Origin of the sequence: Bacteroides sp. 51, assembly GCF_010500965.1 — a bacterium.
GTDB lineage: Bacteria > Bacteroidota > Bacteroidia > Bacteroidales > Bacteroidaceae > Bacteroides.
Genome location: NZ_QVMI01000015.1, coordinates 103,726 through 161,396 on the forward strand (window position 1 = coordinate 103,726; position 57,671 = coordinate 161,396).

Genomic DNA, 57,671 nt, shown 5'->3' on the forward strand with positions numbered 1-57,671 from the left:
CCACCCCCTGCCCCCGCCAGCGGGGGATACGATGCCGCAGGTATCCCCCGCTGGCGGGGGCAGGGGGTGGATATTGTCATTACAAATAGTTCTATATTTCAATATAGTGGCGACTCGCAATGACGAAGGGGAGTTATAATAAATTCATTACTTTTTAGCTTCAATCCACTTCCGTGCGTTGACAAATGCTTCCATCCACGGGGTGATTTGGTCGCTCTGTACGCGGTCGGCTGGGTAGTGCCCGCACTGCCAGGGGAAGATAGAACGTTCCGGGTGAGGCATGATTGCCAGATGGCGTCCGTCGGCGCTGGCCAATGCAGCGATTGAATGATCGGAGCCGTTCGGGTTGCCCGGATAGCCATCGTAGTTATATTTCGCTACAACGTTGTATTTATCTTCATCGTAAGGCAGTGAGAAGTTTCCTTCGCCGTGTGCCGACCATACACCGATCTTGCTTCCGCTCAACGAACCGAACATAACGCTGCGGTTGGTTGGGATGGTGAGTGTCAGGTAAATGGATTCGAACTTATGCGATACGTTATGTAGCATTTTGCCTTTCTTCTCGTGTTCCGGATTGATCAGTCCAAGCTCCATCATCAGCTGGCAACCGTTGCAAACACCCAGTGAAAGGGTATCCTCGCGGGCATAGAATTTATCCAACGTAGCTTTCGCTTTTTCGTTGAACAGGATACCGCCGGCCCATCCTTTGGCGCTGCCCAGTACGTCGGAATTAGAGAAACCACCGCAGTAAACCACCATGTTGATGTCTTCGAGGGTTTCGCGGCCGCTGGTGAGGTCGGTCATCGTTACGTCTTTTACATCGAAACCGGCAAGGTAAAGCGTGTAGGCCATTTCGCGTTCGCTGTTTGTTCCTTTTTCGCGGATAACAGCGGCTTTGATTCCGGTTGGGGTGCGACGCTCAGGATCAAGTCCGTATTGTGAAAGTTTGCCTTTAAACTCGGGCGAGAAAGCAAACTCAACAGGTTGCATTTTGTAATTTTCGAAACGTGCCTTAGCGCATCCGTTCATAGATTGTTTGCGGTCGAGCAGGTAAGACGACGAATACCATACATCGCGCATATGGTCGATACCGAATTGATAGGTTGCTCCGTCTTTGGATACCAGGATGTGGCGTTCTGCACCGGGGGTACCGATCTTCACGAAGCCTACGCCCGAATCTTCAAGAATTTTCTTCATTTCGGCAGCGTCCTTGTCTTTCACCTGGATAACGATGCCCGGGTTTTCGGCAAACAGAATCTTAACGATATCTTGCTCTTTCAGTTTGTCGAGTTCGATTTCCATACCGCCCTCTACGTTGGCAAAGCACATTTCGAGTAGGGTAGTGATCAGACCTCCGGCGGAGATGTCATGACCTGCTATAATCATTCCTTTGTTGATTAGTTCTTGTATGGCAAGGAAAGTGTCGCGGAAATACTCAGCATCTTTTATGGTCGGAACATCGTCGCCAATCTTGTTGAGTGTTTGGCTGAAAGCCGATCCGCCGAGTTTCAGTTCGTCGAAACTAAAGTCTACATGATAGAAAGATGATTTATCATCGTTCACCATTACGGGGGATACTACTTTTCTTACATCCGTTACTTCGGCTCCGGCCGATACGATAACGGTTCCCGGAGAGATTACTTTGCTTCCGTCGGGATATTTCTGAGTCATGGAGAGTGAGTCTTTTCCGGTTGGCACATTGATTTGCAGTGCACAGCAGAAGTCGCTCAATGCTTTTACGGCTTTGTACAGGCGGGCGTCTTCGCCTTCCTGCGAGCGGCAAGGCCACATCCAGTTGGCTGATAAGGAAAGCGCATCCAGCCCTTCTGCCAATGGTGCCCAAACAATGTTGGTAAGGGCTTCTGCTACGGCAAGTGTAGAACCGGCTTCCGGGTCGGATAGCGCTGCTTGTGGGGCATGACCGATAGAGGTTGCAATCCCTTTCTGTCCGCGGTAATCCAAGGCTACCACGCCGCAGTCGCTTAAAGGCAATTGAAGTTCGCCCTGGCATTGCTGACGGGCTACTTTACCTGTTACGGAACGGTCTACTTTATTTGTTAACCAGTCTTTACAAGCTACGGCTTCGAGCTGTAAAACATTAGTCAGGTATTCATGCAGTTTGGATGTTTCGTAAACCGGGTTGTCGTAATGACGTTCCACGGTATTGTCGCGCATATAGGTTTTGGGCGACGAGCCGAACATCTGATCTACCGAAAGGTCGAACGGACGTACACCATCGGCTTGTTGGAAAGCAAAGCGTTGGTCGCCTGTTGTTTCGCCTACTACGTACATCGGAGCGCGTTCGCGTTCGGCGATCTTGCGTACACGTTCAATGGCTTCTTCTTTAATCAGCAAGCCCATACGCTCCTGAGATTCATTGGCAATGATCTCTTTGGCCGACAGGGTTTTATCTCCAATAGGGAGCTTGCTCATATCGATCAATCCACCCGATTCTTCGACCAATTCCGACAGACAGTTTACGTGTCCTGCCGAACCGTGGTCGTGGATGGATACGATGGGGTTTTCATCTTCTTCGCAAAGGGCGCGAACCACGTTGTTGGCGCGTTTCTGCATTTCGGCGTTGGCACGTTGCACGGCGTTTAGTTCAATACCGCTGCTGTACCGACCTGTATCAACGGAAGATACAGAACCACCACCCAGACCGATGCGGTAGTTATCGCCACCGATCACAACGACTTTGTTGCCGGCTTCGGGATGTCCTTTCAGTGCATCGCGTTGTGTGCCGTAGCCTACACCACCGGCAAGCATGATTACTTTGTCGTAACCATAGAATGTATCGGCTTCCTGATGTTCGAAAGTCAGTACCGAACCACAGATCAGGGGTTGGCCGAATTTATTTCCAAAGTCGGATGCACCGTTTGATGCTTTGATCAGGATTTGTTCCGGCGTCTGGTACAACCATTTGCGTACCGGCAAGAGTTCTTCCCACTCGCGGCCTTCTTCGGTGCGTGGGTATGAAGTCATGTAGACGGCTGTTCCGGCGATAGGCCATGAACCTTTACCACCGGCCATACGGTCGCGGATTTCTCCACCTGTTCCGGTCGATGCTCCGTTGAAAGGCTCAACCGTGGTGGGGAAGTTATGTGTTTCCGCTTTCAGTGAGATCACGGTTTTGATGTCTTTGATCACGAAGTAGTCCGAAGTACTGTGGTCTGCCGGAGCAAATTGCTCTACTACAGGGCCTTCGGCAAAGGCTACGTTGTCTTTGTATGCGGATATGATTTTGTTTGGATTTTCGTGGGTGGTCTTCTTAATCATCTGGAATAGAGAAGATTCCATCTCTTCGCCGTCGATAATGAATGTTCCACCAAAGATTTTGTGACGGCAGTGTTCGGAGTTGATCTGTGCAAAGCCGAATACTTCGGAGTCGGTTAGTTTACGGTTCAGATCTTTTTCTACCTTCTTGAGGTAATTGATTTCTTCTTCGGAAAGTGCCAATCCTTCTTGCTCATTATATGCTTCCAGGTCTTCAATGAACTGGATAGGTTCGGGCTGGCGGTCGGTAACGAATAGGTTTTGATCCAAGCTAGGGTACATGCGTTGCAGCATGGGGTCGTACTCAGCATTTTCGTCTTTTGCGGGGAAGTATTCTTCAATGCGGGTAATGCCATCTATACCCATGTTTTGGATGATTTCTACGGCGTTGGTACTCCACGGCGTGATCATTTCGCGTCTTGGCCCGATGAAATAACCCTTCAGGTTATCCTGGCTTTCGGGCTTAGCTTCGCCGAATGCCCAACTTAATTTCTTGTTATCTTCAGAAGTTAATTCCTTACCGCTTTCTACGGCTACCACAGTGTTGGATAGGGTTTTGAAGAAGAAAATCATGTGTATATTCGTTGTTAAAATGAGTGTTATTTTTATATGCCGCAAAGATACATAAAATTCTGCGGTTCGGAAAATGGTGTATGCAAATATTGCAAAGATGTTAACCCGGAAGTTCGTCACCTGTTTATAATGCTTGCATTTGAGGCCGGAATGTCTACATTTGGAGCTATAATGCATACATTTGAAAACAAAGTAAAGTAAAAGAAAGAAAACTAAACTAAACTAAAAAAGAGCAAGCTTGAGAGACGAAAAAAAATAATGTAAACATGAAGTTCACATTATGCCCGATGCGCCTGCACTTTTATTGAAGAAATTTTATGTATAATACTTGGGTGTATAAGACGGTATGCTGCAAGTCCCAGGGTAGTATGCTGGCACTCGTTGGGTAGTATGGTAAGAGTGTCAGGGTGGTATGGTAGAGTCGCTAGGGTGGTATGGTAGCAACACTAGGGTAGTACCCTGGTGTTCGTTGGGTAGTACCCTGTGGAAACGGGATAATTCCGACTCTTGCGTGACAATCGGATTAAAGTCACGTAAACACAGATTTTGGGCTTTTTTATGTGAAGAAAAAGAGTGATCTTTGTCACAAGTAAAATTGAAACTGAAGGTAAAGTTGTAACTATGATGAAGAACGTAAAATATATTGTTTTGGTGTGCCTGCTGGTCAGTGCGTTAAGTGCCGTGGCTCAGAACACTAAGCTCCCATTGGAACTAAAGAAAGGGCATTTGTCTTCCGTGTGCACGGTGGATAAAGACATTCAGACCTGTGTTTTCCTGGAAAGCGCCTTTCCGAAGATTGTGCCCTTTTTACCGGGTTTTCTTAAATTTCACAGACTTACTATTCTTCATTCCATAAAAAAGTACGATATTTGCGGCATGTTTCAGATTGAAGTTACCATAATTGACTTATTGGTAAAAGGCTTCATCATAGGTGTTGTGGTGTCTGCGCCCATGGGACCTGTGGGAGTTCTTTGCATTCAACGTACCCTCAATAAAGGACGTTGGTATGGCTTCGTAACCGGATTGGGAGCCTCGCTGAGCGATATTATCTACGCTTTACTCACCGGCTACGGGATGAGTTTTATCTTCGATTTTATCAATGCCAACATCTTCTATCTGCAACTATTGGGAAGCATCATGCTACTGTTTTTCGGAATTTACACCTATCGCAGCAACCCCGTACAATCCATACGCCCCATTTCGCACAATAAAGGAACCTACCTTCATAACTTTATAACGGCCTTTCTCGTTACACTCTCCAATCCACTTATCATCTTCCTCTTCATCGGATTATTCGCCCGCTTTGCCTTTGTCCTGCCCGGCATCCCCGTGGGGCAACAGCTGATAGGCTATCTGGCTATATTCCTCGGAGCGCTGACCTGGTGGTTTGGCATTACGTACTTTGTAAATAAAGTGCGGACACGTTTCAACGTACGCGGCATCTGGATGATAAACCGGGTGATTGGTGTAATTGTGGCTACCGTTTCTGTGTTTGGACTCATATTTACCCTTCTGGGCGCTTCGCTTTATTAAAATAAATTATGTATATCGCACAGCAATTAAACAAAAAAAACATTGCCGAATACCTTATCTATATGTGGCAGGTAGAGGACTTGATACGTGCCAACAACCTGGATATAGACCGGATAGAGCAAAACATCATTGCCCAGTATCAGGATGGAGAAGAAGTTCGCCAAACACTCAAAAACTGGTATGAAGAACTCATCTGGATGATGCAGGACGAAGGCGTAACCGAAAAAGGACACCTGCAAATCAACAAAAACGTAATCATCAACCTGACCGAACTGCATAACAAACTCCTGAACTCTCCTGCATTTCCCTTTTATAGCGGAGCTTATTTTAAAGCCTTGCCTTTTATCGTTGAGCTACGCAACAAAAGCGGACATAAAGAAGAACCCGAACTGGAAACCTGCTTCGAGGCGCTTTATGTAGTGATGCTGCTGAGATTACAAAAGAAAACAATCAGTGCCGAAACAACCAAAGCACTCGAAGCCATAACCAACCTGCTTTCTTTATTGGCCAATTATTACGATAAGGAAAAGAAAGGAGAACTCGAATTATAAATTATGAAGATACTAATAACCGGAGCCAACGGACAACTAGGCAATGAGATGCGTGTGCTTGCCAATGCCAATGCCACACATACTTATTTCTTTACCGATGTAGAAGAACTGGATATCTGCAACGAGCAGGCAGTAAACGATTTCGTGAACCAACACGAAATAGACATCATCGTGAACTGTGCCGCCTACACCGCCGTAGATGCCGCCGAAGATAACCAGGAACTGAATGACCGTTTGAATCACCTCGCACCGGGTTACCTTGCCCGTGCCGCACAGAGCAGAGGAGCGGCCATGATACAAGTCTCTACCGACTATGTATTTGATGGTACGAACCACACGCCCTATACCGAAGACGAACCAACCTGTCCCGCATCGGTCTATGGAACGGCGAAGCTGGCAGGCGAAAAGAACGTAATGGATCATTGCCAGCAAGCAGTCGTCATACGTACCGCATGGCTTTACTCCATCTATGGCAACAACTTCGTGAAAACCATGATTCGCCTCGGCAAGGAACGCGATGCGTTGGGCGTTATCTTTGACCAGGTAGGCACCCCGACCTATGCGCGCGATCTGGCCGTGGCCATTTATGCTATTATAAATAAAGGTGTCGTTCGCGGCATCTATCATTTCAGCAATGAAGGCGTATGCTCGTGGTATGACTTTACGGTGGCCATACATCGCCTGGCGGGAATAACGAACTGCAAAGTGAATCCGATCCATACGGCAGATTACCCGACGAAAGCCGCACGTCCGCACTACTCGGTATTGGATAAAACCAAAATAAAGAACACGTTTGGCATAGAAATTCCACATTGGGAAGCCAGCTTGGTGGACTGTATCCAATTGCTGAAAAGCAATTGAATTTACCATTTACCATTTACAATTTACCATTTGCTATGCAGATGATTAGCCTGTAAATGGTACTTATAGTATTAAATCGTAAATCGTAAAATTGTAAATCAAAATGTTGGTAAATAGCGAAATAGAAAGACGGCGTACCTTCGCCATTATTGCCCACCCCGACGCGGGTAAAACCACCCTGACAGAAAAACTTCTGCTTTTTGGGGGACAGATTCAGGTGGCAGGTGCCGTAAAAAGCAACAAGATAAAGAAAACGGCTACCAGCGACTGGATGGAGATCGAGAAACAACGTGGTATCTCCGTTACCACCTCTGTGATGGAGTTCGACTATAAGGACTACAAAGTCAACATCCTCGATACGCCCGGTCACCAGGACTTTGCCGAAGATACATTCCGCACACTGACCGCCGTAGACAGCGTAATCATTGTAGTAGACGGCGCCAAAGGGGTGGAAACACAAACCCGGAAACTGATGGAAGTGTGTAGAATGCGCAAAACCCCGGTCATTATCTACGTCAACAAGATGGACCGTGAGGGGCAGGACCCGTTCGATTTGTTGGATGAGCTGGAAGAGGAACTCAAAATAGCCGTCCGTCCGCTTTCCTGGCCCATTGATCAGGGCATAAGGTTCAAGGGCGTATATAATATTTTTGAACAAAAACTAGATCTTTACCAATCGTCCAAACAGGTGGTTGCCGAAAAGATGGAAGTCGATATTAACAGCGAAGAACTGGACCGGCAGATCGGCGAAGAACTCGCCGGAAAATTACGTTCCGACCTTGAACTGATTGCCGGAGTCTACCCGGAGTTTGATACGGAAGAATATCTGAAGGGAAATCTGGCACCCGTATTCTTTGGTTCTGCCCTCAATAACTTTGGTGTACAGGAATTGCTGGACTGCTTTGTAGAAATAGCGCCAAGCCCACGTCCGGTTGCAGCAGAAGAGCGTACCGTAAACCCTGACGAAGCCAAGTTCACCGGATTTATCTTTAAGATCACTGCCAATATCGATCCTAACCACCGTTCATGTGTAGCTTTCTGTAAGGTCTGCTCAGGTAAGTTTACCCGTAACGCCCCGTATCTGCACATCCGTCATAATAAGACTTTGCGTTTTTCATCGCCGACTCAGTTTATGGCGCAACGTAAAACAACCGTCGATGAGGCTTGGGCGGGCGATATCATCGGTTTACCCGATAGCGGTGGAACCTTCAAGATTGGCGATACCCTGACCGAAGGCGAACTGTTGCATTTCAAAGGACTACCCAGCTTCTCTCCCGAAATGTTCAAGTACATCGAGAACGCCGATCCGATGAAGCAAAAGCAACTAGCCAGAGGCATTGACCAACTTATGGACGAAGGGGTGGCCCAGTTATTTGTAAACCAATTCAACGGTCGTAAAATCATCGGAACCGTAGGACAACTCCAGTTTGAAGTTATCCAATACCGCTTACTCCACGAGTATAACGCTTCTTGCCGCTGGGAACCACTTAGCCTCTACAAAGCCTGCTGGATAGAGAGCGATGATCCGGTAGAACTCGAAGCGTTCAAGAAACGTAAATTCCAATACATGGCCAAAGACAAAGACGGAAGAGACGTCTTCCTTGCCGACAGCGGCTATGTCCTGCAAATGGCACAAATAGACTTCAAAAACATTCGTTTCCATTTTACAAGCGAGTTTTAATAAATAAAGGGCTGAAAAGCCCTTTATTTATTTACCTACACTCATCACCCCAGAGTCGTTATCACTATTATTGAGGCGTTTTGAGGTATCTTTGAATTTTCTTCCGAATGAGAAGTTATAACTGATCTGGAAAGCGACTAATTGGGAACTTTCTTTGATGTAATTACTCTTCTTATATGAAGCATATTGCGATCTGTTTTCCGATTCAGTTTTATAATTATCCATAAATGGCATCATTATGCCACAGCCTAATGAGAGGTTCTTGCGGTTATACCTTGCCATAATATAATGTAAGTTTTCTCCCCCGTTTAAAGTTTCGCCATAGAACCAGTTCCAGTTGGTTACCACCCCTCCGATAAGAGTGAAACCTTTGTGTGTGGCTGAAATATTAGCGTCCATAAACCAGTTCGTATACGTATGTTTATATTGATTTCCGTTGCTGATATAATGATTAACACCACCTGCTACTGATACCTGAAGAATATCCTTGATGGGCCCTACGCGTAAGGTTAACCGGTTGGCAAGCCGTTGCCAGTTCTTCTGATTATCCCATGTCTGGACAATTTTATTATCTTCCAGCCTCTTCTCGTCCATGATAGCATCAGGCGCATATTCGTATACACCCCAGAAGTTTCCATAGAAAAGACCTTTCTGATACTCATAAGTCAGTTCGGCGCGATACTTCATGTACGGTTTAAGGTTAGGATTGCCACGTTGAATCTGTATGGAGTCGATAACCTGGTCAATGGCACTTAACTCGGATAAGGAAGGCGATGCATTGCTGATATCGGTACGCAAGCGAACAAACTGTTTGCCGGGAAGATTGTAATGTAACACCACTCTTGGGTTGAATGTATAATTCTCGTAACCTTCGCCATCTTTTTTCTGATCCGTGTAATACAACCTCTAAAGACGCACTTGAACCCGATAAATTCATCTTCTCGTTTTTAATCCGTTGTATCCTTTTGTTTAATGTGTCCGGTACCATATTCATTACCGAACCGATATGAGCAGCCATGACTCTTTCTTTCATCAGTGCACATATCCGGATATCCACATCGGTCAATCGGGGATATGTCTTTCTGAGCGAAGATACGAAACCGTAGTTATCTTCTAACAAAGACAGGTAATTATTCCAATCTTGTTCCGATAAAGCAGGCTTCTCCTTCGAAACAGTCGGCAAATTATTGAAAGCGCGCACTTTCCGTATCATCTCCGAGTTGTTATATATATGCTCCCTGGTTACTTTCATGTCTTTCCTCAGACTGACCAATTCCAGCTTCTGTTCTGAAATCGTTTTATGAGTAGCGTTCAGTTGCTTTTCCTGTTTCTCAATCTGCTTTTGGAGGATTTTATTTCTCGACTGGTAACGATATGCCAGGATGAGGCATAGAATAATCAGTATAATAGGTATTGCAAACCAATACCACAATGAGTTATTTTCCTGATTGTTGGCCAACAGATAATTGACGTGTGCTTTTTGTTGCGCGTCGAATGCCCGTTGATAGTCGCCTGTACGCTTGTAAAGTTCGCTTAGCCGGGTGTAAACCAGTCCGGTGAATTTGTAATCTTTGGCTTTTTCGGCTTCGGCTATTGCTTTCAGGTAATTTCCCTCGGAAAGTGAAACATCTCCCTGACTTTCGCTCTTCCGGGCCTGATGGTAAGTGAGTAGTAATTGATAGATTGCATAATCCTTCTCGGACAAGTCCTGTGTACTATGAATCTTTCGCAGCATATATATCGCTGTATCCGGATGCTCTTCCGTCATGGAATACACAACCTCTATCTCCTTCACGTACTGCTTGTTGGGGTGACAAGCAGCGGCGAGGAAGAGTATAAAAAGATAAAACAGTATTCTCAGATTATTCATGCCGGATCAATCACTATAATGAATTGCAAAGTTATGAATTATTCGGATACTTCTCATTTGTACTCATCCTAAACTAACGATTTAGCATTTTTTATTCCTTTTCACCTTTATACTCCAATATAAAATTGGTAAATTCGGGCGTTTTTTCGCCTTTACGCCAAAATTAATTATAATTTATAACTCAATACTTATCTGTTATGGAAAACTTGGAAACGGCATTGTTGCTTATGGTTGTGGGAATGACCACGGTATTTGCAATATTGCTTATCGTAATCTATCTGGGGAAACTCCTGATTTACTTAGTTAATAAATACGCGCCCGAAGAGGTTATACCTGTCAAGAAGGTTGCAGGCCCTGCACCTATTCCCGCCAATATACTTGCTGCTATTACAGCCGCTGTAAATGTGGTGACTTCGAACAAGGGTAAAATAGTGAAAGTAGAAAAACAGTAGGGTTTGAGTTTTGAGTTTTGAGTATTGAGTTCTATCCAGACTCCCAACTCACAACTCACCACTCAAAACTCCCAACTCAAAACTCCCAACTCATAACTCATAACTCATAACTCAAAACATGAAAAGAGAAGTAAAATTCAGCTTGGTATTCAGGGACATGTGGCAATCTGCCGGTAAATATGTTCCTCGTGTAGACCAGCTCGTAAAAGTTGCTCCGGCTATCATTGAAATGGGCTGCTTTGCCCGTGTAGAAACCAATGGCGGAGGCTTTGAACAAGTAAATTTATTGTTTGGCGAAAACCCGAATAAAGCTGTACGCGACTGGACAAAACCATTCCATGAAGCAGGCATCCAAACACACATGCTCGACCGTGCGTTGAACGGCCTGCGTATGAGTCCCGTTCCTGCCGATGTGCGTAAGCTATTCTATAAAGTAAAGAAGGCACAAGGTACAGATATTACCCGTACATTCTGCGGACTGAACGATGTTCGTAACATCATTCCTTCCATTAAATATGCCAAAGATGCCGGCATGATTTCGCAATGTGCACTTTCAATCACGCATTCGCCCATCCACACAGTAGAGTACTATACCAACATGGCGTTGGAGCTTATCGCAGCGGGGGCGGACGAAATCTGTATCAAAGACATGGCAGGTATCGGTCGCCCGGTTTCTTTAGGGAAAATCGTGGCAAATATCAAGAAAGCACATCCGGAAATTCCAATCCAATACCATAGCCATGCAGGACCAGGCTTCAATATGGCTACTATCCTTGAAGTTTGTAACGCCGGTTGCGACTATATCGACGTAGGTATGGAACCACTTTCTTGGGGAACGGGTCATGCCGACCTTATCAGCGTGCAAGCCATGTTGAAAGATGCGGGCTATCAGGTTCCTGAAATCAACATGGAAGCCTATATGAAGGTGCGCGGCATGGTTCAGGAATTTATGGACGACTTCCTCGGATTGTATATCAGCCCGAAAAACCGTTTGATGAACTCATTGCTTATTGCTCCGGGACTTCCGGGCGGTATGATGGGTAGCCTTATGGCCGACCTTGAAACCAATCTGGAGTCGATCAACAAATATAAAGCGAAACGCAACCTGCCGTTCATGACACAGGACCAACTGCTGATCAAACTCTTCGACGAAGTGGCTTATGTATGGCCTCGTGTGGGTTATCCTCCATTGGTAACGCCGTTCAGCCAGTACGTAAAGAACCTGGCGATGATGAACGTTATCGCTATGGAGAAAGGTAAAGACCGTTGGGGAATGATTGCCGATGATATCTGGGATATGATCCTGGGTAAAGCCGGACGTCTGCCGGGCACACTGGCTCCTGAAATCATTGAAAAAGCCGAACGCGAAGGACGCAAATTCTTCGATGGCGACCCACAGGAAAACTATCCGGACTCGCTCGACAAGTATCGTAAGCTGATGAAAGAAAATAAATGGGAACTTGGCCAGGACGACGAGGAACTCTTCGAATATGCCATGCACCCGGCACAATACGAGGCTTACAAGAGCGGAAAAGCGAAAGAAGACTTCCTGGCCGATATTGCGAAGAAGAAAGCCGAAAAAAATAAAGCGCCTGAAGAAGATGCTAAGCCTAAAACGCTGACTGTACAGGTTGACGGACAATCGTACCGTGTAACCGTGGCTTATGGTGAAGCTGAACTTCCGGCACCTGGTAGTACCGCCTCGGCACCTACAGGCGAAGGAAAAGATGTTATTTCTCCGTTGGAAGGAAAATTCTTCCTTACTAAAGATACATCCGAAACACCGCTTAAAGTAGGTGATGTAGTGAATGAAGGCGATTTGCTTTGCTATGTTGAAGCAATGAAAACTTACAATGCCATCCGTGCTGAGTTCGGTGGAACGGTAACCGCCATCTTGGCCAACCCGGGAGACACAGTTTCAGAAGATGACGTATTAATGAAGATACAGTAATGGGGGATATATTTGAAAGATTATATGATATGACTGCTTTCAGCAATATAATTGCCGAACCGCAGTTCCTGGTAATGTATCTCATTGCTTTTATTCTACTTTATTTAGGAATTAAAAAGCAATACGAGCCATTACTGCTTGTGCCTATTGCTTTCGGCGTGTTGCTGGCCAATTTCCCCGGCGGGGAAATGGGAATTACCCAGGCCGACGAAAACGGTATGGTATTAATAAACGGTGTAATGAAGAATATCTGGGAGATGCCCTTACATGATATTGCGCATGAAATGGGTATCATGAACTTCCTTTATTACATGTTGATAAAGACCGGATTCCTTCCTCCAATCATTTTTATGGGCGTTGGTGCGTTGACCGATTTTGGTCCGATGCTTCGCAACCTGCGTCTTTCTATCTTCGGTGCTGCTGCCCAGTTGGGTATCTTTACCGTACTGTTGGTGGCTATCCTGATGGGATTCACACCACAGGAAGCAGCTTCGCTTGGTATTATTGGCGGTGCGGATGGCCCGACGGCAATCTTTACTACCATTAAACTGGCCCCACATTTGTTAGGTCCTATTGCTATTGCAGCCTATTCGTATATGGCGCTTGTACCGGTTATTATTCCATTGGTCGTGCGAATCTTCTGTTCCAAGAAGGAACTTATGATCAATATGAAGGAACAGGAAAAAGCCCATCCTTCGAAAACCGATATACGGAACATGCGTGTACTGAAGATTATCTTCCCTATCGCTGTAACTACGGTTGTTGCACTGTTCGTTCCTAGTGCGGTGCCATTGATTGGTATGTTGATGTTCGGTAACCTGGTGAAAGAAATCGGTGCCAATACCTTCCGCTTGTTCGATGCTGCCTCCAATAGTATCATGAATGCTGCAACTATTTTCCTGGGACTATGTGTTGGAGCTACCATGACTACTGATGCGTTTCTGAACTGGACAACTATCGGTATCGTGGTTGGTGGGTTCCTTGCATTTGCATTATCTATTATGGGTGGTATTCTGTTAGTGAAACTATTCAACCTGTTCACAAAGAAGAAGATCAATCCGTTGATTGGTGCAACCGGGTTGAGTGCTGTGCCTATGGCAAGCCGTGTGGCGAATGAAATTGCTTTGAAATATGATTCAAAGAATCACGTATTGCAGTATTGCATGGCTAGTAACATTTCGGGTGTTATTGGTTCGGCGGTAGCGGCAGGGGTGTTGATTTCATTCCTGGGATAAAACATTAAACTCATATCATAATAGCTCTTTGAAATTTCTTGAATTTCGAAGAGCTATTCTTTTTATATATAGTCGCTTTTTAGTATCTTCGCAATCTATCCGTTAAACCAGAATCTAGATACAATATGCCGTTTATGATCCAATTAAATAGGCAGGGGCAAGTAATAATAGTCATATTATTCATTTTACTCTCCACACTTTATCCCCAACAGATACAAGGCTCTTCTTTTATATCTTTTAAATCTTATCAGATAGAAGATGGATTATCGCACAATACCGTATGGTGTTCCATACAAGATAGCTATGGCTTTATATGGTTTGGCACAAGCGATGGTTTGAACTGTTATAATGGCCAGGAAAATAAAGTATATAAGAATGAACTGAATAATCCGTTTTCTATAGAGAATAATTATATCCAATCGCTGTTCGAGTTGGAAGATCATAATATTTTAGTCGGAACAAACTCCGGATTATATCTATACGAGAGGGACACAGAACGCTTTACCTATTTTGATGTACAAACGGAATATGGCGTAACCATCAGTAGCAGTATAAAAAAAATAATAAGGTCGCGCAATGGATTACTTTGGATTACTACGATGGGGCAGGGCTTCTTTGTTTATGATCCGTCTACCCGGCAATTGAAACAAAACAGTTTGTACACTACGTTTGTTTGCGACATTTGCCAGGACCAATCCGGCGATATATATATTGCTTCTTTACAGCAAGGGCTGTTTTGTTTTAATGAAGAGGGGGTATTGTTAGAGAGCTATCGGCTAAAACCGGGGATGATCGATAATGATGATTATAAGATTAACTGTTTATTCGCTCTCGGCGAAGATGTTTGGGTGGGTATGGCAAGCAATCAGATACTCCGGTTTAATAAAGAGGAGAAAGCGAAAGAACATTTTACGGTTTCAACATCTGGCGTAGAGAACGTGCAATGTATTATGGAGTACGATTCGACAAGGATTCTGGTGGGGAGTGACGACGGGTTGTATCTTTTCGATTATAAGAACAAATCTGCCGAACGCTTAGACGATCCTTTAGGAATAGAACGCATGAGCGATCAGACCGTCAATGCCATGATGAAAGATGCAGAAGGTGGAATCTGGATATTAACCAATCTGGGAGGGGCGAACTATATCGCCAAATCGACCAAGCAATTTTATCACTTTGCTTCTAATAATGCGAAAGAGGCCATCGGCTCCGGAAAGGTTATCGGCCCGTTTTGTGAAGATGCTTCCGGTACGATCTGGATAGGAACACGCAGAGGGTTGTGCTCTTTTAATAAGGAATCAAAGAAAGTCCTGTATCATCCTATGGATGGAACCATTGATAAAAAGCATTATGATGTGCGGTCGTTAATGATGGATGACGACCAGATGTGGATAGGGACTTCGGGTAATGGGTTGTTCGTAATGAATATGCTTACCCGGAAGGTAAAAAGGTATGTGCATTCTCAGGATATGCCAAATTCTATTTGCGGTGATGATGTATTGTCGGTTTATAAAACAAAGAATGGAGACATATACGTAGGAACGAGTTGGGGGCTATGCCGCTACGATAGAAATCATGATAATTTCATCATAGTTATTGCCGTAGGTATGATGGTGTCTGTGGTGGATATCTACGAAGATATGTACGGCTACTTATGGATCGGGACTTCAAACAGTGGTGTATTCCGTTTGAATATAAGTAATGGCGAGTGGAAACATTTCCACCATATTGCCGGCGATAGTTCTTCTATCATCTCGAACTCTATTATTACGTTGTTTGAAGATTCGCGGGGAACGATGTGGTTCGGAACCGATGGGCGGGGGCTGTGCTCGTTCGACAGGGAGACGGAATCTTTTATAGACTTCGATCCCGGCAATAACCTTATCTCCAATAAAGTTATTTATGCTATCGAAGAAGATACGGGCGGGGATTTCTGGATATCGAATAATGCCGGACTCGTTAGGGTTAATCCAATGAGTAAGCGTAACCCCCGGAAGTTTACGGTCAATGACGGATTGCAAAGTAACCAGTTTAATTTCCGTTCTTCACTTAAATCATCGGACGGGTATTTGTTTTTTGGCGGTATCAATGGTTTCAATATATTTGCTCCCAGAACGTTTACCGATAATACGTATATACCTCCTGTTTACATCACCGATATAAACTTTCCGCATCTGGACGAGCATCTTACGAAAAGGGATATTCTGCAATTTGATGCTCCGGTTTATATGGTTCCTCAAATCGCCATACCCTATCAGCACAATAGCTTTTCGCTTAATTTTGCTTCCCTTAGTTATGAAGCTCCTACAAACAACCGGTATTCGTATATTCTGCATGGAATAGATAAAGACTGGATTCATGACACGGAAGTATCTACGGCTTTCTATACCGATTTGCCCCCGGGTGAGTATAAGTTTGAGGTTCGCGGTTCGAATAACGATGGGGTGTGGAATGATAAAAGTGCTACGCTAACCATTATCATTATTCCCCCCTGGTGGAGGAGTACCATAGCCTATCTTATTTATATCGCTTTCATTCTCGGATTGGTTGCTTATCTGGCGTGGAGATGGAACAAGTATATCAAATTGAAGTATAAAAGGCGGATGGAAGATTTTCAGGCAGTAAAGGAGAAGGAAATCTATGAATCAAAGATCAATTTCTTTATTAATCTGGTACATGAAATACGTACTCCTTTAAGCCTGATCAAGTTGCCTCTCGAGAAATTGCAGGAAGAATCAGATTCGAAATACCTATCTGTTATAGATAAGAATGTGAATTATCTGCTGGGCATAACCAATCAGTTACTGGACTTCCAGAAAATGGAGAGTGGTATGTATAACCAGAATCTCAATAAGTGTAATGTAAAGCAGTTGACGGAATATATTTGCCAACAGTTTATTGCTTCTGCCGAGTTGAAAGGTATAGCGTTGACTTTTCAGCTTCCCGAAGAAGATGTTGTAACAGTTACGGATAGGGATAAAATAAGTAAAATACTGGTTAATCTGATCAGCAATGCGATTAAGTATGCCCGTTCGCGCATAGAAGTAAAGCTGTACTTGTCGGGTGAGGTTTTCGGTATCGTAGTAAGCGATGATGGTCCGGGTATACCGCTTCCGGAGAGAGATAAAATATTTGAGCCGTTTTATCAGGTTCAGGATCGTAAATCTGCCCAGGCGGGTACTGGTATCGGATTGGCATTCTCGAAGAATCTGGTGGAGAGTTTAAACGGTGCGTTGAGTATGGAAGATAACGCATGGGGCGGTTCAACTTTTGTGCTTTCGTTGCCTGTGGGGAACGTGGAGGATATTCAGAAAGAAACAATGATATCAGAAGAACTTATTCGGGATATATCCGAAGAGGGGGAAACGGAACATTTTGACTTGCAAAAGCGAAAGTTTACCGTGCTGTTGGTTGAGGATAACATTGATCTTTTGAATCTTACATCCGAGTCTCTGAATGAATGGTTCCATATACTTAAAGCGCATAATGGAAAGGAGGCGTTGGAGATATTGTCCGGAGAAAGTCCGGATGTAATCGTGAGTGACATCATGATGCCAGACATGGATGGGCTGGAACTTTGTAGCCGGATAAAGGAAGATATTCTTTACTCCCATATTCCGATCGTTTTGCTTACTGCGAAAACGAATATAGAAGCAAAAACCGAGGCTTTTGAATGTGGTGCGGATGCTTATGTGGAAAAACCGTTCTCTATCAAACAATTACGTGGACAAATAGAGAATTTATTGAAACTGCGATTGGCTTATCATAGGGTAATGATCAATTTGTCGGGCGAAAATAAAGTTGAATTGCAGGGAGTGGTATCTCAGAAGGACCGTGAGTTGATGATAGAGATTAAACAGGCTGTAGAAGAGCAACTTTCGGATGAGAATTTCTCTGTTGATAGTTTGGCTGAGATCTTAAATATGAGCCGTTCGAGCTTTTATCGCAAGATCAAGGCACTGACAGGAATGCCGCCGAACGATTATCTGAAAGTGATACGCTTGAATAAAGCTGCCGAATTATTGAAGCAGGGCATGGGCATTTCCGAAGTATATGAAAAGGTTGGCTTTAGTTCTTCTTCTTATTTTGCAAAGTGTTTCAAAACTCAGTTTGGCATGCTTCCTAAGGAATATGTTGACCAGAAATAATGCATTGAGTTATTCTCATAATGCATTGAGTTATTGAAATAACTCATTGAGTTGTGCGCATAACTCAACGGGTTATGAAAAGGTAAAATAAAGGGCGGCAATTGATTTGAATTGCCACCCTTTAAAATCAAATAATTAATTCCATTCAATCTGATCTTCCTCAGGTTTCAGGATATTCAGTACACGTTCCATGATCATCGGACCTTCATATTTATACTTGATAAGATAATCCGGGTTTGTAATGTCATGATAAGTATAGCTCATATTTGCTGTAAGATACCTTCTTTTCAGATATGGCTTCAATGGGTCCATTACTTCTGCAATGGAGTATGAACATTTTTCCGGAGTATATTCGAATTTAATGTCCGGATTCTCGGCGGTGAATTCCATTGTACCATCCTGAGCTCCTTCTTCCGACGGAATGAATTTGATAAAGACTCTGTAATCTTTTCGATCCAATGCCTGTTCGTCGACTAAACCGGCATAGAAGAAAATTGTATTCTCATCAACAACCCAGGAATTGCGGGTTTCAACTTTAATCTTTTCCGATCGTTCACTCCCATCCGGGTTGTATTCAATGAGCTCTGATGAGACATTGTATTTACCCGAAAAGTCATTGAACAAGTTGATGTGCATCAACGTTTTCTTGTAATGCTTCCGGGGGTTAGGCTGTAAATCGGATGAAGGATCAATCGTCAGTGCCAGGAAATAATTGTCGTAATTATCCAAGCCCAGGAATGAATAATTCACTTTCAGGAAAGCTTCTGATTCACCGGACTTAATTACAGTCGACATTTTGTCGAATGCATAATACTGAGGTTCCAGTTGCTTATAATAAAGGTCTGTTCTTGAACGGAAATTGTCGCGGTTATAACCTGCCACTGTATCCGGGTCCAAAGCTACCGTTACATTGACATCTTTTCCCGGCATCGTCGATCCGCTGACTTGAATAGGAATATCATATTCCTTTTCGCCATTCGCTCTATCATATTTAAGATAAACCTGGGTTACTCCGGGGTTAACGAAAGAGATGTAGTTTTCATATTGCTCATCTGTCCATTCATCGTTACATCCCGTCCACATAAAGATGCAGCTTAAGGCAATTGCCCATTTATATATTACTTTCATAATCTATTTTTATTTAATTTGATTGCTTAATTGTAATATGTCCATCCCGGATTTTGAGTCAGTTTACTGTTCCGGCGTAATTCTTCATGATCAATAGGCCATAAATACATCTTCTCTACAAATACATTGGGTAATGAAGGTACGCGTATAGGTCTGTGGAATAAATCCGCCTGATCCATAGCGGCATTCATGTTACATCCCCATACTGCCATCGATTCTTCTTCCGGGGCATCTTTCCAACGTCTGAGGTCGTAGTAACGGTGTGTTTCGGCAAAAAGCTCAATCTGTCTTTCTCTTTTCAGTGCTTTGAGGAATTTGTTATAATCACCATATACATCTGTTCCGAAATCGGGCACTCCTCCACGGAAACGGATTTGGCTCATATACTTACTCATTTCTGCGGGATCTCTGCTGACAGTGATTGTACTTTGACCTAGATAATCGGGTATAGTGTATGATTTACCCAATTCATTCAATGCTTCTACATATATAAGTAATATCTCTGCATATCTGATGTCAATGTCCGGTTTTTCCCTTCCCCAAAAGGTATCAACATTTGTACCATAAAAGTAGTCTTCCGGGTGATAGAACTTTTTCACGCCTAATCCTGTTCTCAGGTAAAAACCAGGAGCGGTAGACAGGCGTCCATCCTGCGAGCCTCTATTGTAGAATATCTGGCTATAGCGTTTGTTCTGATTTTCCGGAGATTCCAATACTTCCCAAACACTTCCGTTATAGGCAATAGAAGCATAAAAACGAGGTTCTCTGCCCAGATATTCTTTAGATACGTTGGCATGCAGCGGACGACATGTACCTGCATCTACTTCGGCTTTATCGGTATAACCAAAAACTGGTCTTCCATCATTAGGGTCTTCTTTTCCATAGGCATAAAAGTCGCTACCATCATTCATGTAATATGTATTGGCATGTTTCAAGGTTACACCATGCGTATTCCAACCATTCAACGAGCGAGGCATCTGATGCAGTACCATTGTTTTTATTCCTTCCGTACTCTGATTTCTACCTCTGGTAAAGATTAATTCTTCATTGGCTTCGGCTCTGAGCTGTCCATTAAAGACCTCTCTATATGATTCGAATGGGTCTATGTTTTTCCATCCATTAGGAAAATCATTTTCCGAGTATACCGGATGATAAGGAGGCTTTATAGTTTTAGGATATGCATCCCTATTAGGATCGGTAGACGAATCATTTTCTCTGAAGTCGGCTGTATGCAGTTTGTACTTATTCAGATCAATAACCTCTTTGGCTGCGGCTGCGGCTTTAGCCCACATTTCTTCATCTCTTTGTTCCGACAATAATTTCTTACCGTTATTATCTACCAGATGTTGTGCCCAACTATCGGTATTACCGTTGAATAGAGGGCTGGCAGCATAGAGATAAACTCTGGCTCTTACGGCAAGTGCAGCACCTTTCGTGGCACGGGTTATTTCTCTATTGCTTACTGGGTCAAGTCTCAGGTCTTTAGCAGCCAATGCCATTTCGCTTGCAATGTATTCCGTACATTCTATATACGTGCTTCGGGGCGTGGCCAAATCTGCATATTCTTGTGTATGATCCATACCTTCATCCGGCAGCAACGGAATAGGACCATATTTTCTAAGTAATAACCAGTAGAAGTAAGCTCTGAGGAACCGCGCTTCTGCTTTAGTAATGGAGATTTCTTGCGCAGAGATTTCTCTGTTCTTGTCTATATTGTGTATATAGGTAGAAGCATCGCGAATGCCTCTGTAACAGCTTCCCCAGCTGCCTTGTTTGTCGCCTTCACCATACTTACAGTTCTTGAAAAATTCATATCCGTTATCTCTGTCACCGTAGTACATGTCGTCGGCAAGAAAGTTGAAGGGCTGATGTCCTTTACTGGCCACGATTACGTTTTCTCCGTCCGATAGGCGGGCATATACATTTGCAAGCCATTGCTCTGAATAATCTTTCCGGCTAAATACGGTATCTATACTGAGCTGGTCTTTAAAGATATATTCCACGTCCAGATAATCGGAACAGGAAGAAAGGCTCATCACTAAAGCACATCCAATTATCAATGTATGTATTAAGTTTTTCATATATTTCTTTTTTTGAGTTCACAATTAGAAGTTCATTGTTAAACCAAGAGTAAAGCTTTTGTTTAATGGATATTTTTGTCCATTGCTTGTATCCAATTCCGGGTCCCATAACTTTAAACTATCCCACAGAAACAGGTTGTTTCCCAGGAAGAAGATACGGGCATTCGACAGGAATACTTTCGACAACACTTTTTTGGGTACGTTGTATCCTATTTCCAATGTTTTCAGTCTGACGTATTTGCCGTCTCTCAACCAGAACGTAGATGCGCGGTAGTTATTTTCATTTCCTCCGTAGCTCAAACGCGGGTACTTGGCATTAATGTTTTCTGTCGCTGTAGTGCCTGAAATTTCACTGGAAATCCAGCGGTCACTTTGGTTAGCTACGTCAGTGAATATATTACCCCAACTTCCGTCTTTGAATGGATATACGCTGGAACCGTCGATCATTTTTGACGACTTTCCGGCTCCCTGGAAGTGAATATTGAAATCAAAATCCCTCCATTGTACTGAAAGACCAAGTCCATAAATCAGGTTAGGAACAGAGGTGGAACCGATGGCTACTCTATCGTCATCATTAATAATACCATCTCCATTTACATCCTTATACTTAATATCTCCCGGCATATAATCTCCAAAATCCTGGCGGGGGCTGTTGCGGATGTCATCGTAATCTTCAAAAAGTCCTAAAGCAATCAATCCTTTCACCTGATTATAGCGATATCCCTGTGTCATTTGATAGGGTAGCGCACTGGCTTTCTCGTCAAATTCAATAACTTCATTCTTGGTGTAAGTCATATTTCCACGTAGGGTAACGTTAAACTCTCCAAACTGTTGGTTGTATGCGAAATTACCGTCAAACCCCTTGCTTTCCATCTTACCTACATTGGCCCAGGGCTGTCCCACTCCTCCTACCATAGAGGGTAGATTTTGTCTTTGCATAAAGATATCTTCGCGTGTATCTTTATAAACATCAATACTTGCCGAGAAACGGTTGTTGAGTATATTCAGATCAAGACCGATATTGTGTTTTTTTGCTACCTCCCAAGTTAGGTTATTGGCTGCTACCGTAGTCATTTGAAGCCCATTGATGTTATAGCTTTGTCCATAATCAGCGAAATCATAACCATCGCCACTACCAATTATACTCATGTATGGGAATCTTACATCTTTGTTGTCCTTCCTTATCTGATCGTTACCTACTTCACCATACGAATAGCGTACCTTTGCCATAGTGAGCCAAGGCAATGCTTTTTTTACGAAATTCTCTTCGGCAATGTTCCATGCTAAAGAAACAGCGGGGAAGAAACCGAATTGATGTCCTTTCTTGAAGTTTTCAGATCCGGTGTATCCAAAATTGAATTCAACCATATAACGGTCCATGTATCCATAAGTTGCACGACCGGATAATCCCATATTACGTTTAGGCATCCCGCGGATCAGGAAGTCTAATTCACTTTCGTCCCAAACATGTTTGTCATGATCTGTGTGCCCATCATGGCCAACATTTGCGATGTGGTAAGGACGTGTTATAGTTACGGTTTTCTCGCTTTGAAGATACTTTACCATACCACCCACACGGTGTTTACCATTAAACAGACGGTTGTAATGTGTTTCCAGTTCCATATTGAAAATACGTTCCGAATCGCTCTCGGTTTCCTGAAACATCAACCTTTCTTCGGAAACACGAGTCATGACCAGATTACCATCAAGGTCTCTTCTGCGTTCGGCTCTCCATTGTTCGGGCCACCTTTTTCTGGCAGTTTTATTATTACTTGTATTGTCCAAACCAATACGACCTTCGAAGCGCAGACCTTCGGTGATGAACTTCAGGTCTTGTTTTACCGTAGCATTGACCTGCGATACATTTTTTGATTTTTCTTCAAATCCGGTTTGAGTAGCCAATACCCATGGGTTGGTTTGATTTCCTGTACCATAAGCCGGCACACGACCGTCAGAATACATCAGTGGAATAGAGATTGGGTTTTGTCCTACGACAGAATGCCAGATGTCTCCTCCTAATCCCGGGCTGTTTTGCGTTTGCAGATATCCGGAAACACCAATGCTTACCAATGTAGTCTTAGTCAGGTCCAGGTCAAAGTTAGTTCTATAATTCCAACGCTCTAAACCGGAATTGGTTTTATAGTCTTTCATTGCTTTGTCCGTATTATACATACCTCCCTCATTCACATAACTGGCAGACACGAAGTAGCGTGCTGTTGACCCACCACCGTCGAAATTAAGAGAAGCTCTGTACGTGCTGGCGCCATCGCGCAACAATACATCCATCCAATCTACGTTCGGATACAGATCGGGGTCTAATTGATATTTAATGATATCAAGTTCCTGTGGTGTATATAGCGGTTCCTGATTTCGGGTTCTCAACGCTTCATTCACCATATTGGCATACGTGAGTCCGTCTACAAAGTCGGGAGTACGGGTACGGGTATTGTAGCTGTATTCTACTTTAGCATTGATGTTGATCTTACCGGCGTCTCCTCTTTTGGTAGTAATCAATACAACCCCGTTTGCACCTCTTGATCCATAAATGGCAGTGGCCGAAGCATCTTTCAATACGGTAAACGATTCGATATCTTCGATGTTGATTTCGTTGAAATCGCGTTCAAATCCATCAACCAGTACCAACGCACTTTGGTTTGCACCGAAGGTAGAGATACCGCGAATCCAGAATTCTGAGGTGTTCTGCCCCGGTTCTCCTGATGATTGACGGGCAATTACCCCTGCTACGTTACCTGCCAGCGAGTTGGACAGATTGGAAGACGATACATTCCTCAGTTGTTTTACATCTACTGTGGTGAGCGCTCCTGTAGAGGAAATTTTGCGTTGAGATCCGGCAGCTGTAATTACTACCTCGTCTAATATGTTTTCGCCTTTCATCACTACATTGACAACTTTCTTGTCGCCAATGTTTATTTCCTGCTTTTCGTATCCTACATAGCTGAAAATCAGTGTGCTGTAGGGGCGTACTTTGAGCGAGAATTTACCGTCGAGGTCTGTAATGCTACCATTGCCTACCTGGTCTTTAACAGAAACAGTAACACCGATTAATGTTTCATTTGTCTCATCTGTAACAGTACCTGTAACAGTTACTGTTTGTTGAGCAGATATTCCTGCTGCGCACAACAGAAAAAGTAACAGTATATATATTTGTTTCTTCATACTACTAGATTATTATTTAGGCATATTTATCATACGAATACGCTTATTGTCACGGTCGGCTACATAAAATATTTTGTTTTCCGAGTCGTAAGCAATACCATTGGGTCTATGGAATTGTGCGTCGCTTACCGGACCATCGGCATAGCCGGAGTTTCTTGCTCTTCCTGCAAAGGTGCTAACGATACCATTAGGTGTAATTTTCCGGATGCAATGATTCTCGGCATCGCATACGTAGAAGTTGCCTTCTTCATCAAATGCACCTTGATAAGGACGATCGAAACGGGCAGCAGTGGCTACACCATCATTATGACCGGCTGACCTTGGATATCCGGCAAAGATTACCGGTGCTTCCAATTCTTGTGTGGCCCGGTTATAATAAGATTTAAGAATATAATGCTGATTTATTACGACAATATATGCAAAGTCTCCACTAGGATGAAACTGAATGTTGAATTCCCAATCGCGGTCTTGTATTTTGAAGAGTTGCTTAGAATTCTGTCTGGCATCCAGCGGGTTTGAACTACCACTCCATTTGAATACAATACCATCTTCGAAACTATTAAAGAAATAGATATTGTCTTGCGGATGGTAAGCGCCTCCATTGCATTGTTTGCCATTAATAGCACGTTCCCAATCTGTAAAGCCTCTGGCGGCAGTTAATCTTACTGCGGCATAATCATCCCAACTGCCTCTATCTGTGGCGATCAGCATTGATTGGAAATCGTTAGCGAATGCAATGGTACGAAGACGCATGCCGGCATTGTCATGTTTGGTCACTACCGAGGTGTGGTCTTTATCTATAAATCTCAATCCTTTTTCTTCTTCCAGAAGGTATAGATTTTGATCCTGATCGAAAGTAAGCCACATGGGTTGGTCGAACTGTGCAGCAAGGTTTTCATCGAAATCCGGATCACCGGGAAGCATTATCAGACCATCTTTCGCGGGCGAATTGTTTCTGTTGTCAAGGAATCCAGCCAATGTAGAAACGTATGGTTCTATGACATATTTAAATTCTTCTGTAGTTTTCACTTCCTGCTTGTTGGCCTCTTTTCCGATTTGCACGGTGATAGGCGTTTCCAGCGTTGAGGGTGTAGCTTGCGGAATGCTTACATACATCAGTGTGCCGCTGGAGCTTATTACGTTCAGACGTACATCGTCTAGGTATACATTAATCAATGATAAATCGGTTCCGAAGTTAGAGCCTTCAATCAGAACTTGTGTTCTTACCCCTCCTTCTTTGGGCTGGAAGTCTTTAATAACTACGGGTTGTGCTGGGTTGTACGGCACTTCAGGCATCTTAGGCGGCTCAACGGTTTCCGAACCATCGCAGCTCACAAAGAACACGGTGGCCATGCAAATAAGCAGGGTCAGTGCTTGCCAACTGTTTCTTTTAAGGTTTCTCTTTCTCATTTGTTTAAGTTTTAATAAAAAGTCAGTTAGACTTTTGGGTTTTTCTATTATTAATTAGATAAGGGTGATTTCTTTTCTTGCACTTTATCCATCAGTAGCTTCATGTAGTATCCGCCCACTACGGAACGGGCTTTAAAGTTCATCATCTTCGCGGTGTGTGTATGGTGCCAGTCGCTGATGGGTACACGTGATTCCGTTTCGTTGGCATATGTATACATCGGGTCGATGAATTTCCGGAAGGTTGCCATATCGGGTGCAAGGCAGGCGGTCCAGATTACCCAGTCGGATTTGGTATACTCTTCGCGCGAGTCGAGTGGAAGGCCATACTTATTCTGTTTGCCGAGGTAGAAGTTTATTTCGGTTTCGGCTATTTGCGACGGGAAGATGTTCCAGTTGAAGACCTTGTCCCAGATCATGTTGTACTTCTGGCTCCAGGTGCCCGGTTTGTCGAATGCGAGCTTGTAGTGATCGCCGTCGTTGGCCATCTTTTCCCATTCTACAGCCAGTTTGCGCGCGGTTTCTATATATTTGCGTGCGATGGTTTCCTTGCCAAGCATACGGGCAATTTCTCCATATCCGGCAATGGCCATAATGGCTTTCATGGATAGGTTGGCGTTGTGTGCCAGGTGTCCGGCGAAGTCGTCGGTACAGAGCTGATTCTGTGGGTCCAATCCGTTTTCGAGCAGGTAGTTGGCCCAGGTAGAAAGGGTTTCCCAGTGCTGTTCGGCGTAGCTGGCATTTCCTTCGATCAGGGATATGGCTGCGGCCAGTATCACCATGTTTCCGGCTTCTTCGACAGGCATATCTTCTCCGTAGAGTTGACCGTTGGCAATGGGGTAGGTGCCCAGGTCGTGTGCCGGATAGGGTTTGTTCCAACGTCCGCTTTCGCTATAGTAGAAGATAGAAGTCATCATTCCTTTCATCAGCTCGGTGTTGTAAATAAGATACAAGGGTGCCGAAGGGTAGGTTAAATCTACCGTATTGATGCATCCGTTACTGTGATTTTCCTTGGAAAGGAACAGGATGTTTCCGGCATCATCGGTAATTACTTTATGAGCGGTGATGGAGTGACGATAGGTGAGTGCGCACAGTTCGGCATATTCCTTGCCGCCTGCTTTCTCTGCATCGGCCATCAATTGCTTGTCGAATGCGCGGCAACGGCTCATCAGCGAGGGGTAGGCTGCTTTGTATCTTTCGAAGGCATCGAAAATGCTGACCGAGCCGTTGTGTTTCCAGTAGGCCATGCGGCGTTGGTAGAAGTATTCGATGGCATAAACATCGTCATAGCCCAGCATCAGGAAGCCGTCTTTGCCGTTTTGGTTTACGGTTCCCAGATTCTCTGTATAGGCCAGTGCGGGCATTCCTTCGAGGTTGCGACTGATGTAGTTTTGCGAAGCCGGCAGGAGTTTCCCTTTGGAGATAAACTCTTTCTTCATATCATAAAAGTTGCCGATGCTGAGCGATTTGTTCGGGTCGTTCGGAGCCGCCAGGTAAGCGTATCCCCAGTCAATGCGCACGCCATCGCCTTTGCGAACGGTGTAAGGCTGATCGATGGTGCCGGATTTAATGTAGTTCATTCCGTTTTTGCTCACCATCTCCGAAACTGTAGGCTGCAGCGGATCGTGAACGGTGAGTTGCGGGGTAGTTTCAATGTAAATTTGTACATCGTGCTGCTTCTTATCGAGTGAGCGAACGCGGTAAGAGATGTAATTGATGGGGGTAGAAACGAGGTCGATATCTTCCATTAACAGGGGGGCGGTGAATACCACGTCCAATTCTACCGGACCGCAGGTAAAGGTGTAGAATGTTTGCGTGGGCAATACATCTACCGATTTCTGGATGGCGGCTGTATTGAAGTTGCTTTCCTGTTTGTTCTTGCGGTACAGTCCGAAGTCAACATAAGCGCCTCCCGCACGGTTTTCGCAATGTGCGGCAATGATATTCTTTCCTTTGACCAGCTTTTTCCTGGCCGAGGCAGTGAGTTCGATGGTGACATCGTTTTTCCACGAATAATCGGTAGATACCAATTGTTCGCCGTTGAGGTAGAGTTGGAACACATCGTCGTGCGAGTAGCGCAGGTAGATGGCTTCCTGGGTCAGGTCTTCGTTCAGATCGAAAACGCGGCGGATCCAGATGTCTTTTGTTTTCCACTCCGTACTCAGACGTTTTCCGCCATCGGTGCCGAAGGCTGCTTTTCCTTTTCTCCATGCGGAATCGTTGAACGAAAGGTTGTCCCATCCGTCGGCCGGTTTGTCGAACGTGTAACGGGCTTCCCAACGTTCGTTGTCCGACATGGGCAGGATGGTGGACAGGTTCAACTTGTCCTTTCCCATAAAGCGGTACACTTTGCCGTCTACGCGCAGTGCCCCCAACAGCGGATGTTCCTCGGCTGTCCAGTGCTCGGTGCTGCCTTCGGTCAGTTCGTTGTAGGGCGACCAGATGGCGAGGTACGTGTCCGAAGTTATTAAGGGTACGGACGGTGCCCGCAACTTGATGTCCTGACTTGTTTTGAACAGGTCAGTGGCTTGTATACTACATGCCAGACAGGCTGATACCACAAAAATAAATAGCTTTTTCATCTTTTTCTATGTAATTCCTTTTAGGTTATTAATGTATTATCCTGAAACAATCTTTTCTCTCACTAAAAACTAATTATTATTACGAAAACTGTGCTTATCCTTTCATCTCTGGTTAATATTACCTTATATTGTTTGCTCAATACCTTTTGATTGTTTGTACGCTAGGTTTATCGTTTTTCTACTTGAGCCGTATAAAGTTGGAAGATTAGCGCTATTCTTCCGGAAGAACAGCGCTGTTTTTCGCGAAGAACAGCGCTAATCTTCAAATTTCCGATTCGTTGTTTGTAGACAAGCAACCGCTTGCTTGTCTGCATCCGGAGGCTTACGGTTATCTGTTCAATGCGTTGCTTATCCGCAGATTGGCTTCTTTTACCTTGTTTTCCAATACCTTAATCTCTTTCCGGTCATACGTAATGAGTCCGTTTACTTCTTCTTCCACATCGGTGATCTGGGTGTAGACGGCGGCCGAGAATCCGCGGTGAATCAGTTCTTCCAACCTGTTGATATATTTGATATACTCCGTGGTGACTTCTTCGGGAGTGTTGAACTGCACATATCCCCAGTTTTTATCGGGTGTCCAGAGATGATCTTTCATGGCCAGACCAATTCCGCCGTATTCGCCAAGCACGGTGGCGCGTTGGGTGTCGTAAAGAAACAGGTCGGGACCGGGATAGTTATGAAGGTCCAGAATGTCGCCCGTGCGGTAGTGGTTACCTCCACTTGCTGGATTGACCAAACGGGTGGGGTCATATTGTTTCGTCCATTCGGCTATCTCTACCGTCTTGAACTGTCCCCACGCTTCGTTGAATGGTACCCAAACACCGATGGAAGGATAAGAGTACAGGTAATCCATAATCTCTTTCCACTCTTTGCGATAGTTCGCTTCGGATTGTGCCGAGCGTTTGGCATCTGCACCATCATAATATTGATGCGTTTGCCATTGCGCGGGACCTCTTCCGCCGTTGGGCATATCCTGCCAAACGATTAATCCCAGGCGGTCGCAGTGTGTATACCAGCGTGCAGGTTCCACTTTGACGTGCTTGCGAACCATGTTGTAGCCGAAGTCTTTGGTTTTCTGAAGGTCATACAACAAAGCCTCATCAGTGGGGGCGGTGTACAATCCGTCGGGCCACCAACCCTGATCTAGCGGACCGAAATGGAAGATGTCTTTATTATTTAGCTGGAAACGGACAATGCCGCTGCCGTCTTTATGGGTGCTGTATTTCCGCATGGCGGCGTAGCTGTTTACCTTGTCTACGGTCTTTCCATTGCTGGAAAGCGTTACAGTCATGTCGTACAGGAAAGGAGAGTCCGGCGACCATAGTTTCATGTTCTGCGGTAGGATCAGTTCAATCGGGAAACCATTGATTGAAGCTCCTGATGCTATCAGCGTCTTTCCGTCGAAGAGTTTAACTTCCACTTTCTCCGCATTTTGTGTATTCTCGGTATCTACTTCAACGGTAAGGGTTTTCCGGTCAATGTCGGGAGTCGTTCTTACGTAGCTGATGTGGCGTTCGGGAACAGGTTCCAACCACACCGTCTGCCAGATTCCGGTTACAGGAGTATACCAGATGCCACCCGGACGCTCAACCTGCTTGCCGCGGGGTTGCTCGCCTCTGTCCGAGGGGTCCCATACCTTTACGGTAAGCGTATTGTTGCCTTTTTTAAGGACAGAAGTAACGTTGAACGAAAACGGAGTGAAACCGCCTGTGTGCTGACCTACTTTAACGTCGTTCACCCAAACGTCCGCTTTCCAATCGACTGCACCAAAGTGCAACAGGATATTCTTTCCATTCCAAGCCGATGGCACTGTAAACGTGCGGTTGTACCATAACTCTTTGTTTTCGCCTACCAGTTTTTCTACACCCGATAGCGAAGATTCAACAGCAAAGGGCACCAGGATATCTCCTTCATAAGCCGTAGGAGCAGCTTCTCCTCTTGTTGTGATGGCATAATTCCATAGTCCGTTCAGGTTCTTCCATTCACTGCGCTCCATAATTGGGCGCGGATACTCGGGCAATACATTTTGTGGGTTAATTTGTTCGGCCCACGAAGTCTTGATTTTATCTCCGGCAGGTTGCCATTGAGCCACGGCTGTGCCGGTTAATGACAAGATGAGGAGAGTGAGTAACAAGCTTTTCTTCATAAATTGTTTTTACTTTAAAAATGAGTATTATAATTAGATTCGTTGCTTAAGTCAGGCATGTAGCTCCCTGAAGCAAGTGTATTTTTCGGCATATACATTCGCTTCTTCTATCAATTATATAGGGTTAATTAGGGGTTAATTTATCTTCGTAATCCCCGATGGGAGCGGCAAGGGCGTACCTAAACTATCCAGGGTGGCAAAGCGGGGCAATCCGTCCTCATCCCATTCCACCTTGAGTAAGCGCGGTGTTTGCGAACCTATTGCTCCGGTTGCATCGTTCGGAATTTTCCTGGCATGATATAAAGTGTACCATTCTTTTTGATCGGGCGATGGAATGAATGATAGACTCCCCGGACCAAAAACATGCTTCTCTTTATATTGTGCAAGCACGGGCGAGGGGTGCTTTTTCCAGGATGCCGGATCGGTTAAATCACTGTTAGCATCTGCCGTCAGTAGTCCGACACAATAATAAGGTGTCCATTTTCCACTAGCCGAGTAGTAGATCAGAACTTTATCCTTATTCTTAGACAAGAAGTACTGTGGAGCTTCGTTTACAAAAATCGGGTAAGCCGTTTTATTTCCATCGGGATTGATCCATTGTCGTTCCCACTCGAATTCGGGTTTGGATATCATAACTCTTTCGGTAGAAAGCGTCCACGGATTCTTCATTTTTGCAATATAAATGCATTGTGTTTCGGTGTTAATCCTCCGTTTCTCCCATCCGCACCATATCATATAACGTTCACTGTTATGCTCGAACGTGCTGGCATGAATGGCCCAGTTATTATCTTTATCCGTACTGATGCGGCCTTTCATCTCAAACTCGCCTTCCATTGGGTTGGCCGACTCATTCTCAATGACGTAGATTTGATGATTGTCCATATTACCATCATCGGCAGCAAAGTATATATACCATTTATTATGGATGAAGTGAATTTCCGGTCCCCAGAGGTGGAGCGCGTTACTTTTGTCTTTGGGAATCCATACCGTTTTCCGGGTGGCATTGCGCAGGTCGGTTATATCTGTGGTTTCCCAAAGAATAATAACGTCTTCACAGCCTTGCGTATAATAGTATTTACCTTCATGGAAGATGGCCCACGGCTCGTCGCCCGCATCTAATATAGGATTGGTGTACGTTTGTTGCACCGCCTTATTCTCATTAACTTCCGTGCCCTTGTTCCTGCAAGAGTTGAAGACGAATAGCGAAATAACCAATATCAAAACTTTTGTTTTCATACTATATTATCTTTAAGGATGCTGCAAAGAAAAACAGTTTAAATAAAATAGAGCAAGAAAAACTGTTCAATTTACGATAATTCCTATTCTTTTTTGTTTTTGCCATTTTTGATAACCCGGAGATAATCCACAGATAACCCTGAAATAACCCAATTGAAGGTTTTTGACCAGCAATTATTTTTAATTGAACAGATATTATCGCTTTTTTTTTGAGGTTTCTTATTTCTTTGCTTTCGATTTAGAAACCATGAAAACAAAGAAAAACCATGAGAAACAAATTCCTCCTTATTGCGATATTATCTCTTATCGTGAGTTCATATTCGTATGCCTCGGAACCTCCCATTAAAAAGGCATCCGCCTACACAAAGAAAGATGCTATTGCGGCAATAGATGCGTTCCATGAAGCATTTTATAATCCTCAGATGAAACTATACGCCATCAATTCCGATAAAAAAGGTCGTGCCGCCATCTGGACACAAGCCATCTACTGGGATATGATTATGAATGCGTATAAACGAACCAAAGCTCCTAAATACCGCACACTGATTGACGAGATTTATCAGGGAGGCTATGAGCAATATACAGGCTACGACTGGACCGATAAACATGAGTGGTTCATTTATGATGATATGATGTGGTGGATCATTTCCCTGGCCCGTGCTTATGAAATTACCGGCGACGGCAAATTCCTGGACAATGCATCTACCGGCTTCTTCTATGTATGGCAAGAGGCTTACGATAAAGAACGCGGCGGATTGTGGTGGAATTTTATTCACGACGCCAAGATGTCTTGCATCAATTATCCTACCGTTGTGGCTTCCATGACTTTATATAATATTACGCGTGATCCGAACTATCTGGATAAAGCAAAGAAGGTATATGCCTGGTCGAGGAATGTATTCTTCGATCCGGAGAAAGGGCGGATAGCCGATAATATGCATTATAATCATTTGTTCAAGAATAGCATGGACATTGCCTGGGTGACTCAACTCTACAATCAGGGCACTTTTATCGGCTCGGCTACCATGCTATATAAGGCAACCGGCGATAAGGCGTATTTAGATGACGCCATTCTTGCTGCCGATTATGTGAAAGAGCATATGTGCTATGCCGATGGTATTCTGGAATTCAAGAACGGCATTGAGCAAGGTATTTATGCCGCTATTTTTGCACAATACATTGCACTACTTATTGAAGAGGGCAATCAACCGCAATACCAGGATTGGCTTCGCCATAATATAGATATGGCATGGAGCAATAGAGACAAATCCCGCAATATTACATTTAAAGATGCCGTGAAACCTTGTCCCACAGGCGTGGTGGAAGTCTATGATGCCAGTGCATGTCCGGCGTTGATGCAGGTTGTAGCTCCTAAGTAATGCAAATGATTGCTTTGTGTTAATGCAAACGATTACCTTGTAGGGGCGGTTCGCGAACCGCCCAATACACAGGATATGCAGGAAACCATTTTCGGGCGGTTCGCGAACCGCCCCTACATAATAACCAATTCAATTTTAAACTAACAAATAATGATGAAAAGAAAATTAGCTGCGCTATTTCTGGGCACTGCCCTGTTGAGTAGTTGTGCAACAACCGTTGAGCAAACTAAAAACGAATTGAGAGCACCAGCCTATCCGTTGGTGACGATTGACCCCTATACCAGCGGGTGGTCATTCTCGGATAACCTGTACGACACTCCGATAAAACACTGGACCGGAAAATCTTTTTCCCTCTTAGGAGTTGCCAAAGTCGATGGACAAACCTATCGCTTTTTGGGTGCCGAAGACCTGGAAACGAAACCTATCGCCAAAAACTCAGAAGAAGGAAAATGGTACGGTAAATATACCACCCGGAAACCTGCCGATGGCTGGCAAAACACAACATTCAATGACAGTTCCTGGAAAGAAGGTGAAGGCGCTTTCGGTACAAAAGAACTTGAACTGACCTCCAAAACCGAATGGGGTGAAGAATTCATTTGGGTACGCCGCTATGTAGATATTGAAGAAGACCTTCAAGGAAAGAATGTATACCTGGACTACTCCCATGATGATGGCGTAATTATCTATATCAATGGAATAAAAGTGGTAGACTCCGGCAATACATGCCAGAAACATGCACTTGTTCAATTGTCCGATGAAGTATTGGCTTCCCTGAAACCCGGTAAGAACCTGATAGCCGCCTATTGTCATAACGGCGGAGCCAACGGATTGCTTGACTTTGGTTTGCAGATGGAAAAAGATAAAACCCGCTTCTTTATGCAAACCGCACAACAAAAATCGGCCGAGGTGCAGGCCATGCAGACAAATTACGAATTTACCTGCGGACCGGTAGACCTGAAACTTCAGTTCACAGCCCCTCTCTTTATGGATGATCTGGATTTGATGACTCGTCCCGTGAATTACATCTCCTACGAAATTGCATCTAATGATGGTCAGAAACATCAGGTTGAGCTTTATTTTGAGGCTGCTCCACAATGGGCGCTCGATCTGCCTAATCAGGAATCAGTAAGTGAGGCATTTACTCAAAACGGACTGGTATACCTGAAAACCGGAAGCCGCAATCAACAAATCCTGGCCAAAAGAGGAGATGATGTTCGCATTGATTGGGGATATTTCTACCTGGCCGCCGGCGAAGAGGATACAAACTACGCATTGGGCGACGGAATTGAGTTGAGAAGAAGTTTCAGCGAGCAAAACGTATTGGAAGCATCTTCCACCCAAGGTTATGATAAGCTGGCTCTTGTGCGGAAGCTAGGCGAAACAAATGCATCAAAAGGCCACCTGCTTATTGGATATGATGATATTTATTCTATCCAATACTTCCAGGAAAACCTTCGTCCGTACTGGAACCGCAATGGAAACGAAACCATTATCTCACAATTCGAGAAAGCAGAAAAAGATTACGATAAACTGATGAAGAAGAGCGCCGCTTTCGACGGACAGCTGATGAAAGAAGCCACGCTTGCAGGTGGTCGTCATTATGCAGAACTATGTGCGCTTGCATACCGTCAGGCCATCGCAGCCCATAAATTGGTTCAGGCCCCGAATGGTGATTTAGTATTCCTGTCGAAAGAAAACTTCAGTAATGGTTCTATCGGAACGGTAGATATTACTTATCCGTCGTCTCCGATGTTCCTGTATTACAACCCGGAACTGGCAAAAGGCTTGTTAAATCATATATTCTATTATAGCGAAAGCGGAAAATGGACGAAACCCTTTGCCGCTCACGATGTGGGTACTTATCCGCTGGCAAATGGCCAAACGTATGGAGGCGATATGCCGGTAGAAGAATCGGGCAATATGCTTATTGTTACCGCCGCTATTGCTGCTATCGAAAAGAATGCCGATTATGCCGCCAAACATTGGGATGTATTGACCATCTGGACAGATTATCTGGCAGAAAACGGGCTGGACCCGGACAACCAGCTTTGTACCGACGACTTCGCCGGACACTTTGCGCATAACACCAATCTTTCGGTAAAAGCCATTCTGGGAGTTGCTTCCTATGGTTATCTGGCAGATATGCTCGGCAAAAAAGATATCGCTGAGAAATACACTCAGAAAGCTAAAGAAATGGCAGTGGAATGGGAAAAGATGGCCAATGATGGCGATCACTACCGGCTTACTTTCGACAAGCCGGGCACATGGAGCCAGAAGTATAACATGGTGTGGGACAAACTTCTTAAAATGAATATCTTCCCTGCCAGTATTGCAGAAACAGAAATCGCTTATTATCTGACTAAGCAGAACAAATATGGCTTACCGCTGGATAACCGCGAGTCTTATACAAAGACCGACTGGATTATGTGGACGGCTACAATGGCTAATGATAAACAAACCTTCGAAAAATTCATTGATCCGGTATATCTGTTTATGAATGAAACAGTCGACCGGATGCCTATGTCCGACTGGATAATGTCCGATACTCCCCACCATAGGGGTTTCCGGGCGCGTTCGGTTGTAGCTGGATATTATATCAAATTGCTTGAACAAAAACTAAATAAATAAGAAAACATGGAATCAACCGTTGTCCCTAAAAAACGTATCACATCCATCGACGCATTGCGTGGGTTTGCCCTATTTGGTATATTGATGTTTCATTGTATGGAGCACTTTGATATCATGGTTATACCTGAACTGAGTTCGCCCTTCTGGCAGAAAGTAGATGATGTGGTTTATGGAACCATAGCTTTCCTTTTTGCCGGGAAAGCCTATGCCATTTTCTCTTTGCTTTTTGGGTTGAGCTTTTTTATGCAAATGGATTCACAAGCCGATAAAGGAGTTGACTTCCGGCCCCGTTTTCTATGGCGGTTGATTATATTATTGATATTAGGGTATTTGAATGGACTGGTGTATATGGGAGAATTCTTTGTGGTATACGCTATTCTGGGAGTTTTCCTTATCCCATTATATAAAGTTTCCACAAAAGTCCTGGTTGTATTAGGTGTGATACTGTTCCTTCAAATCCCTGATGTCATAAACTTTGTTTTCTTATTAAGTGGCAATGCGCCTAATGAACCCACTGCGGCTGTTGTGTATATGGACTCGTTGTATGCCAAATGTGCCGACATCTTTATGTATGGGTCATTCGCAGATGTTCTCCGGTTCAATCTGTGGGAAGGGGAAGTTGCTAAACTGTTATGGACATTCAATAATGCCCGTTATCTGCAATTGATTGGTCTTTTCATTGTAGGCATGCTCATAGGGCGTTCCGGCATACACAAGAGCGAAGAGAAAATCGTAAAATACAGTCGCAAGGTATTGCCCTATAGCGTGGCGGTTTTTGTGATCTTCTACAGCATTGTACTTTTACTCCCTTACATGGGAGTAGAAGGATTTGCGCTCCAGAAAGGGATTACGTTATTCAAAACGTTCGCTAATCTGGGTATGATGATGATGTATGTTTGCGGTTTTATGCTTCTGTATAATAAAACCAAAGCATCAGCTTTTTTAGAAAAGATTGCTCCGGTAGGGCGTATGAGTGTAACCAATTACATGGCACAATCCGTTATTGGTGTAACATTGTTCTATGGTTTTGGATTTAATCTGGCTGTAGAACTTAGCTTCCTGCAATGCATGATGGTTGGACTAGTGGTTTATGCGGTACAGATGCTTATTAGTAACTGGTGGATTAACCGGTGCTATTACGGTCCAATGGAATGGGGATGGAGAATGCTGACCTGGTTTAAATCCGTACCCCTTCGCCGGCGATAATCTATAATTCTTATAAACTAAACAAGATGAAAAAGATATTTATTTATACCCTTTTTGCTTTGTTGGTGGTGGGTTGTAAAGACTCACAGGAAAAACCAACCGAATCGGGTTTATTAGGAAGTAACTTCCATTCTATCAGGGAGAATGGAAAAGAGACGAACCTGTATGTGCTTCGGAATGCTAATAACATGGAGGTTTGTGTGACGAACTTTGGTGGCCGGATTGTCTCCATAATGGTGCCGGATAAAGATGGAAAAATGCAGGATGTAGTACTGGGATTCGACTGCATTGAAGATTATATCAATAAACCTACCGATTTTGGAGCTACCATCGGGCGGTATGCCAACCGTATAAACAAAGGGAAGTTTTCGTTGGATGGGCAAGATTATCAACTGCCGACTAATAATTATGGACATTGTTTGCATGGCGGACCTAAAGGATATCAATATCAGGTATTCGATGCCAAACAGAACGGTCCGCAAGAGTTAGTATTGACTTATTTCTCTAAGGATGGAGAAGAGAACTTTCCCGGAAACCTGCACTGCAAGGTCGTTATGACGCTCACAGATGATAATGCTATTGATATCCGTTATGAAGCGGAAACCGATAAACCAACCATCGTGAATATGACCAACCACTCTTACTTCAATCTGGATGGTGATGCCCGCAGCAACAGTGAGCATTTGCTTACAGTAAAGGCCGATGATTATACCCCGGTTGATGAAACATTTATGACCACCGGAGAGGTTGTTCCTGTAGAAAACACCCCGATGGACTTCCGGAGGGCAACTCTGGTAGGGGAGCGGATTGATGAGGCGTTTACACAACTCCGGAATGGTGGTGGATATGACCATAACTGGGTACTGAATACAAAAGGCGATGTAACACAGGTATGTGCATCATTAGAGTCTCCTAAAACGGGTATTGTGCTGGATGTCTATACCAACGAACCGGGTATTCAGGTGTATGCAGGGAACTTCCTGGATGGTACACTGAAAGGAAAGAAGGGTATTACCTATAATAAACGCGCATCTGTGTGTTTAGAAACGCAAAAGTATCCGGATACTCCTAATAAACCGGAATGGCCATCGGCGGTGTTGCGTCCGGGCGAGAAGTATATGAGTCAGTGTATATTCAAATTCTCTGTAAGAAGATAAGAACCTTAAACGAATAATATCATGAGAAAACATCTACTGTTTATAGGATTGGTTGGAGCATTGGCTACCTCTTGTATATTGGTGATCATGTCTTTTACATCACCACAACCAGCAGAGATCCGGTTTGTAGATCGTCCCGATTACAATGCCATTAGCTCTAACTATATTTCTAATCGTGCTCCTTTACAGCCTCAACATTTCATTAAACTACCAGTTGGAAGCATACAGGCTAAGGGATGGGTAAACCGCTACCTGGAACTTCAACGCGATGGGCTGACCGGAAATCTGGGTAAAATCAGTGCATGGTTGGAAAAAGAAAATAATGCCTGGCTAACCAATGGCGGTGATCATGGCTGGGAAGAAGTGCCTTACTGGCTGAAGGGATACGGCAATTTGGCATACTTATTAAATGACCCCGACATGATTGCCGAAACAAAAGTCTGGATAGAGGGCGCTTTTGCCAGTCAGCAACCCGACGGATATTTCGGACCGGTCAACCTGCGGAATGGCAAGCGCGAGTTGTGGGCACAAATGATTATGCTGTGGTGTCTGCAATCTTATTATGAGTATTCGCAAGACGCGCGGGTGATAACTTTGATGACCAATTATTTCAAATGGCAATTGACCGTGCCCGACGATCAACTCTTTAAAGACTTTTGGGAAAACAGTCGGGTGAGCGATAATATGTTAAGTGTTTACTGGCTCTATAACCGTACGGGTGACAAGTTTTTGCTTGAATTGGCCGAAAAGATTCATCGCAACGGCGCTGATTGGACACGGTCGACTTCATTGCCCAACTGGCACAACGTGAACATTGCACAGGGCTTCCGCGAACCGGCAAGCTATTATATGTTGACCGGCGATTCGACTATGCTACATGCATCGTATAACGTTCATCATCTGATTCGTCGTACTTTCGGGCAGGTGCCGGGAGGTATGTTCGGTGCAGACGAGAATGCCCGCATGGGTTATATTGATCCGCGCCAGGGAGTTGAAACCTGTGGTTTGGTAGAGCAAATGGCATCGGATGAAATCATGCTTGCTATGACCGGTGACCCGTTTTGGGCAGAACATTGCGAGGAGGTGGCGTTCAATACTTATCCGGCAGCGGTAATGCCCGATTTTAAAGCTTTGCGCTATATTACATGTCCTAACCATACGATAAGTGATTCGAAAAACTACCATCCGGACATTGATAATACCGGACCGTTTCTTGCAATGAACCCATTTAGTAGTCGTTGCTGCCAGCATAATCATGCACAAGGATGGCCGTATTATGCCGAGCATCTGGTACTTGCTACACCCGACAATGGAGCTGCCGTTGCACTATATGCGGCTTGCGAAGCAACCCTGAAAGTGGGAGATGGCCGTGATATTACGTTGATGGAAGAAACAAATTATCCGTTTGATGAGTCGGTGAACTTTACAGTTCAGACTTCAAAGCCGGTTCATTTCCCTTTATATCTACGTATTCCATCGTGGACAAAGGATGCCGAAATATGGATAAACGGCAAGAAATCTAAAGCCACAGTTGAAACAGGCAAATATGCACGGATTGAAAGAACCTGGGCAGACGGAGATAAAGTACGCCTGAAAATGCTGATGACCCTTTCGACCCGCACATGGCAGGTAAACAAAAACAGTGTAAGCGTAGATTACGGTCCGCTGACATTGGCGCTGAAGATTGATGAGAAGTACGTCGAAAGGGATAGCAAGGAGACTGCAATCGGCGATTCGCGATGGCAGCAAGGGGCCGATTCTAGACAATGGCCTACAACGGAGATTTATCCGGATAGTCCCTGGAATTATGCGTTGGCGCTGAATATGAATAATTCACTGAAAGATTATAAGGTTATTCATAAGGAATGGCCCAAAGATAATTTCCCATTTACGCTGGAAACAGTTCCTTTAGAGATTACTACCACAGGGTATAGAATTCCTTCATGGGTAGCAGGGGAAAATGGATTTTGTAGTGTATTACCTGACGAGGGTTTTGTGAAAGGTGATAAAGAGAAGATTACACTTGTACCTATGGGAGCCGCACGGCTTCGTATCTCTGCCTTTCCGAAGGTGAAAGAGTAGGGGAGGGATTATTACTACGAAACCTTTTCAGTATCACTGAAAAGGTTTCGTAGTTTTTATAAATCACCTTCTTCCTGGAAATACCATGTCCATTGATTAATATTTAACTGAATAGCTACCCATTTATCATCTGGTTTAAGTTTATTGGAGAAGAAAAGTACCAAAGCATATTCGTCCTTCCGGTCGAAATATTCCTGTGCTCCCCAGGGATACATCTCCATCTCTGTCATTTCCAGAAACTCTATCAGATTGATATTAAAAACCTGAGTGCCCGAAGCTATGTGGGTTACCACGAAACGCGTTCCACGATCGGCCATCAGACGCATAGTATTGAGTTCTACCAACGCACCTTGATCACTTCTTTGTTCTTTGTAATAAGGCTCGTAGCTGATAACATCGTCATTAAGCAATGAGTTGTCGTAATCAAGGTATCCATTCGATTCAATAATCTGGTAACGGTAATCATTAACGTTAATGGTCCATTCGGGCGTTTGGCCATAAAATACAAAACGCACTTTATTGGTGTCTTTAATCAGATTGATCGTCTCGGTTTGGTAGCGGGTTCCGGTGAAGTTAACGTCATTGATTTCACCATACCATAAGGGTTCCAATTCTTTGTTTATGATAAGAGATTGATCCCGTTTCAGCTTTAATTTCAACTCATTTATTGTAGATACGCCTTTAGTCAGCGAAGTAATATCGTAAGAATCGCGTGCACCCGCCCAGGCCATAAACTTATATTCGCCTACGGGTACAGTAACTTCCATCTGATAGCTTCCTGTAGCAAGTGGAGCACCTTCCTCGGATTGTGTAAACAGAAACTTACCCTCTTTGTCAAATACATACAGTTCAACCTTATCGACCTGGGTATGGAATGCATCTGCAGAAAGCAGGTTGTAATCATACTTGAACTTAACGAAAAGACGGCATTCGGGAAGGGTTTCGTTAAGGTTATTGCAGGAAGTTAAGATTCCTGAACTTGCGATTAAAACGCCTAATATGAGTAAATGTATATGACGAGCTAGTTTCATCTCTTTATTCTTATTCAGTGAGTTAAGTATGAAAGGAAGAGGATGTATCATAAGTATATGCTTTACTTATTCAGCTTATGACACATCCTTTTCGGTAAGGGTTCTATGAATAAATTATAGATCCGCGCTTTGAGTGTACCAAGTCCAAGGATTAATGTTTATTGTAACAGACAGAAATTGCTCCTGTTCTTCGTCTGGTTTGTCCGGATCTGGTTCCGGAATAATTGGATACCCTGGATTATTGATTGTATTAACGGTTATATCATAAACAGAATTGCGAACGACACCAAATTCTCCTAATTCATTGTTTGATTTATCACTATCATCATCATGCTTAACCATTATTTTATAGAAGTTAATACCTGCGTGATAATAGGTTACTGACTCTGCTTGGTTCGAAGCTGTTATTTTCACTAGTTGTGTATTGAAATTAGTGATTAAAGTAGCTATATCAGAAAGATCTGATACGTTTACAGCTGCTGTAGAGAATTTATCGGCAATTGCCGTATTAGCCAAATATTCATTAACTAAGTTTGTCAGGGTAGTAACATAAGCGCTATTAGATGCTTTGTATTCTAATTCTGCTTTAATATAGGCTTTCAATGTATTTATTGTATAGTATCCACCTCCGATGTTAAACCAGTTTTTGCTATAATCTGCATGAGTGCTGTTAACGGATCCGGTAGTATTATCTGTCGGTAGTTTAAAGGTCAGAGGAACAACTTCAGCCCTCAGAATGGCATGCGTAGTATATGCATGTTGGTTGTCTTCTTTCTTTTGAGTGTTTTCAAGACAGTACTCTGGGGTTGCCCCAACATTATTCCAGCTTGTAGGTTCTGTTGTGTAGTAGTTGTAATTCTTTATATACTCGGCATTTACAGTTGCATTGCCACCTACGGTGTATACATTCGTTGAGTTATCATAGTTGGGGTCCTCTCTGTATGATCCTAATCCATATCTGTCAGACCAGACGGAAGTTGCTTCAAACGTCTTGGTTCTTTTGGATACAGGGAAGAATAACTTGTTTGTGACATTCAGTTTCCAATTATAAGTGCTTCCCAAAGCAAAGTCCGAAGATGTAGTAGATAAAGCGTATACTCTTACTTTTGCAACTACACGATCAACGTATAATTCTAAAGGGATTTTCTCTGCCTCTGTTGCAGAAGGCTGTAGGTGGGTGGCTGGTATTATAGTCTCTAACTCTCCTCTTGCATTGGTCATCATAAAATTGTCATAAGCAGCGGTTTTTCCTTTGATGACATCTTCTACAGATGCGGCAACAGCTGCATTGTAGTCTGTATAATTCATTCCAATAGTAGCAGGAGGGAGGGAAGATGGATTTAGAATTACCAATATTTTTTCTGTATTCTTTGGTACTTTGAAAGCATTGGTTGTATTTGTACCATCAAGACCTGTTCCAGAGGTTCCCCAGTTAGGATTTTTAAAGGTTATTGCATCGGTACTGCCTACAATTTTACTAGTTGCATCAAATAGGACAACGCGAACAGTATTCACTTGGGTCTCATTTGCGGTACCGTTTTCTTCAGCAGGATTATGCAAAGCACGGCTTTTAAGCGAAGAACTGATGTTTAATGTCAGCCAGGCTTCTCCATTAAGATTTACTCCACCACCTTCATCAATCACATCATCATTGCTGCATCCTATCATCATCAAGGATGCGAGTGCAAATACGAATAATTTTCTTTTTTTCATCATCTTATTAATTAGTTAAATTGAACTGTTATTTTGTTATTTAATTTCTCTGATATACTTTCTTTAATTCTTCTATATTTAATTTTGCGGCTTCCAATCCATGGGCTGCTGCTGAGTTTAATAGTTTTTCTGCATCTTCATAATTTCCTTTCAATAATGATAGTATTCCAGCTGTGTTTTTGTATTCAGGTGAATCTTTAGCGGTATCTATCTTGTTTAAATACTGTTCTGCCGCTTCCAGGTCGTTACGCTGTATGGCAGAGGTTGCTGCATTCAGGTTGGCAGTTTCGTCTGTAGGGAATACCTGCGCTGCGATCTCGAATACTTCAGTAAATTCCTGAGAGTCTCGCGGGTAGCTATTAGCTACTAGGAACATTTCATATAAGCTCAAATTCTTTGGATTTGTTTTGATCACTTCTTTCGCTTCGTCCACATCGAAACTCTTAACATTATATTCTACCTTACAAATGGCTACGCGGAGGCTGGGAAAAATGTGTTTCAGCATAAAGCGGTAAGGTATACCACCATTCAGTTTCATTAACTTCGCTTCTCTTCCGTCTTCAATAGATGTCTTATTGATAACTTCCAAAACTTCGTTCTTGTCTTCCATTTCCATGGTAGACAGTGCTTTAACCAGCCCCTCCCAGTTTTCTCCGCCAAATTTAATACGGTAGGCATTTAACGGGAATTCGTAACGAGTAGAGAGATAATCTCGTAAGGCCATGGCACGTCCTTCCGATAAACGCTTGTTGTGGGCTAATGAACCTTCGGGCGAGGCATAACCAATAATATCCAATCCTTTCACATTGATGCTAGGATCATTGTTCAGCTCGTCAATCATGGTACGTATCTTAGTCAACTCACGCGGATTATTCATATAATCCGGACGAATATCAGTCTTGTTTACTGCAAAATCAAGGAAAGCCTCGGCTTGAATCTCTCTGCGCTTAATCTCTTCCAGTGTAGGTTGTATATATACCATATGTGGGGTAACAACATAGGGAATCGCCGGTTCTTTAGCTTCTGTAGTTACCTTGTCTACGAGCAATTCCGTATTCATAAGTTCTACTTTCCCACAACCACAATCATCGCGTTGTATATCCAGATGAGCGTTTTCCATCCATGGTTCGTATGGTATCATCTGATGATAGTGGATCGTATCTTTTTCTAATTTGTATGTCTTTTCTACAACGTATGGTGCCTGATAAGCAGCTTTTTCTTTTTTGCTCATTAAACTTAGTGTACGTTCATAAGCATAATACTCACTACGCCCTTTATAGGATACCATTGGTAGGGTATGGAGAGCCTCGGTTGAAACCAACCGGGGTATCAGGTCGAGTCCTTGTGCTGATTTTATCTTTATTTTATCGGCCACAAAGTCAATATCAATATATAGGAATTCACCCCGTTGCTCTAATCGTACAGGTATAATAGATACTCCTCCATCGGTACGGTCTTGTGCGTTAACAGAAGGTATATTTGCCCCTATGTAAAGGGTCAGGATGGTTATAAATAGTTTATATTTCTTCATCACTATTGCTTTTATTTAATTACGTAAATCAATGAAATAGCAGCTTTGGTAGGTCCAAAGTAGTTTTTGCTATCTTCTTTTAATTTAGTGCCACACTCTCCGCATGGATATTTATCGTATACAATATGGGCATAGCCCACTCCTACGGTAGCTTCGATGCTCCAACGTTTTTTTAATATCCAGGAATGTCCGATGGAAAGACCTCCCCCATAAAGATGTCCCTGATAGCGGGAGTTTTGCATGTTGTCACTAATAAACGACCAATCCGGCCAGTTGCCTACGTTAAAATCGGCGTAATGTCCATGCAAACCGACGAAGGTGCGACGAAACTTCTCGCAGAACCAATAGCGCACTTCAGGCTGAACACCCCAATGTTTTAAGCGTGCGTTATCGCTAAGCTTCCAGGGGTTGTAGTTGACGGGAATATCCAGTGTCCATTTACGGGCTAAACCGACTTCTACTCCCAGGTTCATGGTTGTGGTGGCGTCGTAAAGCAGGTTGCTTTTGACGGCAACGCTTTGAGCATGGGCTCCGGAAATCAGAATCCCGAGCATGAGCGACATGAGTATGAGTGCTTTTTTCATTTATTTACTATCATTATTTAATTCATTAATTTACAATATCTACTTTTATACGGCGACTAGCATTTTCTCCCATTCCTCCGGAAGTTCCTGGATTTTTGATGGTAGAGAGGTAGAATGTACCTGTACCACTACCTGAAGCAGTGCGTTCAATTTTTATAACTCCGTCGTCGACGATGATATTATCTGTATCAGTACGTTCCGGATTTGTTACAGGGAAAGGCCAATAGGAAGGGTGAAGTTTGATCCAGCTTGTACTGCTGGGATCTACTATTCCCGATACACAATAGACATTAAAGTCGCCTGTGGTATTGGTTGTTTTTACGTTGTTTGGGCTGGCAGTTGCCCATGTACCTTTCTTTTCTATCTTTATAATCTTTTTTATGTTTCCATATTTTATTGTAATCTCGCCTGTTTGAAAGGCCGATGTTATATTAATTTTCACATCTACCGATTGTAGTGAGCTTGAGGCGGTAATAGTTGTCGGTGTAACTGTTATTCCGGAAGTAGCAGTCAGTGTTCCTGTGATTGTTCCTCCTCCTTTATCTTCTGTAATCAGTGTAAGCGCGGTTAGACCATTTAAAGCTGTAGATGGGCCATAAATCATATAGTGCGAATTACTTACCGATAAATAGTACTCGTCAAATGCAATGGTTTCAAAAGCATTTGTATCTGTCACCGTAAGGGTGGTATGAACCTCTGTATTATTAAATACCGAGGCAGCAATGGCTTGTTGTGGTGTATCATGACCTATACCACTTACCATAGTAATGGTGAACAGGTAATTATTGTTTCGCATAATATTAATAGGCGTGCGGCCACTGTTTACTAAAGCCATTTTATAATAATAACTCTGTCCTTGATATATTCCTTTAATTATAATGTATGTATTATTACCGGTCCCCGATTCGAATAGGTAAACCGGATTGGCCAATGTTGTATTTGAAGAAGCGGCAGCAATCTCCCCTGAATAGTTAATGTCTTTTCTGTATTCAGCCAACCCTCCGTTTACTGTGGGAGGAGTAGTGATAGATAAATTATGCAACGTTCCACGCATTGGAGCATTAAAGACAGCAGTGATTCCTTCTAATATAAAATTAGTCGCTTTATTTTCTACAATGACTTTAGCTACTATCCGTTTCAACTCCAATGGATCAGATCCTGTTCCGATGGTTGTATTTGCCTGAATGTTTGGTACATCATATATGTAACTCATCGGTATAGTTTTGTTAGGTGTAAAAGGTATGTCAGTTTCCGGGTTATTCAAAGGGTTGGTATATAATACGTTACATGCATTTTCTATAGTTTCGCCATTCAATGCCTCATTCAGGTTAGCCTCTGTGAAATCATATTCTTTGAAAAGAGTAACCCCATCATATTTATAGAATTTCACTTGCGGATTTGCCAATATCAGCAATTTACATGCATCTGTTTGTTTTTTTAATATAGCATATGTCTTACTCGTTTTACGATAGGATTTCACGGCTTCTTCGAATATAAAACTACCGCTGTTTTCTTTGAATACCAGAATGTAAGGTTCGGTATCTACTGTTGTCTCATTAGCAAGACCTGCACGATTCAGGGGGCGGTCGTAGTTCCGTAACCGGGTAAAAAGTTCCAGCATCACTCGATCACTTACTTCAACCGGATCATCGAAATATTCGCGGATACAAGAGGTGAAGGACAACAGGATTGTTGCCAATAGCAGGAAGTTATATGTAAATAGATATCTTCTCATTTATTCATCTTTTACACAACGGATGGATTGCCCGAAACCAGTGTAGGAGCTAATCATTTGGTGTGTATTATAACTTGACTCAAGTGCCCAGGCGGCATAACGGATGGTTCTGTTAAAGGCATCTCCTTTATCATCGGTACCTATAAACTCATTTCCAACATATTGTGGGCCTGCACTGGCCGACCAATAATATCCGGTAGTGCCATTGCTTTGTACTTTCTTTGAATCATTATTTATACGCCCTGCCGAAGGGAGGAATATGGAAGCATTTGTTGCGTCGTTGCAATAGAGTACTCCCTGATGAGCAACCTGTCCATTCCCATAAGGTTCAGCAGATACTGTATAAGATGCTCCTGATGTAGCATTAATTCTCCTCTCAAGTGGTCTTCTGTCAAAAAAACCATCGGCATACAAAGCGAACTTCGTTCCTTTCAGTTGTTTGCGGGCATTTCCATCTGCATATGGATAGGTACCTTTTTGAGGCAGAATATAATCAGGCCAAAGCTCATGGTAGTTTGAATTTGAAGCCACATTACCAGCAAATGGAACATAAAACAATGAGACTCTGAGCTCTGATTGTGCAATCTGCTGTCCATAATCTACAGTGGTAATACCCGGATGTATATATTCTCCGTTGAAAGCAACCCCGTCTGTAGGTCCGTCTGTAGGACGCCGATATCCTGTAGGGCAAACCTCAAATTCATCGCTATATTTTGCTAGTCCCGGTTTATTTACATTTGGATTTGATTCGTACACTAAATCGCCTCCATCCCATAATGCCGGAAATGTATTATAAGCAGCTGTATTATCAAAAAGCGCATCACGGGTACCGTCAAAACCAACTGAAGGACTGTATGCCCTGCGAAAGAAATCGCCTTTTGCATCTTTTTCATCAATATTCATTGCCCATTGAAATAATGCACCAGCCTGAGTTGGATAATCAACGAAGCGTGCCCCCTTAACATCGGTTTCTTGCCAATAGGGCCATGCCCCGTTGTATATTTTTTCTGTAGTTAGATTAAAGGGCGAGAATTTAGCGGCTGCTTTTCGCTCTTGTCCTCCTAGAGGCCGATACTTTGCCTCAATAGTTAAATCGCCGGTTTCGTTCCAACCGTACTTTGGTTGTTCCGGGATGATGTCTTCTTCCCTATATATATAATCCGCAGCTTCGCCTTGTCGCACATATATTTTAGCTACTATGTCCCAAGTGGATCCTCCTTTAGTTCTTAGTTCTACATATCCATATTTGGGTTCAGATTCTTCATTAGCAACAAAATTAGCATCCTCTTTAATGCCAATCCGGAAGTAAATACGTCCCTTAAGTCCGGAGATAGAATATCCATTTTCTTTATATGGATTGGGAGTGACAGGATATTTTTCCGGGTCACCTGGCGAAGCCGTTCCTACGGTAGGATCGAAACTCGGTGTTGCGCTAACTATCAACCAATTACGATAAGCCGCAGGAACGGTTACCGACCAAGTATAATCAAGTTGTCGTTGTCCGGTTATAATACGTTCTCCTTTCTGGTTGTGTCTATAGAATGCACCGGAATAGTAGGCGTGTGTATTACCTGGCGGATAGAAAGGTATTAACAGCCCGCTTTGGTTAATTGTTACGTTTATTGTTTTTTGCAGTTTTGAGTTTCCATCTTCATCCTCGGCCGATAGGGTTAATGTATAGGTGCCACTTAGCACGTTTTTTTCTGTTACAGCTCCATTTACATTGTCTCCAGTTTTGGTTGTCCCATCTAATAATAAATCCATGTATCCTGCCCCAGTAGCCGGATCATAATAAAAACGGTAAGGGTCAGGGTTGTTTGCATCTATGGCTAAGCAATTAAATATTTGGTTGGTTGGGAAAGTTGTACCATCTCCTTTCTTTACTGTTCCATCTACCTTGACTTTTGGCATATTCGAATAGAATGAGATTCTTACCCCATTTAAATTGGTAATGCTTGCCTCCGTTTGTGATACATTCAAGACGCGGCTACCGGCTATTTGCCAGTTATTTAACACGTTCGTCCAATCTTTCGCAACAATATTTACCTCCAGTGGTTTCTTGACTGTACCATTGAAATCTAACCACGTGTTGTAGGGCAGATTGTAATTGTCGTCCATTATTTTTAATTCGCAAGAGGGGCTGTATTTGTCATCGGGAAGGTTAACTGTCAGTTTCGTAGCTTTAAGAGCATTTGTCTCCTGAGGAAGGTGATTGGCTGGTATTACAATGCGATCTAATGTCCTTTCCCATTCCATGCCAGAAGCGGATGTTGTACTAAATGCAGTAGCTGCATACGTACGTTCGATGTCGTTTGTTATTGTTCCGCCATAATTTACCTGGAATAATGGAACTTTATCGGGCATATTCGATAGGGTAATTCCTTTAAAGTCATCGCCCATGTTAAACCCGGATTGTAATGTAACATTCAGGCGCACGGCCAAACGGTCTAGTCGCAATATCAATGTTTCTGTCTCGGCATTAGCCGGATAAAGTCCTTCGGTCGCATTTGCAGTTCTTGTTTTTCCGTTTATATCGGTTAAAGTGCCGTTTGCCAGTTTTGCTTTTCCGCCCGACAATATTTTTACTCCCTCTATCACCTGTATCATAGGAATTAATTTATCGGATGTAAAAGCTGATTCGGGATAGGCAATTTGTTTTAAGGTGTTTAATGAAGTGATTCCGTTTAATGTGGTTTCAAATCCGTCTGGCTCGTTGGCTAAAAATACCATGGTGTATTCAGCGTCAAGTGCCACGGGATGCCGAACGACATCCAGATATGTATTTATAATGTCATATTTTTGGTTTCCAATTGTTGGGTCGGCTATGATGTTACCATTGTTTTTGTCGAACACCAGTATACGTAATGTACGGACAATTTTGTCTGGTGCTCCCTCCTGGTTCTCACCTACATATGCACGCGAATGGACTCCTTCCTCATTTATCTTTAAGTTAAGATATCCATTGCTGACAGACAGCTCAGTGACCTCATCTTTGCAAGAGGAGAAAAGATGTATTGCTCCGAATAAGATAAGTATCGAAAACTTATATAGTGTATTATATAGTTCTCTTTTATCTGACCATTTTGGATGCAATATTTCTTTTAAAACAAGTGTATCTTTAAGCATTCTGTTGCATCTTTTTTACGCCTTATAGAAAATGTAGATACGCCTGAATAGTAATAGATGGGGAAACCAAGGGCGTGCTGAAATAAATGCCGATAGAGGCTATAAATTTCTCAATTTAAAGCCTACATAAAATTCAGATCAATCTTTGCCCTCAGAATTGAAAGGCATAACTTGTTGAACAATAAATAATCTGTAATAATAAATGATTAGATTACTTTTGTTTTACTACTAAGTTGTTCTCGTTTCTACTACTAAGCTATCTTCGTTTTTACTATAAGTTGTTTCCGTTGACTAAACTTATTATCTAATTGCCATAATAGGTAAATAGGACAACAAAGATAGGGTTTTGTTTGTGGTTTATGTTATTTTGTTATTTAAAAAGTCCTAAATGTCGATAAAGTATATCTATAAGTCGATAGAATTTATCTATCACTATAGAAAAATGATCATAATTATAAGATGTGTACTTTATGGGGCAAGCGGGAAATTGGTTATTAAATTAATAGGGTTGTTAATTAAAAGTGGATGTTTTGTAGGGTTATGATATAAATGTAATTCTAAAAACTGCTATGCAATTCCCTCGTTACCATGCTTCAGACATTACACTAAATTTTTGAAAGTTTCTGGCTGCTTCAAAGAAAGTTTCATTTGGCTAAAGAGAAAGTTTCTCTTTCAGTATGAGAAAGTTTCTCAAGGTAAACGAGAAAGTTTCTCAAAACGGATAAGGTTACTTTCTCATGTCGTGACCTGAGTTGAGTTGGCTCCTTTCGTGTGACTTGTGACACTAGAATGTAACTTCTGTGCAATACACTGATTCAAGAAGTGCACTATCCATCGGCCTTTGGGAGGGGTGTGTGAGATGTGGCGGCATTTGAGGGTAAAAACGTTATGGGGGAGCTAAAGTACGAAGAACTTTCCGGGGAACTCCGTTGGCTCGAGAGAGGGGGAGTTTAATTTAAGTTTAGATAGAGAGTGTATTTCCTTCCCATCTCGAAAATGAAATCATCGGCAAGTGTGAATTCGGTTGTTTTGTCGGTGGAGCTTCCCACTACGTTGTAGGTTATGATGATTTTGAAGCTGTTGGCTGGAGTCACTATGTCTTTTTTCGGTTCTTGCGGAAGTACGATCATATCGCCAATTTCAATGTAAGTTTCATCTTCCGGCGTGTCGATTGGGTATTTCTGGTAAACGGTATATGTTTTTGTTGACTCTGGCAGTACGCTCCATGCCCAGTTCGATGTTTTTCCGGTAATGGTTTCTTCGCCGGCTGTTCCCACAAGGATTCCTTGACTGTGTAGGTTGACGAGTTTGATTTCTTTGACGCGGAATGTTGCTGTAACCTTGCCATCATTATCATATTCGTTGCCACGTACCATGAATTTTGCGGCAGACAGTACATGTTTGAAGTTGAGTCGGGTAGGGTTCGACTTGCTGTCGAGGTTGGTGGCTACCATAAAGTCTTCCTGACGTTGGTAGTCTGTATTTACTTCGTAGTTGATGGTAACCTTATTGTCGGTATTGTTGATTTGGAACGATTCCGTATTCATACCCGACGATGTTGCGGGAGAGTAAGCAAAGAAACTGACTGTTCCATATCCCGGCCAATATTTTGTGGGCGAGTATACCCAGCCGTCACCTTGTTTCTCTACAAGCTGGTTGTCCATAAATGAGGCATAGTTGTTTACGCCGCCTTTGTTCCAAATGGCCGATACGCGGAAGTACTGCATATTGTCCGCAGTGGTTTCGGAAGCACGCATATCGGGAGTCGTTGAACAGCTAAAGGTAATAGCCTCTCCGTTTGTACCGTTGCCTATGTCGGTATCTTCAGCAGAACACCCGGCAAAAAACAAAACGACTAAGAGGAACAAAACTGCTCCACAAATATTTATTCTGTATTGGCTGATTGTTTGCATCTTGATTTCTGTTATGTGGCTTTTAATAGGAGTAAACGGAAGGGGCATCTGCCCCTTCCGGATTATATTAGTGTGCTGATGGGTGCAGACTAAGGGGCTGGATATGGGTTGTAATTGTTAGTGGATGGGTTTGCACCTGTAACTTCGCCTATACGTCCCTTATAGCTAGCACCAACCTCACCACTATATTGACCCAAGACTAGGTTACCAGTAGTTTTGTCCCAACTCTTCCAAACCTTTAGAGTATTTATTGTAACACCGTAATATAAATATATGCCGTTTTCTTTATTCAGGCTTAAACAGTCTGATACGTCTAACGTTTTTATTGTAAAGTCTTGGGTTATTGAACTTGAGTCATCTTTGAATTCTATCTGATTTAAAGTTGTGTTTCCTTTCAAGTCCAACACTCCAGAGGTACTGACTCTAGGAATTTTAAGAGTTGTAATAGCGTTGTTTGATAAGTTCAAATCTTTGAAGCTTCCATCCTTTATTTCGATAGCGCCCGCAAGTCTGTTATTCGATAAGTTAAGGGTGCTTATACCCGAAACTGAAGGTACAGACGTCAGTTTATTATTCGATGCGTTCAAAGAAGTTATCGTATTGGTTCCTGAAATCGTCAGTGTTGTAAGCACACCATTCGACAAGTTTACAGTACCAAGTGTAGAGCCGGAGATAGAAACGGTAGTAAGTTGTGTATTCTTTGATGCATCCAAATCTGCTGTAACACCTGCAATAGACAGCGTTTGAAGGCGTGTGAAATATTCAATACCTTTGAAATTAAAGCCTACTTTACTAGCAGTAATACTTGTTACGGCTTCTAACTCAGTTTTAGTTATTTTTCCGTCTACGATGCCGCCAGTGCCTTTACCATCGGCTTCTGTAATCAAATCAGCACTAAGCAAATGGCTGTAGTCGGCCATTTCCGGTAGGTAAGAAGCCGGAGCATCTGACCATTCGCTTACGCCAACTTCAAAGCTAATAGCCTCGCCAACTTCGTCGCCGAACTCTAGGTAGAAGTTATACTGGCGTCCCATTTCGAAAGTAATACCATCGGATGTTCCATACGTAGGGTCTTTTACTGCAAAATATTTTGTTTCGCTTTTATCGGCTGAACCTGCATAGTATATGTCATCAACAAATGCTTTGTAGTTTACTCTTATGGCGAATTTATCTGTTGCAGGTGCAGTCTTTCCCGTAGTTGACAATTCGGTTTTCTGCGGCAATACCATTACAGCACCAGTTTCTCCTAATACCGAAGCGTAATCATTAAGCAGATATATAGGCGACTTTCCCATATCTACAGTGTAATTTACGTGGGCTCCGGTGTTTCCCCATGGTTGAAGAGCAGTTGTATACTTTAAACCTCCTGATTCTTCAATTCTGGTGTTTGTCAAATCAAGCATACCGCTTTCGTACAGATTCACCAATTCTATTTCATCAATCGTGTATGTTACATTTTTCTGTGTAGTTCTGGCAAAGAACATCACACGCGAAAGCGCATGGTGGAAGTTTAATTTTACAGGAACTTTTCCATCCAATCCACCATCCTGCTTTGTAATTCTTGCTACCAAAAAGTCTTCCTGAGCATCTTTGTTACTGATTTGAGGAACTGTATAAGCAATGGAATTATTGCTAGTCGCATCATATCCCTTAATACCATAGGTTACATTCTTAGAAGAAGAAGGGCTATAAGCATAAAAGTCTACTGTACGATCTTTTGGCCAGTAACGTTTTGGAGTATAGTCCCAGTTGCTGTCTTCACCTCGTGTAATACCGAAAGCATCAAATAGATAGCCGTCGGATGTTGGAGTGGCTTCTTTTGTCATCTTGATGCCCGAAACAGTAAAACTCAAAATACTATTCTCGTCAGTAATAGCCGCTCTTGTGCCTTTATCCGTTAATGTCCGAAACTCAATGGAACCATCCATATTGTTCGTAGTGTCTAGTACCTCATCGTTGGAACAAGATGCCAACGTGAATGCAAGTGTTGTAACAATTAAAAATAATTTTCTCATTCTAGTGGTTGTTAATTTAATTAATTAATAATTTACGTGCTTGTTTATAAATAGATATCCACATTATCCCATTCTCCTACGTCGATTTCAAATCCGCCGTTCGATCCGGAGTCTCCGCCGGGATCGGGTATTTCGGGAATCTTTGTGTTTATATCATTTTCAATCAGAATATCGTATCCGTCGCGTGCCAACTTTGCTTCGCGGTCGGCCATCGATTCGGCTATTTGTTCCGATACATCATCCCAGTAGGCAGTGTAGTACTTGCTGGCTTTGGAAAATATCTCGATGGTAAACCGGTTTTTGTAAGGAAATACCGGATCGAAAGTATAGAATTCACCTTCTATATAGCCCGTATTGGTACCGCTGATGGTGCCTACCACCGAATTGTCGAACAAGATGGTAGAACGTTCCGTTGCCAACTTGTCGGTATAAAAATAGTACGTAGCCGCCATGCCCGATGTAGCTCCCCGCGCGTGACTGATATACTGCGCACCTTCTATACCGTTGATGCGGTAGGTGAACTGACGAAGTATATTCTTTGGATAGAAATTGAGCACCAGCGTGGGATCTTCTTTGAAGACGACATCGAAGTCCTCCACCCACGAGTGCACATAGAAGTCGCCTCCCGGATCGTTTACCGTGCGTTCGCCTTCTACCGGCGAAGCCAATTCGTTGTAGGTTGCCCGTGAAGCTTCTACCAGATAGGCCTGAAACGACCCAATCGTGGTTTCGTCGCGGAATTGTATGTTCGAATAATAATCGTAGCAATAGGGGCGGTACGACGCACCTTCGGTCAGGGTGATATACTTCTCTCCACCCACCGGGATGTTGTCTCTGCCGTAATCGGTCACACCATCCGTTGTCGAGAATATATTCATTCGCATGGCACGTGTTTCTTCTGCCGGGTTTTCCCAGTTAACAACTACTTTGATGCGTTTGTCGCCTCCGCCAACACATACGTCATCTTCGCACAGGTCTTTGTTCTTGCAAGACACCGTAATCAACATCAATAGGAGAAGATAGTGTATTTTTCTCATTATAGCTCCTCCATCTTTTTAGTTCGGTTAAGTTTACCTATCAACCATACCAATGAAACATTGAGTTTGGTTGGACCCCAATAGTTCCGGTTGTGTGTGCTCCGTTTGGGGAATGTACAATCCTGGCAGTCGCTTACGTTGTATTTATAGTACTTACCACCCAGATACCCGGCATTAAGCCCAAACTCCAGGTTGAACCGTTTGGATATGCGCATAGCGTATCCGGCAGTCAGACCACCCGAGTAGCTCCAGTTGCTGAGCTGCCCATAGTCGCTGTTCTTATTGGTAAACAGGCGGATATCGTAAGTACCTCCATAGGCGTAGGCTCCAACGTACCATCCGTTTAGTGGTCTTCCTTTTCTATAGCCAAGCCACCGGCGCAGTTCGGCCCCTGCTATCTGTATCCGATGGTAGTAATAGTCGTCGGCATTGGTGTTCCACCACGACCAGTTGCCCTCTATGGCTACCGACCACTTGTACTTGCGTCCGAACGGGATCTCAACCGCCAGGTTGGGCAGCAATGCAGCATCGTAAAGCAAATTGCTTTTGACTGCCATGATGAATGGCTTCTTCGGTTTTTTCCGCATAACGTCGGGGCAGATCGTGTCGATACGGACTACTTCTTTTTCGAGATAAACGGTATCGGAACGAAATACAACCACTGTATCAATCCGGATTATTTGTTCTTGTTTTCTTGAATATATCGTACCGGTAGCGCTTCCCCGCAGATAGGGCAATACGTGTGTCAGCATATATGCGTAGGTCTTTCCGCCATTCAGCGCTTTGATCTTCGTTTTTTGGTTTTCCCGGTTCAGGTTGCTGCGAAGTATATCGAGCAATTGGTCGCGGGCAGGAACGTTCTTATCTTTTTCGATCTTGCCTATAAGTCCGTCCCAATCTTCTCCATCGGGTAGTATGACTACCTGATGCTCTTTTATTTGAGGATATTTTTGTATGATGTATTTTCTGAGCGAAAGTGCCCGGTCTACAGACAAGCGTTGGTTGTTGTAAAAACCGCCCTCGGGCGATGCCCCACCGGTTATGGCAATAAAGTCTTCTTCTTTTAGTGTGATGTTGGCAAATAGTTGATCTATCGCATTTAATGTATGGGCGTTGCCCATATAGTTTTTGTCTATCTCTGTTCGGTTTACACGATAGTAAATGCGTGCTGTTCTTGTAATCAAGGTATCCGGGGCGTGTGCCGGGTTTGCTCTGAACGAGATTTCAATGAAATCACCGCCGGATGCTGTTTTAACAGCGTCCTTGGCAGCCATTCCATGAATAGATCCTCCCCAGACCAAGATTACTCCACAGAGTAATCTTAATGTTTCAGCTATTGAGAAGTTTGTTTTTCCTTTGTAGTCACTCATCCGTAATTCTCATCTTCTGTGGCACAGAAAAAGAGCAATACATTCATTCAGCCTTTTGCCAATGCAAACTTAGCTTACTCTAAAATTGCTTATAGGAAAAACACGGATAACTAGAGATGGTAGTGCTGGAAACAACTAATCTTTTTAACCGCATAAGGGCGTAAGATTATAATCTTTTATTTTATAACCGCATAATCCCTCCTTTGTTTTTTGTAAAGACAAGCTTTATAATTCAATAAAGGATAATTGCCGGAATAATGCAATTCTAACGTTTTTACTATCAAGTTGTTTCTTTAATCTACTGCAAAGTAGTTTCTGGTATTCACTATAAGTTGTTTCTGTTGACTAAATGTAATGTGCTCGGTCTTCTTTAACCTATTTGATGGGGACAAATATAGGAATTATAGTTTTATTAGAAGTTAACCGAATTGTTAAAACTTGTATCTTAGTTGTATAAACATGCTACATGCCTGCCGAAACCAGTTGCTGGCTGGGAAGCATTATGCTATTTCTTCCTTTGTCGATAAAATGTTTTTCGTTGTTTATATACACCTCAATCTTATCTCCGGCAAGCAAATGAATGTTCATTTGTTCCTGGGTAACCTCGATAAGCAATAATCTTTCTTGATATCTGGTTTTAAATGTGTATCGCTTCCAGTTTTGAGGTATGACGGGAGTAAACCGTAAACTGTAGTTTATGATCTGCATTCCGGCAAACCCTTTAGCCAGTGCCAGCCAGCTTCCGGCCATACTTGTAATATGGAGTCCTTCACTGATTTCGTTGTTGTAATCGTCCAGATCCAGCCGAATGGAGTGGAGAAACAAGGTGTATGCTTTTTCTATATCCCCGGTTCTTGCGGCAATAGTAGAATGAACAAACGGAGATAATGACGATTCATGCAATGTTTTCGGTTCATAGAACTTAAAATTGCGGCGCATTGTATTCAGATCAAATGCAAAATAATATAAGTATAGTCCGAGTACCACGTCGCTCTGTTTGATATAACATGAACGCAGAATTCTATCCCACGACCAGTGTTGATTTATAGGCCGTTCGGTAACCGGAATTTCATCTACAGATTTTAATTCTTTGTCCATATAGCCATCGTGCTGCACAATAATTCCCAGCTCGTCATCTTCGGGGAAATACATATTGTCGATGATTTCCTGCCAATGCTTGGTTTCTGTATATTGGAAAGATGTTTTCCGGCGTACATCAGTATATTTATCAGGATAATCGTGTGCTATAACCTCTAAATAGTGAATGGTGACTTTA

At 43.2% G+C, this 57,671-nt stretch carries 32 protein-coding genes and 1 pseudogene (1 of these 33 running past the window's edge); 13 read left to right on the top strand and 20 right to left on the bottom strand.

From position 1 onward, the window contains the following. Window positions 1-147 precede the first annotated feature (147 nt). Complete coding sequence (gene purL, locus D0T87_RS12470; protein ID WP_370526846.1) at window positions 148-3,969, bottom strand: phosphoribosylformylglycinamidine synthase; 3,822 nt, start codon at window positions 3,967-3,969, stop codon at window positions 148-150. 756 nt (window positions 3,970-4,725) lie between these two features. Here purL and D0T87_RS12475 point away from each other — a divergent pair. The 4 genes from D0T87_RS12475 to D0T87_RS12490 all read left to right on the top strand — a co-directional run bounded on the left by D0T87_RS12475 (window position 4,726) and on the right by D0T87_RS12490 (window position 8,475). Next, window positions 4,726-5,382 (top strand): LysE family translocator, encoded by a 657-nt coding sequence (locus D0T87_RS12475; protein ID WP_163175514.1) that lies wholly within the window; start codon window positions 4,726-4,728, stop codon window positions 5,380-5,382. An 8-nt stretch (window positions 5,383-5,390) separates the two neighbouring features. Next, window positions 5,391-5,933, top strand: coding sequence for a DUF4924 family protein (locus D0T87_RS12480; protein WP_163175465.1), 543 nt, complete (start codon window positions 5,391-5,393; stop codon window positions 5,931-5,933). Between the two features lie 3 nt (window positions 5,934-5,936). Further along, complete coding sequence (gene rfbD / locus D0T87_RS12485) at window positions 5,937-6,794, top strand: dTDP-4-dehydrorhamnose reductase (protein WP_163175466.1); 858 nt, start codon at window positions 5,937-5,939, stop codon at window positions 6,792-6,794. A 103-nt stretch (window positions 6,795-6,897) separates the two neighbouring features. Beyond that, complete coding sequence (locus tag D0T87_RS12490; RefSeq protein WP_163175467.1) at window positions 6,898-8,475, top strand: peptide chain release factor 3; 1,578 nt, start codon at window positions 6,898-6,900, stop codon at window positions 8,473-8,475. A gap of 27 nt (window positions 8,476-8,502) precedes the next feature. Here the strand turns inward: D0T87_RS12490 and D0T87_RS12495 are convergent. Then, a pseudogene (locus D0T87_RS12495) lies at window positions 8,503-9,381 on the bottom strand (outer membrane beta-barrel protein); the annotation flags it as partial. Window positions 9,382-10,542: 1,161 nt separating this feature from the next. On the opposite strand from D0T87_RS12495, the gene D0T87_RS12500 reads away from it, so the two are divergent. The 4 genes from D0T87_RS12500 to D0T87_RS12515 all read left to right on the top strand — a co-directional run bounded on the left by D0T87_RS12500 (window position 10,543) and on the right by D0T87_RS12515 (window position 18,131). Beyond that, window positions 10,543-10,797 carry an OadG family protein gene (locus D0T87_RS12500; protein ID WP_163175468.1) on the top strand — a complete coding sequence of 85 codons (255 nt, stop codon included), beginning with the start codon at window positions 10,543-10,545 and terminating at the stop codon, window positions 10,795-10,797. A 118-nt stretch (window positions 10,798-10,915) separates the two neighbouring features. Then, window positions 10,916-12,748 carry a biotin/lipoyl-containing protein gene (locus D0T87_RS12505; RefSeq protein WP_163175469.1) on the top strand — a complete coding sequence of 611 codons (1,833 nt, stop codon included), beginning with the start codon at window positions 10,916-10,918 and terminating at the stop codon, window positions 12,746-12,748. After that, a complete protein-coding gene (locus D0T87_RS12510; protein ID WP_163175470.1) occupies window positions 12,748-13,983 on the top strand; it encodes a sodium ion-translocating decarboxylase subunit beta in 1,236 nt (411 codons plus the stop codon). The genes D0T87_RS12505 and D0T87_RS12510 overlap by 1 nt, the downstream gene beginning before the upstream one ends. Before the next feature lie 134 nt (window positions 13,984-14,117). Then, window positions 14,118-18,131: a two-component regulator propeller domain-containing protein gene (locus tag D0T87_RS12515; protein ID WP_163175471.1), complete on the top strand. Its 4,014-nt coding sequence runs from the start codon at window positions 14,118-14,120 to the stop codon at window positions 18,129-18,131. Window positions 18,132-18,266: 135 nt separating this feature from the next. Here D0T87_RS12515 and D0T87_RS12520 read toward each other — a convergent pair whose 3' ends face one another. From D0T87_RS12520 to D0T87_RS12550, 7 genes are all read right to left on the bottom strand, one after another. Next, complete coding sequence (locus D0T87_RS12520; RefSeq protein ID WP_163175472.1) at window positions 18,267-19,259, bottom strand: DUF4973 domain-containing protein; 993 nt, start codon at window positions 19,257-19,259, stop codon at window positions 18,267-18,269. 26 nt (window positions 19,260-19,285) lie between these two features. Beyond that, on the bottom strand, window positions 19,286-21,340 hold the full coding sequence (locus D0T87_RS12525) for a RagB/SusD family nutrient uptake outer membrane protein (protein ID WP_163175473.1): 2,055 nt from the start codon (window positions 21,338-21,340) through the stop codon (window positions 19,286-19,288). Between the two features lie 24 nt (window positions 21,341-21,364). After that, window positions 21,365-24,517, bottom strand: a complete 3,153-nt coding sequence (locus tag D0T87_RS12530; RefSeq protein WP_163175474.1) for a TonB-dependent receptor — start codon at window positions 24,515-24,517, stop codon at window positions 21,365-21,367. A gap of 12 nt (window positions 24,518-24,529) precedes the next feature. Then, window positions 24,530-25,927, bottom strand: a complete 1,398-nt coding sequence (locus tag D0T87_RS12535; RefSeq protein ID WP_163175515.1) for an IPT/TIG domain-containing protein — start codon at window positions 25,925-25,927, stop codon at window positions 24,530-24,532. A 50-nt stretch (window positions 25,928-25,977) separates the two neighbouring features. Next, window positions 25,978-28,506 carry a glutaminase domain-containing protein gene (locus D0T87_RS12540; RefSeq protein WP_163175475.1) on the bottom strand — a complete coding sequence of 843 codons (2,529 nt, stop codon included), beginning with the start codon at window positions 28,504-28,506 and terminating at the stop codon, window positions 25,978-25,980. 328 nt (window positions 28,507-28,834) lie between these two features. Further along, window positions 28,835-30,652, bottom strand: coding sequence for a glycoside hydrolase family 2 protein (locus D0T87_RS12545; RefSeq protein ID WP_163175476.1), 1,818 nt, complete (start codon window positions 30,650-30,652; stop codon window positions 28,835-28,837). 135 nt (window positions 30,653-30,787) lie between these two features. Beyond that, window positions 30,788-31,888 (bottom strand): family 43 glycosylhydrolase, encoded by a 1,101-nt coding sequence (locus D0T87_RS12550; protein ID WP_163175477.1) that lies wholly within the window; start codon window positions 31,886-31,888, stop codon window positions 30,788-30,790. Window positions 31,889-32,154: 266 nt separating this feature from the next. Here D0T87_RS12550 and D0T87_RS12555 point away from each other — a divergent pair, with 266 nt between their 5' ends. From D0T87_RS12555 to D0T87_RS12575, 5 genes are all read left to right on the top strand, one after another. Further along, window positions 32,155-33,267, top strand: a complete 1,113-nt coding sequence (locus D0T87_RS12555; protein WP_163175478.1) for a glycoside hydrolase family 76 protein — start codon at window positions 32,155-32,157, stop codon at window positions 33,265-33,267. Window positions 33,268-33,420: 153 nt separating this feature from the next. Beyond that, window positions 33,421-35,895 (top strand): glutaminase family protein, encoded by a 2,475-nt coding sequence (locus D0T87_RS12560; RefSeq protein ID WP_163175516.1) that lies wholly within the window; start codon window positions 33,421-33,423, stop codon window positions 35,893-35,895. 6 nt (window positions 35,896-35,901) lie between these two features. Beyond that, window positions 35,902-37,101, top strand: coding sequence for a DUF418 domain-containing protein (locus D0T87_RS12565; RefSeq protein WP_163175479.1), 1,200 nt, complete (start codon window positions 35,902-35,904; stop codon window positions 37,099-37,101). A 26-nt stretch (window positions 37,102-37,127) separates the two neighbouring features. Continuing rightward, window positions 37,128-38,258, top strand: a complete 1,131-nt coding sequence (locus tag D0T87_RS12570) for an aldose epimerase family protein (protein ID WP_163175480.1) — start codon at window positions 37,128-37,130, stop codon at window positions 38,256-38,258. A 21-nt stretch (window positions 38,259-38,279) separates the two neighbouring features. Further along, window positions 38,280-40,340, top strand: a complete 2,061-nt coding sequence (locus D0T87_RS12575; RefSeq protein WP_163175481.1) for a beta-L-arabinofuranosidase domain-containing protein — start codon at window positions 38,280-38,282, stop codon at window positions 40,338-40,340. A gap of 56 nt (window positions 40,341-40,396) precedes the next feature. Here D0T87_RS12575 and D0T87_RS12580 read toward each other — a convergent pair whose 3' ends face one another. The 11 genes from D0T87_RS12580 to D0T87_RS12630 all read right to left on the bottom strand — a co-directional run. Then, window positions 40,397-41,371, bottom strand: coding sequence for a FimB/Mfa2 family fimbrial subunit (locus tag D0T87_RS12580; protein WP_163175517.1), 975 nt, complete (start codon window positions 41,369-41,371; stop codon window positions 40,397-40,399). A gap of 114 nt (window positions 41,372-41,485) precedes the next feature. Then, window positions 41,486-43,087 (bottom strand): Mfa1 family fimbria major subunit, encoded by a 1,602-nt coding sequence (locus D0T87_RS12585; RefSeq protein WP_163175482.1) that lies wholly within the window; start codon window positions 43,085-43,087, stop codon window positions 41,486-41,488. A 37-nt stretch (window positions 43,088-43,124) separates the two neighbouring features. Continuing rightward, complete coding sequence (locus tag D0T87_RS12590; RefSeq protein WP_163175483.1) at window positions 43,125-44,615, bottom strand: DUF3868 domain-containing protein; 1,491 nt, start codon at window positions 44,613-44,615, stop codon at window positions 43,125-43,127. Window positions 44,616-44,626: 11 nt separating this feature from the next. Next, on the bottom strand, window positions 44,627-45,199 hold the full coding sequence (locus D0T87_RS12595; RefSeq protein ID WP_163175484.1) for a DUF3575 domain-containing protein: 573 nt from the start codon (window positions 45,197-45,199) through the stop codon (window positions 44,627-44,629). A gap of 25 nt (window positions 45,200-45,224) precedes the next feature. Continuing rightward, window positions 45,225-46,934 carry a hypothetical protein gene (locus D0T87_RS12600; protein ID WP_163175485.1) on the bottom strand — a complete coding sequence of 570 codons (1,710 nt, stop codon included), beginning with the start codon at window positions 46,932-46,934 and terminating at the stop codon, window positions 45,225-45,227. Beyond that, complete coding sequence (locus D0T87_RS12605; RefSeq protein WP_239063645.1) at window positions 46,935-50,060, bottom strand: hypothetical protein; 3,126 nt, start codon at window positions 50,058-50,060, stop codon at window positions 46,935-46,937. A 950-nt stretch (window positions 50,061-51,010) separates the two neighbouring features. Then, a complete protein-coding gene (locus D0T87_RS12610) occupies window positions 51,011-51,973 on the bottom strand; it encodes a fimbrillin family protein (RefSeq protein WP_163175486.1) in 963 nt (320 codons plus the stop codon). Window positions 51,974-52,062: 89 nt separating this feature from the next. Further along, window positions 52,063-53,988, bottom strand: a complete 1,926-nt coding sequence (locus D0T87_RS12615) for a fimbrillin family protein (protein WP_163175487.1) — start codon at window positions 53,986-53,988, stop codon at window positions 52,063-52,065. Window positions 53,989-54,032: 44 nt separating this feature from the next. Further along, window positions 54,033-55,025 carry a DUF5119 domain-containing protein gene (locus D0T87_RS12620; protein WP_163175488.1) on the bottom strand — a complete coding sequence of 331 codons (993 nt, stop codon included), beginning with the start codon at window positions 55,023-55,025 and terminating at the stop codon, window positions 54,033-54,035. Further along, window positions 55,025-56,395 carry a DUF3575 domain-containing protein gene (locus tag D0T87_RS12625; protein WP_163175489.1) on the bottom strand — a complete coding sequence of 457 codons (1,371 nt, stop codon included), beginning with the start codon at window positions 56,393-56,395 and terminating at the stop codon, window positions 55,025-55,027. Before D0T87_RS12625 ends, D0T87_RS12620 begins: the two co-directional genes overlap by 1 nt. A 462-nt stretch (window positions 56,396-56,857) precedes the next feature. After that, a protein-coding gene (locus D0T87_RS12630; RefSeq protein ID WP_163175490.1) for a family 65 glycosyl hydrolase domain-containing protein crosses the window boundary here: on the bottom strand, window positions 56,858-57,671 show its end. 1,520 nt of this gene lie beyond the right edge of the window; the window shows 814 of its 2,334 coding nt (coding positions 1,521-2,334); its start codon lies off the right edge, out of view; its stop codon occupies window positions 56,858-56,860.

Excerpts from the sequence above, each read along its gene's own strand:
- D0T87_RS12560 (WP_163175516.1), top strand. The coding sequence starts at position 33,421 with ATGAAAAGAAAATTAGCTGCGCTATTTCTGGGCACTGCCCTGTTGAGT.
- D0T87_RS12500 (WP_163175468.1), top strand. The coding sequence starts at position 10,543 with ATGGAAAACTTGGAAACGGCATTGTTGCTTATGGTTGTGGGAATGACC.
- D0T87_RS12615 (WP_163175487.1), bottom strand. The coding sequence starts at position 53,988 with ATGAGAAAATTATTTTTAATTGTTACAACACTTGCATTCACGTTGGCA.
- D0T87_RS12585 (WP_163175482.1), bottom strand. The coding sequence starts at position 43,087 with ATGATGAAAAAAAGAAAATTATTCGTATTTGCACTCGCATCCTTGATG.
- D0T87_RS12530 (WP_163175474.1), bottom strand. The coding sequence starts at position 24,517 with ATGAAGAAACAAATATATATACTGTTACTTTTTCTGTTGTGCGCAGCA.
- rfbD (WP_163175466.1), top strand. The coding sequence starts at position 5,937 with ATGAAGATACTAATAACCGGAGCCAACGGACAACTAGGCAATGAGATG.
- D0T87_RS12505 (WP_163175469.1), top strand. The coding sequence starts at position 10,916 with ATGAAAAGAGAAGTAAAATTCAGCTTGGTATTCAGGGACATGTGGCAA.
- D0T87_RS12595 (WP_163175484.1), bottom strand. The coding sequence starts at position 45,199 with ATGAAAAAAGCACTCATACTCATGTCGCTCATGCTCGGGATTCTGATT.
- D0T87_RS12565 (WP_163175479.1), top strand. The coding sequence starts at position 35,902 with ATGGAATCAACCGTTGTCCCTAAAAAACGTATCACATCCATCGACGCA.
- D0T87_RS12540 (WP_163175475.1), bottom strand. The coding sequence starts at position 28,506 with ATGAAAAAGCTATTTATTTTTGTGGTATCAGCCTGTCTGGCATGTAGT.
- D0T87_RS12545 (WP_163175476.1), bottom strand. The coding sequence starts at position 30,652 with ATGAAGAAAAGCTTGTTACTCACTCTCCTCATCTTGTCATTAACCGGC.
- D0T87_RS12490 (WP_163175467.1), top strand. The coding sequence starts at position 6,898 with ATGTTGGTAAATAGCGAAATAGAAAGACGGCGTACCTTCGCCATTATT.
- D0T87_RS12525 (WP_163175473.1), bottom strand. The coding sequence starts at position 21,340 with ATGAAAAACTTAATACATACATTGATAATTGGATGTGCTTTAGTGATG.
- D0T87_RS12580 (WP_163175517.1), bottom strand. The coding sequence starts at position 41,371 with ATGAAACTAGCTCGTCATATACATTTACTCATATTAGGCGTTTTAATC.
- D0T87_RS12610 (WP_163175486.1), bottom strand. The coding sequence starts at position 51,973 with ATGCAAACAATCAGCCAATACAGAATAAATATTTGTGGAGCAGTTTTG.
- D0T87_RS12605 (WP_239063645.1), bottom strand. The coding sequence starts at position 50,060 with ATGCTTAAAGATACACTTGTTTTAAAAGAAATATTGCATCCAAAATGG.
- D0T87_RS12570 (WP_163175480.1), top strand. The coding sequence starts at position 37,128 with ATGAAAAAGATATTTATTTATACCCTTTTTGCTTTGTTGGTGGTGGGT.
- D0T87_RS12620 (WP_163175488.1), bottom strand. The coding sequence starts at position 55,025 with ATGAGAAAAATACACTATCTTCTCCTATTGATGTTGATTACGGTGTCT.
- D0T87_RS12515 (WP_163175471.1), top strand. The coding sequence starts at position 14,118 with ATGATCCAATTAAATAGGCAGGGGCAAGTAATAATAGTCATATTATTC.
- D0T87_RS12550 (WP_163175477.1), bottom strand. The coding sequence starts at position 31,888 with ATGAAAACAAAAGTTTTGATATTGGTTATTTCGCTATTCGTCTTCAAC.
- D0T87_RS12555 (WP_163175478.1), top strand. The coding sequence starts at position 32,155 with ATGAGAAACAAATTCCTCCTTATTGCGATATTATCTCTTATCGTGAGT.
- D0T87_RS12575 (WP_163175481.1), top strand. The coding sequence starts at position 38,280 with ATGAGAAAACATCTACTGTTTATAGGATTGGTTGGAGCATTGGCTACC.
- D0T87_RS12520 (WP_163175472.1), bottom strand. The coding sequence starts at position 19,259 with ATGAAAGTAATATATAAATGGGCAATTGCCTTAAGCTGCATCTTTATG.
- D0T87_RS12535 (WP_163175515.1), bottom strand. The coding sequence starts at position 25,927 with ATGAGAAAGAGAAACCTTAAAAGAAACAGTTGGCAAGCACTGACCCTG.
- D0T87_RS12625 (WP_163175489.1), bottom strand. The coding sequence starts at position 56,395 with ATGAGTGACTACAAAGGAAAAACAAACTTCTCAATAGCTGAAACATTA.
- D0T87_RS12600 (WP_163175485.1), bottom strand. The coding sequence starts at position 46,934 with ATGAGAAGATATCTATTTACATATAACTTCCTGCTATTGGCAACAATC.
- D0T87_RS12510 (WP_163175470.1), top strand. The coding sequence starts at position 12,748 with ATGGGGGATATATTTGAAAGATTATATGATATGACTGCTTTCAGCAAT.
- D0T87_RS12590 (WP_163175483.1), bottom strand. The coding sequence starts at position 44,615 with ATGAAGAAATATAAACTATTTATAACCATCCTGACCCTTTACATAGGG.
- D0T87_RS12480 (WP_163175465.1), top strand. The coding sequence starts at position 5,391 with ATGTATATCGCACAGCAATTAAACAAAAAAAACATTGCCGAATACCTT.
- D0T87_RS12475 (WP_163175514.1), top strand. The coding sequence starts at position 4,726 with ATGTTTCAGATTGAAGTTACCATAATTGACTTATTGGTAAAAGGCTTC.